The 57,671-nt window shown below is 39.9% G+C and carries 63 protein-coding genes (1 of these 63 running past the window's edge); 62 read left to right on the forward strand and 1 reads right to left on the reverse strand.

What is annotated here, in order from left to right; translation table 11 throughout:
- Nucleotides 1-146 precede the first annotated feature (146 nt).
- From INF20_RS05260 to INF20_RS05530, 56 genes are all read left to right on the forward strand, one after another.
- Nucleotides 147-869, forward strand: a complete 723-nt coding sequence (locus INF20_RS05260; protein ID WP_226385332.1) for an ATP-binding protein — start codon at nucleotides 147-149, stop codon at nucleotides 867-869.
- Nucleotides 869-1,012 (forward strand): hypothetical protein, encoded by a 144-nt coding sequence (locus INF20_RS05265; RefSeq protein WP_226385333.1) that lies wholly within the window; start codon nucleotides 869-871, stop codon nucleotides 1,010-1,012. Before INF20_RS05260 ends, INF20_RS05265 begins: the two co-directional genes overlap by 1 nt.
- On the forward strand, nucleotides 997-1,482 hold the full coding sequence (locus tag INF20_RS05270) for a 3D domain-containing protein (protein ID WP_226385334.1): 486 nt from the start codon (nucleotides 997-999) through the stop codon (nucleotides 1,480-1,482). The genes INF20_RS05265 and INF20_RS05270 overlap by 16 nt, the downstream gene beginning before the upstream one ends.
- A 150-nt stretch (nucleotides 1,483-1,632) precedes the next feature.
- Nucleotides 1,633-1,902 (forward strand): hypothetical protein, encoded by a 270-nt coding sequence (locus INF20_RS05275; protein WP_226385335.1) that lies wholly within the window; start codon nucleotides 1,633-1,635, stop codon nucleotides 1,900-1,902.
- Between the two features lie 72 nt (nucleotides 1,903-1,974).
- Nucleotides 1,975-2,997 (forward strand): DUF7666 domain-containing protein, encoded by a 1,023-nt coding sequence (locus INF20_RS05280; RefSeq protein WP_226385336.1) that lies wholly within the window; start codon nucleotides 1,975-1,977, stop codon nucleotides 2,995-2,997.
- On the forward strand, nucleotides 2,990-3,112 hold the full coding sequence (locus INF20_RS07950) for a hypothetical protein (RefSeq protein WP_264175477.1): 123 nt from the start codon (nucleotides 2,990-2,992) through the stop codon (nucleotides 3,110-3,112). The genes INF20_RS05280 and INF20_RS07950 overlap by 8 nt, the downstream gene beginning before the upstream one ends.
- Nucleotides 3,075-3,248, forward strand: a complete 174-nt coding sequence (locus tag INF20_RS08035; protein ID WP_226385337.1) for an HNH endonuclease — start codon at nucleotides 3,075-3,077, stop codon at nucleotides 3,246-3,248. The genes INF20_RS07950 and INF20_RS08035 overlap by 38 nt, the downstream gene beginning before the upstream one ends.
- Nucleotides 3,236-3,619 carry a single-stranded DNA-binding protein gene (locus INF20_RS05290; RefSeq protein WP_226385402.1) on the forward strand — a complete coding sequence of 128 codons (384 nt, stop codon included), beginning with the start codon at nucleotides 3,236-3,238 and terminating at the stop codon, nucleotides 3,617-3,619. The genes INF20_RS08035 and INF20_RS05290 overlap by 13 nt, the downstream gene beginning before the upstream one ends.
- Nucleotides 3,619-4,437, forward strand: coding sequence for a DNA-methyltransferase (locus INF20_RS05295; protein WP_226385338.1), 819 nt, complete (start codon nucleotides 3,619-3,621; stop codon nucleotides 4,435-4,437). The genes INF20_RS05290 and INF20_RS05295 overlap by 1 nt, the downstream gene beginning before the upstream one ends.
- A gap of 19 nt (nucleotides 4,438-4,456) precedes the next feature.
- Complete coding sequence (locus INF20_RS05300; protein WP_226385339.1) at nucleotides 4,457-4,774, forward strand: putative PDDEXK endonuclease; 318 nt, start codon at nucleotides 4,457-4,459, stop codon at nucleotides 4,772-4,774.
- Entirely contained in the window at nucleotides 4,771-5,139 is a 369-nt protein-coding gene (locus tag INF20_RS05305; RefSeq protein WP_226385340.1) for a hypothetical protein, read from the forward strand. The genes INF20_RS05300 and INF20_RS05305 overlap by 4 nt, the downstream gene beginning before the upstream one ends.
- Nucleotides 5,136-5,330 (forward strand): hypothetical protein, encoded by a 195-nt coding sequence (locus INF20_RS05310; protein WP_226385341.1) that lies wholly within the window; start codon nucleotides 5,136-5,138, stop codon nucleotides 5,328-5,330. Before INF20_RS05305 ends, INF20_RS05310 begins: the two co-directional genes overlap by 4 nt.
- A gap of 218 nt (nucleotides 5,331-5,548) precedes the next feature.
- Entirely contained in the window at nucleotides 5,549-6,103 is a 555-nt protein-coding gene (locus tag INF20_RS05315) for a dUTP diphosphatase (RefSeq protein WP_226385342.1), read from the forward strand.
- A gap of 1 nt (nucleotide 6,104) precedes the next feature.
- The gene (locus tag INF20_RS05320) at nucleotides 6,105-6,386 is read left to right on the forward strand and encodes a hypothetical protein (RefSeq protein ID WP_226385343.1); all 282 of its coding nucleotides are present in this window, start codon (nucleotides 6,105-6,107) and stop codon (nucleotides 6,384-6,386) included.
- Nucleotides 6,365-6,919, forward strand: a complete 555-nt coding sequence (locus INF20_RS05325) for a hypothetical protein (protein WP_226385344.1) — start codon at nucleotides 6,365-6,367, stop codon at nucleotides 6,917-6,919. Before INF20_RS05320 ends, INF20_RS05325 begins: the two co-directional genes overlap by 22 nt.
- 114 nt (nucleotides 6,920-7,033) lie before the next feature.
- On the forward strand, nucleotides 7,034-7,549 hold the full coding sequence (locus INF20_RS05330) for a hypothetical protein (protein ID WP_226385345.1): 516 nt from the start codon (nucleotides 7,034-7,036) through the stop codon (nucleotides 7,547-7,549).
- Nucleotides 7,546-8,937 carry a phage terminase large subunit gene (locus INF20_RS05335; RefSeq protein ID WP_226385346.1) on the forward strand — a complete coding sequence of 464 codons (1,392 nt, stop codon included), beginning with the start codon at nucleotides 7,546-7,548 and terminating at the stop codon, nucleotides 8,935-8,937. Before INF20_RS05330 ends, INF20_RS05335 begins: the two co-directional genes overlap by 4 nt.
- Entirely contained in the window at nucleotides 8,934-10,853 is a 1,920-nt protein-coding gene (locus tag INF20_RS05340; RefSeq protein ID WP_226385347.1) for a portal protein, read from the forward strand. Before INF20_RS05335 ends, INF20_RS05340 begins: the two co-directional genes overlap by 4 nt.
- A gap of 5 nt (nucleotides 10,854-10,858) precedes the next feature.
- Nucleotides 10,859-11,170 (forward strand): ribosomal-processing cysteine protease Prp, encoded by a 312-nt coding sequence (locus tag INF20_RS05345; RefSeq protein WP_226385348.1) that lies wholly within the window; start codon nucleotides 10,859-10,861, stop codon nucleotides 11,168-11,170.
- A gap of 93 nt (nucleotides 11,171-11,263) precedes the next feature.
- Nucleotides 11,264-12,133: a hypothetical protein gene (locus INF20_RS05350; RefSeq protein WP_226385349.1), complete on the forward strand. Its 870-nt coding sequence runs from the start codon at nucleotides 11,264-11,266 to the stop codon at nucleotides 12,131-12,133.
- Nucleotides 12,134-12,151: 18 nt separating this feature from the next.
- A complete protein-coding gene (locus INF20_RS05355; protein ID WP_226385350.1) occupies nucleotides 12,152-13,147 on the forward strand; it encodes a N4-gp56 family major capsid protein in 996 nt (331 codons plus the stop codon).
- Nucleotides 13,148-13,160: 13 nt separating this feature from the next.
- Complete coding sequence (locus tag INF20_RS05360) at nucleotides 13,161-13,601, forward strand: hypothetical protein (protein WP_226385351.1); 441 nt, start codon at nucleotides 13,161-13,163, stop codon at nucleotides 13,599-13,601.
- 61 nt (nucleotides 13,602-13,662) lie between these two features.
- Nucleotides 13,663-14,694 (forward strand): BppU family phage baseplate upper protein, encoded by a 1,032-nt coding sequence (locus tag INF20_RS05365; protein ID WP_226385352.1) that lies wholly within the window; start codon nucleotides 13,663-13,665, stop codon nucleotides 14,692-14,694.
- A gap of 12 nt (nucleotides 14,695-14,706) precedes the next feature.
- The gene (locus INF20_RS05370; RefSeq protein ID WP_226385353.1) at nucleotides 14,707-16,227 is read left to right on the forward strand and encodes a hypothetical protein; all 1,521 of its coding nucleotides are present in this window, start codon (nucleotides 14,707-14,709) and stop codon (nucleotides 16,225-16,227) included.
- Between the two features lie 57 nt (nucleotides 16,228-16,284).
- Nucleotides 16,285-17,127 carry a hypothetical protein gene (locus INF20_RS05375; RefSeq protein WP_226385354.1) on the forward strand — a complete coding sequence of 281 codons (843 nt, stop codon included), beginning with the start codon at nucleotides 16,285-16,287 and terminating at the stop codon, nucleotides 17,125-17,127.
- A gap of 15 nt (nucleotides 17,128-17,142) precedes the next feature.
- A complete protein-coding gene (locus tag INF20_RS05380) occupies nucleotides 17,143-17,757 on the forward strand; it encodes a collagen-like protein (protein WP_226385355.1) in 615 nt (204 codons plus the stop codon).
- Nucleotides 17,758-17,766: 9 nt separating this feature from the next.
- Complete coding sequence (locus INF20_RS05385) at nucleotides 17,767-18,726, forward strand: phage baseplate protein (RefSeq protein ID WP_226385356.1); 960 nt, start codon at nucleotides 17,767-17,769, stop codon at nucleotides 18,724-18,726.
- A gap of 35 nt (nucleotides 18,727-18,761) precedes the next feature.
- Nucleotides 18,762-19,193 carry a carbohydrate-binding protein gene (locus tag INF20_RS05390; RefSeq protein WP_226385357.1) on the forward strand — a complete coding sequence of 144 codons (432 nt, stop codon included), beginning with the start codon at nucleotides 18,762-18,764 and terminating at the stop codon, nucleotides 19,191-19,193.
- A 42-nt stretch (nucleotides 19,194-19,235) separates the two neighbouring features.
- The gene (locus tag INF20_RS05395) at nucleotides 19,236-19,616 is read left to right on the forward strand and encodes a hypothetical protein (protein ID WP_226385358.1); all 381 of its coding nucleotides are present in this window, start codon (nucleotides 19,236-19,238) and stop codon (nucleotides 19,614-19,616) included.
- A gap of 27 nt (nucleotides 19,617-19,643) precedes the next feature.
- Nucleotides 19,644-21,230 carry a hypothetical protein gene (locus INF20_RS05400; protein WP_226385359.1) on the forward strand — a complete coding sequence of 529 codons (1,587 nt, stop codon included), beginning with the start codon at nucleotides 19,644-19,646 and terminating at the stop codon, nucleotides 21,228-21,230.
- Nucleotides 21,230-21,376: a hypothetical protein gene (locus INF20_RS05405; RefSeq protein ID WP_226385360.1), complete on the forward strand. Its 147-nt coding sequence runs from the start codon at nucleotides 21,230-21,232 to the stop codon at nucleotides 21,374-21,376. Before INF20_RS05400 ends, INF20_RS05405 begins: the two co-directional genes overlap by 1 nt.
- Nucleotides 21,377-21,431: 55 nt before the next feature.
- The gene (locus INF20_RS05410; RefSeq protein WP_226385361.1) at nucleotides 21,432-22,229 is read left to right on the forward strand and encodes a hypothetical protein; all 798 of its coding nucleotides are present in this window, start codon (nucleotides 21,432-21,434) and stop codon (nucleotides 22,227-22,229) included.
- A gap of 9 nt (nucleotides 22,230-22,238) precedes the next feature.
- A complete protein-coding gene (locus tag INF20_RS05415; protein ID WP_226385362.1) occupies nucleotides 22,239-32,285 on the forward strand; it encodes a peptidoglycan DD-metalloendopeptidase family protein in 10,047 nt (3,348 codons plus the stop codon).
- Nucleotides 32,286-32,349: 64 nt separating this feature from the next.
- Nucleotides 32,350-32,691, forward strand: a complete 342-nt coding sequence (locus tag INF20_RS05420; protein ID WP_226385363.1) for a hypothetical protein — start codon at nucleotides 32,350-32,352, stop codon at nucleotides 32,689-32,691.
- Nucleotides 32,692-32,693: 2 nt separating this feature from the next.
- Complete coding sequence (locus INF20_RS05425; protein ID WP_226385364.1) at nucleotides 32,694-32,975, forward strand: phage holin family protein; 282 nt, start codon at nucleotides 32,694-32,696, stop codon at nucleotides 32,973-32,975.
- Nucleotides 32,975-33,940, forward strand: coding sequence for a peptidoglycan recognition protein family protein (locus INF20_RS08000; RefSeq protein WP_318959507.1), 966 nt, complete (start codon nucleotides 32,975-32,977; stop codon nucleotides 33,938-33,940). The genes INF20_RS05425 and INF20_RS08000 overlap by 1 nt, the downstream gene beginning before the upstream one ends.
- 9 nt (nucleotides 33,941-33,949) lie before the next feature.
- Complete coding sequence (locus INF20_RS05435; RefSeq protein ID WP_226385365.1) at nucleotides 33,950-34,141, forward strand: PGDYG domain-containing protein; 192 nt, start codon at nucleotides 33,950-33,952, stop codon at nucleotides 34,139-34,141.
- A gap of 616 nt (nucleotides 34,142-34,757) precedes the next feature.
- On the forward strand, nucleotides 34,758-35,030 hold the full coding sequence (locus INF20_RS05440; protein WP_226385366.1) for a hypothetical protein: 273 nt from the start codon (nucleotides 34,758-34,760) through the stop codon (nucleotides 35,028-35,030).
- Nucleotides 35,031-35,224: 194 nt separating this feature from the next.
- Nucleotides 35,225-36,253 (forward strand): PepSY domain-containing protein, encoded by a 1,029-nt coding sequence (locus tag INF20_RS05445; RefSeq protein WP_226385367.1) that lies wholly within the window; start codon nucleotides 35,225-35,227, stop codon nucleotides 36,251-36,253.
- Entirely contained in the window at nucleotides 36,246-36,935 is a 690-nt protein-coding gene (locus INF20_RS05450) for a polyphosphate polymerase domain-containing protein (RefSeq protein ID WP_226385368.1), read from the forward strand. The genes INF20_RS05445 and INF20_RS05450 overlap by 8 nt, the downstream gene beginning before the upstream one ends.
- Before the next feature lie 22 nt (nucleotides 36,936-36,957).
- Nucleotides 36,958-37,629 carry a DUF4956 domain-containing protein gene (locus INF20_RS05455; RefSeq protein ID WP_226385369.1) on the forward strand — a complete coding sequence of 224 codons (672 nt, stop codon included), beginning with the start codon at nucleotides 36,958-36,960 and terminating at the stop codon, nucleotides 37,627-37,629.
- Between the two features lie 4 nt (nucleotides 37,630-37,633).
- Nucleotides 37,634-39,037 (forward strand): CotH kinase family protein, encoded by a 1,404-nt coding sequence (locus tag INF20_RS05460; RefSeq protein WP_226385370.1) that lies wholly within the window; start codon nucleotides 37,634-37,636, stop codon nucleotides 39,035-39,037.
- A 16-nt stretch (nucleotides 39,038-39,053) separates the two neighbouring features.
- Nucleotides 39,054-39,263, forward strand: coding sequence for a hypothetical protein (locus INF20_RS05465; RefSeq protein WP_226385406.1), 210 nt, complete (start codon nucleotides 39,054-39,056; stop codon nucleotides 39,261-39,263).
- A 64-nt stretch (nucleotides 39,264-39,327) separates the two neighbouring features.
- Entirely contained in the window at nucleotides 39,328-40,554 is a 1,227-nt protein-coding gene (locus INF20_RS05470) for an ATP-binding protein (protein ID WP_226385371.1), read from the forward strand.
- A gap of 141 nt (nucleotides 40,555-40,695) precedes the next feature.
- Entirely contained in the window at nucleotides 40,696-41,175 is a 480-nt protein-coding gene (locus tag INF20_RS05475; protein ID WP_226385372.1) for a ribosome maturation factor RimP, read from the forward strand.
- 19 nt (nucleotides 41,176-41,194) lie between these two features.
- Entirely contained in the window at nucleotides 41,195-42,298 is a 1,104-nt protein-coding gene (nusA, locus tag INF20_RS05480; RefSeq protein WP_226385373.1) for a transcription termination factor NusA, read from the forward strand.
- 1 nt (nucleotide 42,299) lies between these two features.
- The gene (gene rnpM / locus INF20_RS05485; RefSeq protein ID WP_226385374.1) at nucleotides 42,300-42,569 is read left to right on the forward strand and encodes an RNase P modulator RnpM; all 270 of its coding nucleotides are present in this window, start codon (nucleotides 42,300-42,302) and stop codon (nucleotides 42,567-42,569) included.
- Nucleotides 42,559-42,909 carry a L7Ae/L30e/S12e/Gadd45 family ribosomal protein gene (locus INF20_RS05490; RefSeq protein WP_226385375.1) on the forward strand — a complete coding sequence of 117 codons (351 nt, stop codon included), beginning with the start codon at nucleotides 42,559-42,561 and terminating at the stop codon, nucleotides 42,907-42,909. Before rnpM ends, INF20_RS05490 begins: the two co-directional genes overlap by 11 nt.
- Nucleotides 42,890-45,589, forward strand: coding sequence for a translation initiation factor IF-2 (infB, locus tag INF20_RS05495; protein WP_226385376.1), 2,700 nt, complete (start codon nucleotides 42,890-42,892; stop codon nucleotides 45,587-45,589). The genes INF20_RS05490 and infB overlap by 20 nt, the downstream gene beginning before the upstream one ends.
- 4 nt (nucleotides 45,590-45,593) lie before the next feature.
- A complete protein-coding gene (gene rbfA / locus INF20_RS05500; RefSeq protein WP_226385377.1) occupies nucleotides 45,594-45,974 on the forward strand; it encodes a 30S ribosome-binding factor RbfA in 381 nt (126 codons plus the stop codon).
- A gap of 46 nt (nucleotides 45,975-46,020) precedes the next feature.
- The gene (locus INF20_RS05505) at nucleotides 46,021-46,944 is read left to right on the forward strand and encodes a DHH family phosphoesterase (protein WP_226385378.1); all 924 of its coding nucleotides are present in this window, start codon (nucleotides 46,021-46,023) and stop codon (nucleotides 46,942-46,944) included.
- Nucleotides 46,937-47,860, forward strand: a complete 924-nt coding sequence (gene truB, locus INF20_RS05510; protein WP_226385379.1) for a tRNA pseudouridine(55) synthase TruB — start codon at nucleotides 46,937-46,939, stop codon at nucleotides 47,858-47,860. The genes INF20_RS05505 and truB overlap by 8 nt, the downstream gene beginning before the upstream one ends.
- Nucleotides 47,847-48,779 carry a bifunctional riboflavin kinase/FAD synthetase gene (locus INF20_RS05515; protein WP_226385380.1) on the forward strand — a complete coding sequence of 311 codons (933 nt, stop codon included), beginning with the start codon at nucleotides 47,847-47,849 and terminating at the stop codon, nucleotides 48,777-48,779. Before truB ends, INF20_RS05515 begins: the two co-directional genes overlap by 14 nt.
- 32 nt (nucleotides 48,780-48,811) lie before the next feature.
- Nucleotides 48,812-49,654: a 4Fe-4S binding protein gene (locus INF20_RS05520; RefSeq protein ID WP_226385403.1), complete on the forward strand. Its 843-nt coding sequence runs from the start codon at nucleotides 48,812-48,814 to the stop codon at nucleotides 49,652-49,654.
- Nucleotides 49,655-49,713: 59 nt separating this feature from the next.
- Nucleotides 49,714-50,394, forward strand: coding sequence for a response regulator transcription factor (locus INF20_RS05525; protein ID WP_226385381.1), 681 nt, complete (start codon nucleotides 49,714-49,716; stop codon nucleotides 50,392-50,394).
- The gene (locus tag INF20_RS05530; protein ID WP_226385382.1) at nucleotides 50,384-51,472 is read left to right on the forward strand and encodes a sensor histidine kinase; all 1,089 of its coding nucleotides are present in this window, start codon (nucleotides 50,384-50,386) and stop codon (nucleotides 51,470-51,472) included. The genes INF20_RS05525 and INF20_RS05530 overlap by 11 nt, the downstream gene beginning before the upstream one ends.
- Before the next feature lie 193 nt (nucleotides 51,473-51,665).
- Here the strand turns inward: INF20_RS05530 and INF20_RS05535 are convergent, their stop codons facing one another.
- Entirely contained in the window at nucleotides 51,666-52,514 is an 849-nt protein-coding gene (locus tag INF20_RS05535) for a DUF1090 domain-containing protein (RefSeq protein ID WP_226385383.1), read from the reverse strand.
- A gap of 578 nt (nucleotides 52,515-53,092) precedes the next feature.
- Here INF20_RS05535 and INF20_RS05540 point away from each other — a divergent pair.
- The 6 genes from INF20_RS05540 to INF20_RS05565 all read left to right on the forward strand — a co-directional run.
- Complete coding sequence (locus INF20_RS05540; RefSeq protein WP_226385384.1) at nucleotides 53,093-53,524, forward strand: hypothetical protein; 432 nt, start codon at nucleotides 53,093-53,095, stop codon at nucleotides 53,522-53,524.
- Nucleotides 53,525-53,717: 193 nt separating this feature from the next.
- Nucleotides 53,718-54,032: a hypothetical protein gene (locus tag INF20_RS05545; protein WP_226385385.1), complete on the forward strand. Its 315-nt coding sequence runs from the start codon at nucleotides 53,718-53,720 to the stop codon at nucleotides 54,030-54,032.
- 117 nt (nucleotides 54,033-54,149) lie between these two features.
- Nucleotides 54,150-55,097, forward strand: a complete 948-nt coding sequence (locus tag INF20_RS05550) for a viral replication protein (protein WP_226385386.1) — start codon at nucleotides 54,150-54,152, stop codon at nucleotides 55,095-55,097.
- Nucleotides 55,097-56,383 carry an FtsK/SpoIIIE domain-containing protein gene (locus tag INF20_RS05555; protein ID WP_226385387.1) on the forward strand — a complete coding sequence of 429 codons (1,287 nt, stop codon included), beginning with the start codon at nucleotides 55,097-55,099 and terminating at the stop codon, nucleotides 56,381-56,383. The genes INF20_RS05550 and INF20_RS05555 overlap by 1 nt, the downstream gene beginning before the upstream one ends.
- Before the next feature lie 10 nt (nucleotides 56,384-56,393).
- Nucleotides 56,394-56,621, forward strand: coding sequence for an excisionase (locus tag INF20_RS05560; protein ID WP_226385388.1), 228 nt, complete (start codon nucleotides 56,394-56,396; stop codon nucleotides 56,619-56,621).
- Between the two features lie 87 nt (nucleotides 56,622-56,708).
- Nucleotides 56,709-57,671, forward strand: partial view of a site-specific integrase gene (locus tag INF20_RS05565; protein WP_226385389.1) — the 5' portion only. Its footprint extends 195 nt past the window's final position; the window shows 963 of its 1,158 coding nt (coding positions 1-963); the start codon lies at nucleotides 56,709-56,711; the stop codon falls past the right edge of the window.

Below are 57,671 nucleotides of genomic sequence, written 5' to 3' on the forward strand. Positions count from 1 at the left end.
TGGATTGAGGATTTATCCACATACATGAAAAGCAGTGGCAAAATATACGATGACCATTATGCTACTTTGTGGAAATGGTATCGAGATGACCCTAAAAGGCATGAAAAGTCAGAGAGGTATGACGGACCACAACTTGGGAGAGATATATGAGAGCAGAGATTGAGAAGATAATAGCGAACATAAGACCTACGCTTTCAGAGCCAGTATATGATTGCCCTATCTGCAAAGACACCGGATACATCGAGACCGTGATTGACGGCTACGAGTATGCAAAAGAATGTGAATGCCAGATAAGAGAAAGGGAGCAGAAAAGGCAGGAAAAGTACATCGCTGAAAGCGGACTACAGACGGTATTGGATAGCATGACATTTGACACATACGAGGAAACGGAAAAGGCTAATGCAAATTTAAAAGCGACCGCAAGAGCGTATCTGAATGAGTATCAAGATTACTGGTGGTACATTTCCGGAGTGTCCGGATGCGGAAAAACTCACATCACGACTGCAATTTGCGGCGAGCTGATTAAACAAGGGATACCGGTTCACTATATGCAGTGGAGAGATGAAAGTACAGAGATTAAGTCATTAGTGAACGATGATGCAAAGTACGGCGAGAAAATGAGACGGCTCAAGAAAGTGAACGTCCTATATATAGACGACTTTTTCAAGGGAGCGGTCACGGAAGCAGACATCAAGTTAGCGTTCGAGATAATCAACGCACGATACATCGCTAAACTACCGACACTGTTCAGTAGTGAGTTAAGCGTAGCAGAGATATTAGACATCGATGAAGCGATAGCAGGACGCATAAATCAGAGAGCAGATAAGTATGTGCTGAATGTCCGCAAGATCGGGAATAGGAGGTTATGATGATAAACCTAAAAATAAACAACTACGGAGAAATCAAGGTTAAGGCTAAAGGCAATTTACATGAGCTGTTAGTGCAGATGAATAGATTGAGTAGAGTCATCAAAGAGACTATGCAAGAGGTTGAGAAATGCAAAGAAAAGTAATAGCAATGGCAGTAATTCTGATAGTATTTATTGCTTTGGGATATGGATATTATGAGCTGCAAGAGGTCAAAGCTGAATTACAAGCGATAAATAATAATTCTGTTAAGGCTATCGAGCAGTTGCATGAAGATATTGAAGCAATAAAAAGCGAGATGGACGGCATCGAAAGTAACTTACCGACATTTGCTGGGGTATTCAGCACAACTGCATATTGCAAATGTGAGAAATGCTGCGGAGTATGGACTGACAGCCCTACCAAGTCGGGAACTACACCACAGGAAGGGCGGACAATAGCAGTTGATCCCGATGTAATACCACTGGGAACGCAAGTCATCATCGACGGTAAGGTCTACACGGCAGAGGATACAGGCTCAGCCGTAAAAGGTAATGTGATTGATATTTACTATAGTGACCACGAGGAGACAGAAGAATATGGCAGACAGAACAGAGAAGTATGGATTTGTGCGTAGTGATAAGTTGCAAGAAAAATGCTGTCTGAACTGCCGATACTGCACCGAGAGCATAAGATGCACTGTTAACATAATGAATATGTCAGTAGTCGAAGCAATGTTTAGTCGGTGCGATGTTTGGAACAGATGGAAAAAGAAGAGGAGCAGAAAATGAAGTTAGATTTACGAGAAATGAATAAATTAGAGATAGTCCTTAAGCAGAAAGGAGCGTTCTATAAAAGAATACCATTGCCAGAAGATGGCATTAAAGAACAGATAGTAGTGTACAGTCCTACAGATGGCCGAAGAATATGGGATGCAGTTATCGGATTGGGAACATACGGAAGCAGAGCAGGACTATTAGAACTAATGTATGAAGATAGTGGCGAAGTTATCGGCAATCTGACTGCAGAAGGTGTGATACGAGAGACAAAGATATGAGCAAAGGTGAAGTTATAGGATTGATATTGATATTTGCGCTGCTGATACTGGCGGCGATGTAGGAGGATTTACATGAAAATCAAAGGAATGGATAAAAATATGCAGTGCCGAGGATTTCAGTTTGAAGTCGGTAAAGAATATAAAAAAGACAACAACGGCAGACCGCTTGAGCTATGCAGTGATACAGTATTCCACTACTGCAACTCTTTGCGAGATGTAAATTGTTTTTACGATGTCGCTGCTAGCGATAATAGATTTTTCGAGATTGAAGTATTAGGCGAGGAAATTACAGATGGTACAAAATGTGGAAGCGACCACATAAAAATTATTCGTGAAATAACAGGTGAGGAATTAAACATCCTAAAAGGCTTAATCAATGGAAATACTGGAGTATTTAACAGCGGCATTAGTAACAGCGGCGATAGTAACAGCGGCTATGGGAACAGCGGCAATAGTAACAGCGGCAATAGGAACAGCGGCAATAGTAACAGCGGCGATAGGAACAGCGGCAATAGTAACAGCGGCAATTGGAACAGCGGCATTAGTAACAGCGGCGATAGGAACAGCGGCAATAGTAACAGCGGCGATTGGAACAGCGGCAATAGGAACAGCGGCAATATGAACAGCGGCGATTGTAACAGTGGCGATTGGAACAGCGGCGATTGGAACAGCGGCGATAGTAACAGCGGCGATAGGAACAGCGGCAATAGTAACAGCGGCTATGGGAACAAATGCGACGGTTCCAACGGAGTATTCTGCACTGAAGAAGATATGGATATAAGAATATTCAACAAGCCGTCAGGCATGTCTTTGAGAGATTTCTACAGAAGTAAATATTATAACGCTTTATGTTCCGCACCGTTCATCTTAACCGATTGGGTTGAATATACAGACGAAGAAAAAGCAGAAGATGAAGATAAAGCATTAATTGGCGGCTATCTCAAAACTTACACCATGGAGGAAGCATGGGCAAATTGGTGGGAGGAAATGACTCAAGGAAACAAAGAAATTATTAAATCAATTCCCAATTTCGATGCTGAAATATTCAAAAAAATCACTGGGATAGAAGTTAAACAGGAGGATACAGATGAATAGCGTAGATAAGGCTACCCTAGAACATAAATATAACGAAACTAAACTTAAAATAGGTGAAGCGAATAAAAAAGGAGGAAATGGAGGCTATTATTGGAAGGCATTTATCAAAAGATGAATGTGTACATCATATTGACAAAAACAGAGCAAATAATAAAAAAGAAAATTTAATTTTAATGACGAAAAGTGAGCATATGTCTTTTCATGCAAAAGAGAGACATCAACAAAGGAGGAATGACTTATCAATTCAGTAGTACTTATAGGCAGACTAACAAGAGATCCTGAAGTGAGATATACCGAATCCCAGTTGGCCGTTGCAAGATTTTCAATAGCCATTAATAGGGTTCCTGGTAGAGACGGTCAGGACAGAGGCGCTGATTTCCCGAATATCGTAGTCTTTGGCAAACAGGCTGAAAACTGCGAAAGATTCCTTACAAAGGGAAGACAGGTGGCTATTCAGGGTCACATTCAGACGGGAAGCTACGAAAAAGACGGCAGAAAAGTTTATACCACAGATGTGGTTGCTGACAGAGTTGAGTTCCTTGAATGGGGAGATAGAGAGCAGAAAAGTGACGGGACACCGTCCGGATTCACTGAAATAAACGAGGAGGATATACCGTTCTAATGAATAAGATTGAATTATATAACGATAATTTTCAAAACTATAAAAGATATAACATACCAAAGGCACAATTAGTTGTTGCAGACATACCGTACAATATAGGGACTAATTTTTACGGATCAAATCCCACTTGGTATATAGGTGGAGATAGAAAAAATGGCGAAAGCAAAAAAGCAGGGAAAGCGGCATTTAATACAGATTTCAATTTTAACATAGCGGAATATTTCCACTTTTGCAATAAATTATTAAAAAAAGAGCCTAAAACTACCAATGGAAGAGGTAGATCGTCTGATGCTCCATGTATGATAGTATTCTGTTCTTTTGAACAGCTTCAAACAGTAATCAAATATGCAAAAAAACATGGATTTAAAAATCATATACCGCTTATATTCTGTAAGAATTATTCCCCACAAGTTCTAAAAGCTAATATGCGTATATGTGGAGCTACTGAATATGCATTACTTTTATACCGTGATAAACTACCTAAATTTAGAAATGGAGTACAGACAGACGAAAATGGGAAAAACATACCGGGAACAGGAAAGATGGTATTCAATTGGTTCACATGGGAGAGAGACGGAAAAGAGATACCTAAAATACATCCGGCTCAGAAGCCCGTCAAACTTCTTAAGCAACTGATAGAACTTTTTACTGATGAAGGTGATGTGGTGATTGATCCATGTGCTGGTAGTGGATCAACATTATTAGCAGCTTATGAACTTGGAAGAGATGCATATGGGTTTGAATGTTCAAGAGAAATCTACACGAAAGCAAAAAATCAAATGCTAAAAAATTTAGATTTGCAAATGAGGATCGGATAAAATAGGAGAAATTTTAAAATTGGGAAAAACATCAAGAGAAAAAGGGAAAAGGGGCGAGCGAGAACTCGCCCGAAAACTCCGAGAATATGGATATGATGCGCGTCGCTCCGTTCAGTATTGCGGAGCGAATGGCGATGCTGATGTTATAGGACTCCCGGGAGTACATATTGAATGTAAACGCACCGAACGTTTGAGCCTATATGATGCGATGGCACAGGCGAAAGCAGATGCACGGAAAGGCGAAATGCCGGTAGTAATACACAGAAAGAATAACAGCGAGTGGCTTGTGATACAGCCGCTTGCGGATTGGATAGAGATGTACAAGGAGGTTAAATGATGGACGCAGTTAAGTATTTAAAAATAAAGAACCGAATGACAAAAAGATGTAGTCGCAGTCGCCCCAGCGACTGCTCTCAGTGCGTGTTAGATTTCGATAACAATCATTACAAGATAACCTGTGAGATGTTCGAGTTGCAGCATCCGGAGGAAGCAGTAGCGGCAGTTGAGAAATGGGGAGAAAAGCATCCAGAAACAAGAATGAGCGATTTTTTAAAAAAGTTCCCAAAAGCAGAAGTGCTCAAATATGGATATGATGAATATATTGACATATGCCCTGTATATATTGACACTACAAGAAATTGCCCTAATGGAGAATGCAAAAAATGTAAGCTCGAATACTGGAACGAGGAGGTAGAGGAATGAAAGAGATTAAAGACCCGTCCATCCGCTCCAAGATAGAAGATTACTGTAAGGGCGGACTGGGATGTAAAGCAATAGGTAACATATGGGAGACCGGAGGAATGTTCTATAAGGTAGAACTACTCCGGCATAACCCGGCAAGAAAGCAGATAGTACATATCATGAAGAGTGAGGTAGAAACAGATGGAGAATAACTACAAAAGCGGAGGAATTGGATTCATTGGACTGTTAACAATAGTATTTATCACACTTAAATTGTGCGGAGTTATATCATGGAGTTGGGTGTGGGTATTGTTTCCGATGTGGATGGTCTTAGCAATAGCGATCTTGCTATTTTTAATATGTTTAGTAGTGACAATAATCAGTGGATTATTGAATAAAGCTTTCAAATTTCAAAATAAGGAGAAATAAGATGTTCGAGTGTGCAGAAGAATTAAGAAGTATATTAAGAAGTTCCGGAGACAAACAGTTAACGGAATTAGCAGAGTTATTAGCAATGCAAGAGGAACTAGATAGAGCAATCCTAAAAGAGCAAGGAATAACGAGATACCCACAAGCAAGTATGGAAGTAGCTTTGTTCGTAGAATTGGGAGAAATGTTAAACGAACTACCAACGCTTTTTAAACACTGGAAAAAGACGGCAAAAGACAATAGAGAAAAAGCATTAGTAGAGTATGTGGACGCTTTACATTTTGCCTTGAGCTTAACTAATCAATACGCATTCATTATCACAGGAAGTGCGTCAACAGGGATCCTGCTACATAAATTTAAATATAGTGGAAAATGGGATGCGAAAAATAAAGCAAGCGTAATAGAACGGTGCATAAGACTTATAGGAGCATCACTATGGAAAATAGAATACCTATTTAAGATAGGACTTTTATTTGATTTCACTTGGGACGAAATCTATAAAGCCTATAAAGATAAAAACGAGGTTAATTATCAGAGATTGAAAGAAGGTTATTGATATGAAGATTAAAATTAAAGACGGGACATATCTCAATTCCGATGCCCAGTGTTACTGGATAAGCAAGGAACGGGAAAATAAAAAGACAGGAAAAACTGAGGAAAGAAGATTTACCGGATACTTCGGGAGAATAGATCAGTTACTTGATGACTACTTCGAGCAGCATATCCGAGACAGTAAGAGCAGCAGTTTAACTGCATTAAGAAAAGATGTAGCAGCGATTAAGAAAGAAATTAGAGAGATAGCAGAGGAGATTAAAAGATGCCTAACACCGGAAGAATAACCGTATGCCCATATTACAGAGGGCACAAAGAACAGACCATAACATGTGAGGACTGTATCCATTTCTTTGGTAAGAAGGAAATACATGATAGATATATGGACGAGCACTGCGATAAGGACTGGCAGACTTGCAAATGGGCAAAAGACTGGGAGAAGCATTTAGGAGACCCTAATCACAGATGGAACGCTGCCATGAAGGAATTAAAGAAGCTCATTGCACATCAAGGCAGACAGGCTAAGAAGATACGCAAGTTGGCAAGGCAGAATAAGGTATTAGAAACTATCCTGCTGCGTGACCGTGAGAAGTTGGCAAGGCAGGATAAGGGATTGAAAGAGTACGGAGAGCTATTCAGTCTGATGGAAGCAAGAGTAAGCTACATGGCACATATAGCAGGAGTCAAAGAGATAGATGAAGCAGAATTTAAGAAGTGGTGCAAACAATATGAGTATGCACAGGAGCCTATAGTCAAGGCAGGGAAGTTTGCTGGGATACGCTTTCACGAAAAGGTGGGGGAGAAAGAAAAAAGAGAGTGACATATTATATTGGTGGGTATATTTTTAATGTATATGTTTTTATGTGAACAAACCTAAAAGCAAGGGGCGAGAAATCGCCCCTCTTTTAGTACTCTCAAATAGAAAGGAGCACGTATGAGTAAAAAGGTGGACTGGCCGAAACTAAAAACTGAATATGTAACTACTGCTATTACTACACGTGCATTAGCTAAAAAGTATGGTCTTGCTTATTCAACTGTAGCAAGAAGGTCGGCGAATGAAGCATGGAGTGAAGCAAGGAGAGCATTTGAGAGCAAATATGTATCAGAAGTAGAGCAGAAGGTTGTCAAGGCAACTTCTGATAAGACTACAGAGTTGTTAAGTAGAGAACTAAGGATTGCTAACAGGCTTTCTGAACTTATTGAGGAGAAAATAACAGAAGGGAAATATGTAAGTACTAATGCTATTAAGGAGTATGCGAACACCATAAAGATACTAGAACAGGTTAAGAGAAGTATCACAGGCACTAACACCGATGCACAGGAGAGAACTCTTAAGATTGCAGAGCAGCGGCTGCAGATGGATAAGGATAGAGCAGATAGAGAAGAAAATACTGACACCAATATCACTGTAGTATTTGACGGCATAAGCGACGAGAGGTGGTCTGAATGATTTTAAATTTCGGAGCAGAGCCAAGTGACACTCAAAAGCAGTTCTTGCTTGCAAGAAAAAAGAATGTGGCCTTTGGTGGAGCCAGAGGTGGCGGTAAAAGCTGGGCAGTGAGAACAAAAGCCAAGTTGGCCGCTTTGCATTATCCAGGGATAAAGATTCTTATAGTCAGAAGAACATATCCCGAGCTCATAGCTAATCACATAGACACAATGAGAGTGGAGTGTAACAGGATAGCGAAATATAACAGCACTAATAAAAAGATGTGGTTCTTTAACGGGTCTACTATCAAATTCGGGTATTGTCAAAACGATGGGGACCTTCTACAGTACCAGGGAGACCAGTATGACCTTATATTCATCGATGAGGCGACTAACCTTACAGAACATCAGATTAAGGTTATTAAAGCGACTCTCAGAGGTGTTAACCGATTCCCTAAGAGGTTATACCTTACATGCAATCCGGGCGGTCCTGGGCATGCGTATATCAAGAGAGTATTTATAGACAGGAAATTCAAAAGCGGAGAGAATCCCGACGAGTATGAGTTTATACAATCGTTAGTAACAGACAACAAGGTTCTTATGGAAGTTCAGCCGGACTACATAGAGCAGCTTGAAGAACTTCCAGAGAAGTTAAAACAAGGTTGGCTGCATGGCCGTTGGGATATATTTGAGGGACAGGTGTTCGAGGAGTTCACTGACGATCCGGAACATTACATAGACAGACAATGGACTCATGTAGTAGAGCCTTTCGAGATTCCATCATGGTGGCCGATATACAGAGGTTTTGACTGGGGATACGCAAAGCCTTTCTCTGTTGGCTGGTATGCCTTCGATGATGAAGGAGTATGTTACAGAATTAAGGAGTTCTACGGCTGCAGCAAAGAAGAGAATACAGGCCTTAAATGGGACATAGCAACTGTGGCACGCAAGATACACGAGATTGAGACCAATGACAGGATGTTGAAAGGTAGAAACATTATAGGTATCGCTGACCCGGCTATATTTGCAGAGAACGGCGGAGCAGCGATATCTGACACTATGGCAGAGCATCAGGTGTACTTCAATAAGGCTGACAATGAAAGACTGGCAGGTAAGATGCAGTGCCATTACAGATTAGCCTTTGATGAGAATGGACATTCTATGTTCTATGTGTTTAACACCTGCAAGGAGTTCATCAGAACAATACCTGCACTCATATACAGCGAAACAAAGGTTGAAGATGTAAACACGGATATGGAAGACCATATTTATGATGAATGGCGGTATGTGATGATGCAGCAGAAGATACAAGGCAGAGAGCCAGTAGTTAAGAATGTACCTGACTTGGGTACAGTTGAAGACCCACTTGACATGATAAGAGATAGATTGAAGCAAAGGAGAAGCTCATGAGGAAGAAGAAAGAACAGCAGGAAGTGTATGTTACCGAGGATACCATCAAAGAAGCCACAGGAAGGCTTAATAAGTACCTTGAGAAGAAGCAGTCTATTGATGCAAGGGTAAATGCTAATGAGGACTTTTGGCGGCAGCGACACTGGGATAACTACCAAGTGAATGACGGCTGCAGTGAGTTTGACGAGAAGCCGGTATCAGCATGGATGTTTAACTCACTTGCTAATAAGCATGCTGACATCATGGATAACTACCCTAAGCCTAATATCCTGCCAAGAACAGAAGCTGATGAAGCGGACGCTAAAATGTTGTCAGACATCATTCCGATGATACTTGAGAGGAATGATTATGAGGAACTATATAGCAATAAGCATTGGTACAGGCTTAAGAACGGCACATGCGTAACAGGTGTGTTCTGGGATAATGCTAAGGCTGATGGCAAAGGCGACATCACTATAAAAAAGATTGACCTGCATAACCTTGCATGGGAAATGGGAGTTGACGATATACAGGATTCAAGAGAGGTGTTTGTACTATCTGTAGAAGACAACGAAACTCTTGAAGCAATGTATCCGCAGCTTAAAGGACATCTTGGAATGGATGTAGGTATCAATAAGATTCAGTACAGAAAAGACTATGCAGAGGACTTGGGAGAGTACTCAACGGTGGTTGATTGGTATTACAAGGTCAAAGTACCAAGAGTTCTGTATCAGGATGATGGCACGGAGTTAGTGACAGAGAAGACTATCCTCCACTATGCCAAGTTCTGTAATGATGTGCTGCTGTATTCATCTGAGAACAACGATGAACTGAGAGATGTCGGATATTACGAGCACGGATTATATCCTTTTGTATTTGATACTCTGTTCCCTATCGAGGAAGAGGTCGTAGGTTTTGGGTATATCGATGTAATGAGAGACCCTCAGAAGTACATCGATAAATTAGATCAGATGATTAACCGCAATGCTTACATGATAGGTAATCCACGATATTTTGTTAAAAACAGTGCAGGTATCAACAAGGACCAGTTCGCAGATTGGTCTAATCAGATAGTTGAGGTAGCAGGAGATGTATCTGATTCTGTTAAAGAGATACAGTTCCCAACTATCCCAACAGCGGTAATGACTCAGAAAGAGTCAAAGATTGAAGAATTGAAGGAGACATCCGGCAACAGAGACTTCTCACAGGGCTCTACATCATCCGGAGTTACAGCTGCTTCTGCTATAGCAGCGTTACAGGAAGCAGGAAGTAAGCTATCACGAGATATGATTAAGGCTTCCTACAGAGCCTTCTGCAAGGAAATGGACCTTGTAGTAGAACTCATAAGGCAGTTTTACATTGAACCGAGAGACTTCCGTATTGATAGAGATAACGGCGAGTATGAGTTCGTTAAGTACGATAACAGCAATATCAACAGGCAGGCTGTAGATGAAGCAGGCAATCCTATTATCGGCGATAACGGTAAGCCTGAGATGGAGAAGCCGGTATTTGATATCAAGATATCTGCTGAAAAGAAATCACCGTTCTCAAGAGCCGCACAAAACGAACTGGCAAAAGAAATGTACGGTATGGGATGGTTCAATCCTAACAATGCAGAACCTTCCCTTATAGCAATAGACATGATGGAGTTTGAAGGAAAAGAAAAGGTTAAGCAGCAGATACAGCAGCAGAGTATGTTTATGCAGCAGTTTAACCGCATGCAGCAGGTCATAATGCAAACTGATGCGACTTTCCCACAGTTAGGGCTTGCGGTGCAGGCAGGACTTGCAGAAGCACCGATGTTCCCACAGCAGACACAGGCTCCACAAGGAACATCGGAGGGCTCTGGGGAAGGAAATAATGGTCTGCCTAAGACTGATAACACAATGGCAACTAAAATGCGTACAAGAGCTGCTGAGGCGGCTACACCGAGGTAGGAAACATGACAGAAGTAAGATATTTGTTTAATGACGGTATATACATAGAGATTAGCGGACACAACTCTTATGTGAACAAGGTAACAGGCAATGTAGATATATGTGTGGTGATATCAACGCTTGTAATAATGCTAACTATTGCATTGGCAGATGAGGAGTTGGCACCGGAGTCAGTGATAGATGGATATTTCAGAATGGACATTAAAAATCCAAGTGAAAAGGTATCGACATTGGCTCACTCGGTAATCGATACACTTAAGTTCATAGAAGAGAAACATAAGGAATATATAACCGTAAAAAACATGGGGGCGAGATAATCGCCCTTTTTTAGTATATTCAGCGTAGGGTTCGCAACCCTTGAAAATTGCAGATTTACAGAGTCGTCCACTTAAGGACAGAAAGGAAATGTTATGAACACATTAAACACACTGCATCTCCATTTATTTGACGGAGAAGGCGGAGCCGGCGATGGACAGGCTGGCGACGGTGCAGGAGTGGCAGAACCGGAGATTATATACGGCAAAGCTGACGATAGCACCGATAGCGGTAATGCACAGGAAGTTACAGTGCAAGAAAATCCGGACGAAGATTTTGAAAGCCTTATAAATGGCAAGTATAAACAGCAGTTCGGAGCAAAGGTTCAGGATATCATTCAGAGACGCTTCAAGAACGATTCCGATGCGAACGCAAGATTAAGCGAATATGAGAGAAGCCTTGAACCGCTGTACGGAATGTACGGAGTTGACAATCCTGCTGATCTGGCGGCAAGGCTGCAGAACACCGATGCAATTTACGCTGAAAGAGCAGAAGCTGCAGGTCTAACTATAGACCAGTACAAAGAGCGTCTTACCTTAGAAGCAGAAGCAGCAAGAGGAAGACAGTTGCAGCAGCAGATGGAACAGCAGAGAGCATCTCAGCAGCAGTATGACGCATGGGTAGCAGAAGCTGAACAGCTCAAAGAAGCACTTCCTAACTTCGACCTTGCGAGAGAATGCGAGAATCCGGAATTTGTCGATTATCTCTCAAAAGGGATAGCACTTGATAAGGCATTTATGCTCACTCACATGGATGAATTTATTGCTGGCAATAACAATGCAGTTGCAGAGGAAGCCAAGCAAAGTGTTGTTTCGCAAATTCGTCTGAGGAATCAGAGACCAGCAGAAGCCTCAATATCAAGTCCACGTGCAGTAATCCGTAAGTCCAATGTTAACGAATTAACTGACAAGGATATCGATGCTATCAACGAAAGAGTTGCGAGAGGCGAAAAAATCTCTTTCTGATAGCGGAAAGGAAGAGAAATGCTTACAAAAGAAATGAATAAACTGCATCTGCATATGTTTGACGGAAATCTTAATACCAATACTACTGTAGACTCCGGTATGACCGTTGAGATGAAGACTTACTACGATAAGAACCTCATCAAGAACGCAGAACCGGAACTTGTACACGACCAGTTCGGACAGAAGAGACCAATACCAAAAAACGGCGGTAAGACCATTGAGTTCAGAAAGTATGACCCATTCCCAAAGGCTCTTACACCACTGACAGAAGGTGTGACTCCGGACGGAAGAAAACTTACTGCAACTTCTGTAACAGCTACAGTTAAGCAGTACGGCGATTACACCACACTGTCTGATGTTCTGCTGCTGACTGCTATCGACAACAACCTTGTTGAAGCAACTACACTGCTTGGATCACAGGCAGGAAGAACTCTTGACACTATCACAAGAGAAGTACTTGCAGCAGGAACTAATGTACTGTATGCCGGCGGTAAATCTGACAGACAGTCTCTTACAAGCACTGATACCCTCACAATGCAGGATATAAAGAACGCTGTAAGAATCTTGAAGGACAAAAACACTTCTAAGATTAACGGAGACTTCGTTGCGATAATCCATCCAGATACTACTCTTGACATCATGAATGACGATGAGTGGATTGATGCGGCAAAATACGCAGGCTCCGAGAGAATCTTTAAGGGTGAAATCGGCAGAATGTACGGTGTTAGATTCGTAGAATCCACAGAAGCTAAAATCTTTGCTGCGGGTAGCAGCCCAACTACACCTTTATGTTACGGAACACTTGTAATGGGTGCGAACGCATACGGTGTAACAGAAGTTACAGGCGGCGGACTTACAACTATCATCAAGCAGCTTGGCTCTGGCGGAACTGCTGACCCACTCAACCAGAGAGCTACTGCCGGATGGAAGGCTATTAAGACTGCTGAAATCCTTACACAGGAGTTTATGGTAAGAATCGAACATACATGCACACACTCAAGTGCAGCTAACTAAGAAAGGAGTTTATATGGCAGCTAAAAATGAAGTAGCGAAAAATGCTGTAGAGACAGAAGTTGAAAAAACTCTGAACGAAGAAGAAAAGGTTGATTTCGCAAAACTGAGAGCGGAACTGAAAGCTGAACTCAAGGCTGAAATTGCGGCTGAGATGGAAAGCTATAAAGGAGAAGTATCAGAACCTGCGACATCAAAAGTACAGATGGGAGAATCCAAAGAAGAATTGGAGTATCTCAATGAAAAGGTTGAGGTTCTTATTCCAAGAGGACCTACAGACCCTGCTACATATACAGTTACACACAACGGAACATCCTACCAGATTAAAAGAGGTGTAAAGGTAATGATTCCAAGAAAGGTTAAGAACATCATCGACAGGTCAATGGCTCAGCAGGCTGCTGCAATGGACTTTGAAGATGCAAATGCTTTTGACCCAAGTGTGTTTGAAACAAAATAGCAATCTAAAAGACGGAGGGAGTGCGGTGGTGCTCCCTCTTTTTAGATAGAAAGGAGTTTAGATGAATTATAAGGCATTTAACATCGGACTACCGATTAAGGATAACAATGTTAAAATACAGGACGGCCTTGTGCAGTTCGATACTGCCAATATCGTAAATGTGCGTCTTATAGACGGTTCAGAGCCTTTTGATTTCACAGGGTATACTGATATTCTATTAGACATTTTAAAGCCGGACGGTCATAGGATAGTGGCAGGCATCACATCGGACGGTGAGAATACAAATAATCCTTATAGGATACAGGTACTGGATCCTGCGCAGGGCCTTATAAGATTTGTGTTGTCCGGACAGGCAACAGTGATTACTGGAACATACTTCTGCACGCTGTCTCTATTTTCATCGGGCAAGGTCCTTACATCTGCGAGAATCAACTATTATGTGGGAGAGTCTCTGCTGAATGATATGGACTCTGAGATTGAGAGCACAGACGATTATCAGTTTCTGTTAAACCTTATCAACAGAAACTCGGATATTGCGACTGCAGAGCAGGAAAGAGCAGATGCAGAGTGTCAGAGAGAACTTAATGAGGAGGAAAGAAATCGTGAGTTCAAAGAAATGTATGACTCCATAACTGAATATATTAAGAATGCAGAAAAATATGTTCAGTTGACACAGGAGTATATGGAGGAAGCAAAAAGGTACGCTGAACTCGCACAGAATCCTTCACAGAAGATTATAAATGAGCTCATAACCCAGATGAACTTGGCGACCAAAAAGTACGTCGATGATGAAATCACAGAAAATACAAAGGACTTCATCGTCGGAGAGATTAACGCAAATAGAAAGAAGTTTACGATGGGTACAGCGAGCACGATTCCTGCTCTTGATAAAGGGGAGTTTGGAATAGATGGAGGAAACAATATCTTTGCGGGTGGTTCTAACGGTAATATTCTTTTGAGTGGTGTGTATGTTGTAGGACCTACAGAACCTCAGTATGATACATTGCTGTGGATAGACACCAACGCAGGCGGTCAGCTCAAATACCACAATGGCAGCGAATGGGTTCCGGCTTCAATCCTGGCATTCTCGTAAGGCGGTGATGTCATGGCAGTATCACAAAACAGCAAATACTTCACATTTACAGTTGAGACGAGCGTCACAGCCGATGACAAGAACCTCAGATGGATAGTAGAGAGTACTGCGAAGCTAACTGTAAAAGTGTGGGCCTTCCGTTCAGGCCCAAGTTACACAATAACAGTAAGTAATGGTGGCACTGGAACTGGTAAGGTACAAGGTGGTGTTACTTATGGCAATAACAGATCTAATGTTACATACAATCTGGGGACTGCAACTGCATATTATTCATACTCCACAAGCCAGAGAAAAGTAAACATCAGTGCATCTTCAAGCGGAAGCATAACATCTGGCGGATATGGACCAGGACGGCTTAGTTACTCTGGAAGCGTGCTTCTTCCGGCAAAGTTCAGCAATGCAGGAACACTTGAGTGTACTGGAATAACACAGGCATCTGCCACCGTAGAGCTTTCTGATATTCCATCAAAGACTGGTTACACTCGTGTAATAACATGGTATAGGGACAGCGGTTCGTATGGCGACACCTCTATACCAGGAACAAGTTCTACAACATCTTACGGCAAGACATTTACTGGGTTGTTGCCTAATACAACATATGTGTTTAAGGCGGTAATAGAAGCAGGAAGCACGACGATTGCGACTAAGACCACAACTCAGACTACACCGCAGGAAACTGGCAAAATGACCCTTGAGGAGGGGACAACGTATATTCGTGTAACGATTGATGAAATGTTTGCAAACCCAAACTATACAAGGACCATCAAAATATATTGCAAAGAAAAAGGAGCTGATAATTATAGCTTGTATAGTTCTGCGACATTTCAGAAGTCAACATATGAACTTACTGTAGATGGTCTTATCTCAAATAAGGAATACGAAATTAAAGCAGAAATATGCAATGGAGCAACGGTATATCGTAGTTTTACAGGTGCAAAGAGGACGATTAAAGATGAGTCGTTGATACCTTTAGGTTTTATCACCAATGCTACGCAAAGACTTGGTACAAGGAAACTGACAGTAAGCTGGAATGTAGACAAACAGGTAGCAGGTACTACGTATGCTATAGAATGCAAGAATGCTTCAAGCGACTGGACAGAACTTCTGTCGCTTAACAACATATCTTCGCCGATAGAAGTAACTTCACCTTATGGTAATTCTGAAGTACTTCTGAGGATTAAAAGCACTAATCCATTGGTGGCCGAGACTACAAGGTATTCTGCAGAGTACAGCATATATGTCAGAGATGATTTTGTATGGGATGTGCCTAAAGAAGTGGGGCAGCCTATTAAGGTGACTACAGCAGAATGGAATCGTCTTAGTGATTATGTAATGTCAAAATGCAGACAGGCAGGAATAAGTATCAATATATCTCCTGTAAAGCAGGGTGAGATGTTGACTGCAGAGATATTTAATCAAACTCGAGATGCAATCGAAAGCCTTACACCTACAGGAGTAGAAAGCAAAATGAAATATGAAGCGATTGACATAGAGGATTTTGACAAACTAAGAATAGCTATCAATACAGCATAGGGGCGAGAAATCGTCCCTGTTTTTATACCATTAAATAAAAAGCGAGGAGGTGAGTAATTGAAACTTGCAGAGGCTTTAGAAGAAGTGAAAAAAGTTAAACCTAATGGTTTTGACGATGATACGTTAACTCTATTCGTGAACAAACTGGAACAAAATGCTTTCGAGACCTTGCGTACTCCTCCGTGGCAGCGCAAGAAGTACAAATGGAGTGAGGATGCAGATGTAACGCTCGTCATTCCGCCACCTTACGATAACGCATATATATCGTGGCTCAAGGCTCAAATTGACTACAACAACGAAGAACATGCCTCGTATGCAAATAATCAGGCACAGTTCAATCTTGATTATGAAGAGTTTGAAAAGTGGGTAGTGCGGAGCGGAGCGGCAACACCAAAACCACCAAAGAAGTTTTATTTTGGAGGACGACCTTGTCCGCCAAAACCACCACATCCACCGAGACCACCGGAGGAGTGTGAAATAGACATTCCACCAGCACCTGGATGCAGACCGCCACATTTGATGTTCGACAACAAAGATATCATCGAAGCAACACAGGCGGCAGTGGCTGCAGCGGGTAACGCAAATGAAGCAGCGGCAAATGCTAATGCTGCAATGGATACATTATCGGAGGCGGCAGAAAATGGTGACTTTAACGGTGCTACATTTGTTCCAGAGGTTGATGAAGAAGGAAATATCAGCTGGACAAACGACAGAGAAATGCCTAATCCTCCTACGGCAAATATAAGAGGACCGCAAGGAATACAGGGAGAACCGGGCATCACTACAGACACCTACGCATTTGACGCATCAAGCGGAAATCTGATGTTGTACACTTCATCTGAAACAGTTCCGGGATATAAGATGAACGAGAAGGGCGAGATTATCATAGTTATAGAATAGAAAGGAGAAATGTGAATGGCACAGACTATAAACTTGGGACGAGTCAAAGGCTCGATGATTTACCAAGGCACAGGGACTAGTGACGGGACCATCAAAGCTGAACTACAGGGCAAAAACATAACAGCTCTGGACGGTGACAAATATATTTCTTTAACAGATACATATCTGTGGGAGCTCACAGACGGCAGCTGGGTAAAATCCACTCTTAAATTGCAGGGAGAGAAAGGTGCAACGGGAGAGAAAGGAGACCCAGGAGAAAAGGGAGACCCAGGACCAAAAGGAGAAGATGGTAAAGATGGTACAGGAGTGACCATAATTGATTCATATGAGTCGGAAGAGGAGTTGAAGCAAGAACATCCAACAGGAAGTCCTGGAGATGCCTACATGGTAGCAGGAGACCTTTATGTATGGTCGGATGCTTTAAGTGATTGGAATAATGTAGGTAGAATACAGGGACCTAAAGGTGATCCGGGAGAACAGGGAGAGCCGGGGAAACAGGGCCCTCAAGGAGAACAGGGCCCTCAAGGAGAACCTGGGACACCTGGAACTCAGGGCCCGCCAGGTGCCGATGGTAAGACACCTACAATGTCAATTAACGCTAATGGAGAGCTTATAGCTACATTTGAGTAGGAGGAGTAAATGGCTGAACGAAATTTAGGAAGAGTGCAGGGAAGTTCAATATGGACCTCAGCGGCTCCACTTACAGATGCAGGTACTCAGTTTGCAGGAACGGTGTCTGTCAAAAAAACGAACGGACAGTCCATGAGGCCGATTGTTGGAGACAAAATCGTAGATAGCGGAACAGGAAATGTGTACACAATAATCAGTTCAGATACCGGGACAGATAAAGGTGATAGTACCGACTATGCAATTACTACGGAAAATAAGACAGCACTGTTTACCCTGAAAGGAACGCCGGGCGCAGATGGAGCACAAGGAGAACCAGGAACGCCGGGAAAGGACTTTGACCCTAACACATCTACGGTTACTTTTACGGAAGCAGGAACCGATGACTCTATAAACTCCGGAGAAACACTACCTGTACTGTTCGGGAAAACAAAAAGATTGTTTACGAGAACGGCGAATGTAGAAGAAGAGATAACCATCTCTGAAGAAACCATCACAGCCTTCAAAGCCCTTGGCTGGACTCCTCCTAGTGGGGGGGCAGTGATTGAATCGCTGCTTAATTTGATATTTGACCGGGCGCATCCGGTCGGAAGTTACTATTGGTCATCTGATTCCACAAATCCATCCAAGTTATTCGGTGGAACATGGGAACAGGTGACTGATAAATTCATATTAGCCGCCGGAGATACCTACAAAGCTGGAACAACCGGCGGAGAGGCTACACATGTATTAACAGCCGATGAAATGCCCCGTCATGACGGACATTTGCAAAAAAATAGCGGAAGTATGAGTGGAGGCAATACAAACATGTATCTACCGACAACATCACTTAATAACTATATATCCGGTAGAGGATGGAACAATGACGGTGGCGGTGAAATGTACCCGGTTGGTGTAAGTAGAGGCAACAACGAGCCGCATAACAATATGCCGCCTTATGAAGTAGCCTACTGCTGGAAACGAACGGCTTAATAGCTCGCATAAGGGCGGGCGGAAGGGAGAAATACATGGATGAAAATACAATTGATAGCATGTTAGGCTTTACGGCCGGAAAAATCGGCGACATAGACGGCACGCTTGCCAATGTCGGGACATATGTAAATCGGGACGTTGGCGAGTTACATGTGTCGGCAAGTGATCCGTCAAGTATTGAAATGACGATACCGGAAGACGGGACTTATGTCGTTAGTGCATCCTGTGGCTGGCATCTAACAAATACTAATTTGAGTACATTTTTATCGCTATTCCACAATGGCGGAAATCCTCAAGCGACAGCGCAGGGAACTATGCAGTCTGCAAGCGGAACAAATGTTACTACGGTTATAGACGCAAAGAAAGGCGATACCGTAACGCTCCAAATATCATGGAGCGGCGGAAGCGGTTCAGTAACGGCAGAGAGAGTCAGATTCAGAGCCGTCCGTGTCGGGGGGGGGCAATAGAATAAAACGCATATTCTCCCATCTTAGAAAGGTGGTGAGGATATGAACTTTATCGATTCTATGCTTAAATTCCTCGGACAGAAATCGGTGGTAATATCAGACAGCGGTTCATCTAATGACCTGCATTGGATTAAATATGCAGATGGGACGGCAAAAATCTACGGAACAGTTGACTACAATGCCGGAACAGGAACCGTATTGGCGGGAACAAATAATACCGTTTATTACAAATCGTTATCGGTACTCATTCCGATAGCATTAACATCAATCGATAATATCGATACATCCCTTAAAGGTTCTGCAGGCACATTGACTGTCGGAGAAGTAGAAGGTAGTGTTCTAAATATGGTGGTGACTAGGTTTGGTAACTCCAATATAGGAAGCGGACAGGTTAATTTAAATATTAAAGGCAAATGGAAATAGGCTTAAGGCCTATATATTAGGAGAACAATGAAACTAGCACAATTACAATACAGCGTTAATCCAACGAGGAAACGCATAATAGAATTTAAAGGAATAAATAAAAAAGCAGTGATAGACGACGGAGAAATGAGGGATATGTATAACCTTTGCTCTGATGACTATCCTTGCTTAACGCAAAGGAAACCGAGAGGAATATATAGTGAATCGTATGTAAATCCTCAAAAGATGATAGTTAAGAATAAGAAGTTAGCTGTTATCTCTGAGAATAAGTTTTACTACGATGGAGAATTATTCCCAACTCTTGCTTTGTCAGATTCAACAGAAATGGTGGCAATCAATAATAAGATATGCTTCTTTCCAGAGAAAATGTTTTTCGATGTGGTGGCAAGAGAAATAGGAAAACTGGAAGCTCACTATACTTCCTCTTCAAAAGTCAGCGTAACACTCACTAACAACACGGTAACGGTATCTGGTGGTACTGGCATGGATGTGTTTAATGATGGTGATGTTATAGACCTAAGATTTGAAGGTAGTACATATGGCACTAAGTATGATGTATCCACAGTCATAGTTTCCACAACAGTAAACAGCATAGAATTTCCCGGAGATACTTTTATCTTCGATGAAAAGGACGGAGAAATTCCAGAGTCTATAACATTTGAGGCGACGGTTAAAGCAGATAGAAACTGTCCTGACCTAGATTATGTAATGGAGAGCAACAACCGCTTGTGGGGTGTGTGCAATGCAGATAATACGATTTACGGATGCAAGCTAGGCGATCCGACAAACTGGTTCTATTATCAGGCAACCTCACTTGACTCATACGCTGTTGCAGTTGGTACTGATGGAGAGTGGACTGGATGTATTCCTTATAGTTCGCATTTACTCTTTTTTAAAGAGGACTGTATCCATAAATTATACGGTAATACACCTGCTACATATCAGCTTGCTACCGCAGAGTGTTATGCTCTTGAGAAAGGCTCAAGCAAGAGCATTGCAGTAATAAATGAGATTGTGTTCTACAAGTCAAGGCTTGGCATTATGGCTTATGGCGGCGGTAATCCGGAACTTGTGTCTGCTTGCTTTGGTGTCGAAAGATATCTTAATGCAGTGGCAGGCACCGATGGCATTAAGTATTATGTGTCGATGGAAAAGGACGGAGTATATGAGCTGTTAGTGTTCGATGTCGAAAAAGCATTGTGGCATAAGGAAGATAACCTTAAAGCAGACGGTTTTGCATTTCTTAACGGTAAATTGCTTTATATCAGTAATGGCAAAATCTTTGAGATTAACAGCGACAATCCTCAAAAGGACGAAGGCGATATATCATGGTATGCTGAACTTGGGCCATATACTGAGTATATCGAAGAACATAAGATATATTCCAAGATGAAACTCAGAATAAAACTTGAACAGGATTCTGAACTGGAAATTCTTATAAAAGTTGATGACGGAGACTGGGAAAGACTGCACCATTACTACGCAGAGCAAGACGAAACTATTACCATTCCAATAGTACCTCGCAGATGTTTTAAATTTGCAGTGAAACTGCAGGGTAAGGGAAGATGTAAGGTTGAGTCTTTCGTCCGTGACTATAGGGAAGGAGCAAACTAATGTATATCATTGACTATGACAAAAACAAGCCTTTACCGGAACAGGTGCGGTTACTTATGGAAAATGTACAGAAAATGGCTTACGAATATGAGGAGAGAATTTTAAAGTTAGAAACTGAAATAGCAGAGCTTAAAAAGAAAGCATAGGGGCGAGATTAAGCCCCTATTTTTATATGCTTAAGAAAAATGAAAGGAGCAGGATATGGCAACTAAACCTAATCTCAAAGATTATACCAATAATACATATACCAGCAAGTATGAGTCACAGCTTGCTGATGCTTTAGACAAAGTCACAAATAGACAAGATTTTACATATGACCCTTTGAAGGATGCAAGCTATCAGGCACTTGCAAAAATATATACAAAGCGTGGTGAGCAGGCAAGACAGAACACATTGGGAGATGCTGCAGCACTTACAGGTGGTATTGCTTCATCATATGCTACATCGGCGGCTGCACAGGCTCAGAGCGACTATAACCAGCAGCTGGCAGCACAGATACCTGCACTGCAGGAGGCGGCTTATAACAGATATATGAATGACTACAACATGAATGTGTCTGCATTAGGAGCATTGAGAGATGCTGAGGATGCTGCATACGGAAGATACAGAGATACTGTAGCAGACAAACAGTGGCAGTACGGTGCAGCGTGGGACGACTACAGAGCCGGTGTATCTGACTCACAATGGCAGCAGAGCTTTGACCGTGACAAGTACGAATCCGATAGAAACTACAACTATCAGGTGAACCGTGACAAGGTAACTGATAAACAGTGGCAGCAGGAATTTAATTTAAAAAAAAAGAGCGTGGCTTCTAGTGGTGGCGGAAGCAGCCGCAGCAGCTATAGCGGATATAGCGGTAGTTCGAGAGGTAATAACGGATATACCAGCAATAATTTTGAGAGAGATTACAGTGCCGCAGCAGCAGCTGCAGAAGCACTGGAAGCAACTAAAAAGGCATTGCAGGGAACAGCGAATGCTTTTAATAAAAAGAAAAAATAGGAGGAGCTTATGGGACTTTTCAGCAGCATAGTTAAAGGGATAAAAAATCTTTTTGGTGGTGACGATGATGAGAAGAAAAAGAAGCAGTCATCTAATCAAAGAGAGATAACAAGAAACTTTCAGACAAGAACATATAACAGTATCTCAAGTGTGGCTAATGCTGCCAAGAGAGCAGGAGAACAGGCGGCTACAAGAAGCCGCCTTAATGGCAATAATAACAACAATCAGAATAAGTATCAGGAGTTTTATAACAATCAGAAGAAAAAGTACGAAGAAAGAGAGGAAAAGAAAAAGTCCTCTAATTTAAAGCGTGAAGAAAATAAGTATCAGAATAAGTACGCTAATAAAGCTCAGGATAATAAAAAGGCTGAGGATATTATTAAATACACCTTTGCCACAGCACAAGAAAAAAAGAATGTAACTGAAAATCAGAAAAAACTGAAAGAAACTCAGGCGAAAAAAGAGAAACAAGCCGAGGAAAGAAGAAAACTCTATCAGTCTGATGAGTGGAAAAAGAATCAAGGAAAACAGATAGAGGAAAACAAAAAAGCTGATGAGTTGGCAAAATACACCTTTATGACAAATGGTGAAAGGGAAGCGGTTAAAAATCATGAGACTCATCCAGTTGTTAACGCTGTTGTTAGGTGGGCAAATGCACAATCTTCTAATCTGAACAGAACAGGCAATGTCCTTCTTGATAGATGGGATAAAGGTCCAATCAGTGCGAAGTCTCAGACTCTTGGACTTTCTATCTATGATAAGGATAGAGAAGAACAGATGGAAGAAAACGAGGAACGCATAAAGAAGGCTGATGAAAGAATAAAGAAAACAACAGAGGAGATAGAGGAGTTTAAAGAAGGTCAGTCTACAGTTGGTAAATTCCTTACTGATGTAGCAGTTGCCGGAACTGAATTAGGTTTAGATCTGGCAGCCGGTAAGTTCACAAGGACCGGTATGCTTCCTATGTTCTCAAGAGCAGCAGGTCAGAGTGCAGCTTCTGCAGAAGATGAAGGTGCTGATAGATTAAGTGCTTGGAAGTATGGTATAGCAAGCGGTGGAATTGAAGCACTCACAGAGAAGATGTTTGTTGCCGTGAAGCCTTTAAATAAAGTGTTTGGTAAAGGTTTTACCGATGAACTCGCACAGAAGGCTGTAAATAGACTGGCTTCTAAGATGACTAAAGAAGGTAGTCAGAAAGCCGTGTATCACGGTGGTCGTATGCTTGCTGCTGCCTTTGGTGAAGGTCTTGAAGAAATGGTATCAGAAGGTCTTGACCCTTCTGTTGCTAATGCTATATATGCTGATGCAATAGGACAGCATAAAACATTAAATCCAAGAGATGTACTGTATTCCGGTCTTATCGGTGGTACAATGGGCGGACTTCTTGGAACAGGTAATGTTATATCAGAAAACTATTCATTTAATCAGAATAGAGAATCCAATCAGGACAACCTTGACGATATTATAAAATTCGCAAAAGATACAGACGAAAACTCTCTTGCATATAAAAATGCAGAAGCAATGAGAAAGGTAAGAGAAGCCGGAGAAGATGTATCTAATATGCAGATAGAGATTACAAAACAGGAACTTGCCCGTGATATGGAAGCACAGGAAAAAGAGTACGACAATGTAATCAATGCTGCAAATGAAGTTGTGCGTATGAACTCTTTTACTTCTCCGGTAGTAGAAGATAACGGCTATATCGTTGGTCTTGCTGACAATACAGAAAGAACCTATAACGATACCTTTATGGCAGCCTCAGAAGCTGCAGGAAAGACTTTTGATAATGACCTTGATATAGAAGATGTGTCGAATGCTGTAGCAAGTATCAGAACCGGTACAGGCACAGTTAAAGATACAGATTTTTTCATGCCACAAAATACAGAGAATAGGAAGGTATACGAAGAGGTTACAGGTGAGAAACTTCCTTCCGGCAATGTGGCTACAAGGCAGTATCTCATAGAGAAGATGGGTCAGAATTTTATTCAGTCCGCACAGGCTGAAACAGAATACCGTAACGATATGGTAAAAGGCGAAATCTTGCAGAATGAAATGCAGAATCTTGATGCCGCAGGACAGGATATATTTGTAAGAGGCCTTGAGAGCGTTGTAGACGGCCACGATGCAGAATATGCTTCACTGTTTAACCATTACTACAAAGGCGGCAGAGCAGGCGGTCTGACTTTTGAAACAGTGGCAAACATGAATCCAGCATACAATAACAGTTTTCCGGAAAGCCTAAAAAGAGACGCTTTCAATGCAGGACAATTTGATGGTGGATATCTTACTAATAGAACTGCTGAAAACTCGTCTGGCAAGGGCTCAGGCGGTCGTGTGATATCTACAGGACGAAAGGTAAAGGCAAGTGATTATAAATTTTATCAGAGAGTAGCACAGGCTACAGGAATTGACATAGAAGTTACCGACAATGAAGGAATGAGAGAAAGACTCGGCCAGATGTCACTTGATGATAACGGCACACCTAACGGATTTTACGATGTAGCCAATAATAGAATTATTGTTAACTATGAAGGTGATAGAGCGATAGATTATATCGTATCCCATGAGCTGACTCATTACATGCAGGACAACGCACCGGAAGAGTATAAGGCTTTAAAAGAATTTCTGCGTAAGGCTTGGAAGGAAGCTGATATTGACGGTTATAATGCGTCAATCGCAAGAAAGATACAGGATTATGAGAAGCAGGGAGTAAGACTTACTGAGGAAGAAGCACTCGATGAAATCCTTGCTGATTCCACATATGAGATGATACAGAACGAAGATATCTTGAGAGCAATCTGTCAGGAGAATAGAACTCTTGCACAGAAGATTTTAGATGCCCTGAAAAAGATATTAGATATGTTCAGAGGTATGAGAACTGACTTCTCACCAAAATATAATAAAGACCTTCTGAATAATTTGGGAGTGCTTGAAGATACTATCGCTATGTGGGAGAACGGTATAAAGACCGCTTCGGAAAATAGAAACATAAAATCATTTGAAATAACTAAATCAGATATAGAAAAGAACATTAACACTGTTATTGATATGAAACCAGTATCAGTACTTAATGACACCGAATTTTCTACTATTTTTGAAAACAAGGGAATAAAAGAACTGAAAAAGAGAGTTAGTGCGTATTATGAAGAAATCGGAGGTTATGCACATAGTCAGGATATTGGAGATGTTTCGTTAAGAAAAAGAAGCGTTACAGACGATGTTGGGCATGGCATCGGAAAAACAAAGGCAGATGCTTTCAAGACTGTGCCTGATGTAATAGAAAAAGGTAAAATTATTCAGGCAAAAAGAAATTGGAAAGGAAGGAAATATGATTCCGTTGTTATTGCTGCACCGGTAGAAATAAATGGTAGTGAATATCTGGAAGGAGTAGTTATAAAAAGAGATGTAAAAAGCAAGAACCAAGGGTTGTATGTTCATGAAGTTTTGTTGCAAAAAAATAGTAGCAAAAAGGTTCAACTCGGCGGACTTGCAAGCAAGACCTCTCCGAGCCAATTTGCTACTGTAAATAGTTTACTGCAAAATATTATAGATGTCAAGAATGGAGACCTAAGCAGGGAAAAATTATATAAAATTATAGATACCGATGAAGGAAAATTTTCACTTAAATTTTCATTTGCTGGCGAGAGCGCTCTTAACTCTGATAATAAAATGTTGGAGAAAGCTAAGGGTATGATATCAGATGGAGTTGATGCAGAAGTTGTTAGAAGAGAAACTGGATGGCATATAGGAAAAGATGGAAAGTGGAGATTTGAGATTGATGATAGTCAAATGGAAATCTTCCCAGATGGAGACGCTTTATTCTCTTCAGATCATGTAGATTATAAAAGATGGAACGACCTATTTACGAAAATGCTTTACGGCAAGATAACACAGGAAGAGTTTGATGAATTGCAGACTCTCGATAGCGTATGGTCCTCTGAAAAGAAAAGACTGCGTGATAGAGTAGAGAATAGCAATGCTACTTTAGAAAATATAATAAAACATGATGTTTTGTTTGAAAATTATCCGCAATTAAGAAATATTCATATTCGACTTGATGATATGGAGAAGAATGTAAATGGAGCATATTCACCAAGCAGAAATGAAATAAGGCTCAACAGGAATATATCGAAGCCTATCAATGCGGATACATTGCTACATGAAATTCAACATGCAATACAAGTAGTTGAAGGATTTTCAACAGGCAAGCAAATGTCTGATGGAGAAACATTTGATGTTTATTGGGATTCGGATGGAGAAGTGGAAGCAAGAACATCTACTGAACGAAGAACATTGAATAGCAAAGAGAGAATTTCTACTAAGTTCTCTATGCGTGAACTCGATGAACGATACATGGCAGCAGTAGAAAACGGTGATATGAAGACTGCACAGGCTATGGTAAACGCTTACGCAAGAGAAAGAGGATATGAAGCAGAAGAAGATTATAGAGGTTGGCATGAAGCTCCAAGAGCTCCTATTGCTCGTGAAAACTTCCAGAATCTCGAAGAACTACAGAAACTTGCAGATGATGGCGATGACTTGAGCCTTTATGCTATTGCTAATGGAATATCTATTGTTCCTGAAGACTTCTTCACTTATGAAGGTGCAAGGCTTTATGGTAATAATGATGAAACAGGAAGTTCTTCTCTTAATGTGATTATGAGAGCCATAAACAGTGTGCAGAAAAGAAGAGAAGCAGGTAATAATTCGATACCAAAAATATCTGTATATCGTGCTGTTCCTAAAGATATTCGTGATGAACGATTGAGAAGCGGTGGACAGTGGGTAACACCTTCCAGAGCATATGCTGTTGAGCATGGAAAAAGCCAGTTCGGAGCAGGAAATTATAATATTGTTAGAGAGTCTGTACCGGTAACAGAACTATGGTGGGACGGTAATGATATTAGAGAATGGGGCTTTGATGATGGTAGAAATTATGCTTACAGGAATACCAAGAACAATAGGAAACTACTTGACCCAGTAACCTATGATGAAGATGGAAATGTTATTCCACTTTCTAAGAGGTTTAATTACAGGGATTATTCTCCAAAGTTCTCCCTCAAAGAGACAGAAGAAGCAGAAGATAAACTAACTACAGATATCAAAGAGTTCCATAGAAAGTTGAGAGCTGGTGAATATGATACTGACGAAGAACTTGAAACTGTAAGGGCTAAACTGTTTAGTGCTGCAAATGATATCTTAGATAGCGAAGAAATCATTGAAAGAGATATAGATTCTATGAGTACAAGTGAGCTTGAAAACTATATTGAGGATTTAAGTGGTGTTCTCATGGATATTCACGACACATATAATGACCGCTTAAATTTCAATTTTACTGATGGAGACGCTATACAGCATGGATTCTTCTATAATTCAAATATCGCAGAAGAAAGCGGACATCCTATAAATGCTGAAATGACTGCAAGAGATATGATAGTATTTGAAAAGCTTAGAAGAGTGACGGAAGAAAGAAACCGTGCTATTGATATGCTTGTAGAGAAAAATCACCTTGCAGAAGAAGTGGAAAACAATATTGAGGATATCTACAATTCAGACGATACTACACAGTTCCACAACATGCCTTCATACGGCAAGAAAGCATTAAGAGCAAAAGCCGTTCGTCAGAAATCTTACGAAGAACTGCAAAATGAAATACAGCGTCTCAGAGAAGAATTTAAAGTTACCGATGGTAAGATGCCGGACAAGGAAGATATAAGACGAAAGGTAAGAATGCTTGTATCTGAAACTCTTGGACAGAACTTGAAGAAGGGTAAGAAAACTAACCTTGCACTTACAGAAGTAATCACAGACCAAATATACGAAGCAGCAAAAGATGCGAAGAGTGGACAGTATGAATCTATCGGAGACATCTGCATGGAAGCAGCAAGAGAACTTGCATATGAGATAGACTTCACACCTAACCATGTGCTGTTTGATTATTATATGGGACTAAATGAGTATCTGAGACAGACTCCAATCAGACTCACCGAAAGAGATAAGGCAAATATCACAGATTATAACTATCTGCGTAGAAGAATGTTTGGCAAGGTTAAGTTGGTAAATGCGGACCATTACACAGACGGTAATATTGAAAATGTGTACATGGAAATGCACGAACTGTTCCCGGAACTCATATCCGGTGAAGCAGAAGTTACCGACGACATGCTCAATGAGATTATTGAGGTAAGAGAAAACTTTAATAACCTTGATGATGTAATTACGGATGAAGAATTTGAACAGGTTGTCAAAGACCTTGCAGGCGATCTCCTCGATATTACTTTCGGAGCAAAGACAAGAGTTACTCGTGCAGATAGATGGCAGCAGAAATACGATAAGCTGAAATCTGATATGCAGAAGGCTCTTGCGGATGCCAATGCAAAATTCAGACAGCAGAAAAAAGAAATCCGCAACGAAGAAAGAACATGGTACAGAGAAAAGAGAGCAGAAGCCGTAAAGAAGGAAAGAGAAAAGGCTGAAAAGAAACTTGAAAAATACAAGGAAAAGCAGAAACAGAAAGATGCAACAAGAAAGGAAACTGCACAAAGAAAAGAAAGCCGTGCAAGCATTGAGAAAAATCTTTCTTGGCTGTCAGATAGAGTTTTAAAACCTACTGATGATAAGCACCTTCCGGAAGGCTTTAGACAGCCTATGGCAGAGTTCTTAAAAGCGTTTGACCTGCAGACTAACCGTTCCAAACAGAGACAAGAAAAGACAGGTCATATAGCACAGAAAACATTGAAACTTGCTGCACTTAGGAGAGCATATGAGTCTGTTGCTAAAGAAGATGGTACAGGCGAATTTGAATATGACGGCTATATCATGGACCTTATGAAGGCTGCAGAAGCTAAACTGGATGGCAAGAGCCTTGATGAAGCGACTACAGCGGATATGAGAGATATTGATACAATCCTTAAAGCGATTAGACATAACATTTCTCATATCAATAAGATGTTCAATGAAAACATTAAACAGACTGTGAGCGAAAAGGGTGATGAGATTATCAACGAAATGTCGCAGCATCACAGAAAGAATATGCCTGCGGTTCTTAAGGGTATTGATAGGTTATTAAATGAGTCCATGGTGACTCCGGGAGACTTCTTTGAACTGCTTGGAAGTGGTATGAATAGTGTGTATATGCCAATGCGTAAAGGCTTTGACACGCACATAGAACATATGAGAACTATCCGTGAATTTTTCTATAAACTCACAGAAGGAAATGAAAATAAGAATTTCCGTGGCAGAATTAAGCCGGGTTCTGAGTTGGAAAAATTGAGAGATACTTCTCAGATGCAAACCTTTGAGCTTGAAGGCGGCGGTCAGATTTCACTTAATCCTGCTCAGATAATGTCTCTGTATTGTCTCAATAAGAGAGAACAGGCACAAGGTCACATATACGGTTCCGGTATTGTGGCAAGCGAAATTGAGACTGGAAAGAGACTAAAAAAATACTTTAGGGAAGAAAAGGTTATACAAAGTTCTGCAGTACAGGTAACTCCTACAGATGTTGCCAAGATAACTTCTACGCTTACAGAAGAACAGCGTGATATGGCAGATAAGATGATGCGATTCCTTAACACTACATGTGCTGAATGGGGTAATGAAGCATCAATGAAGCTGTACGGATATAAGAAGTTTACCGAAAGAAACTACTTTCCAATCCAGAGTGCAGACGCATATCTTGACAGTAACTTTGACCGTAGAGAAGTTAACGAAAGAATTAAAAACTTCGGCTTCACTAAAGGTACTGTTGTGAATGCTAATAATCCTATAATGATTGCCGATATATTTGAAGTTGTCTCAGATCACATCAATAAGATGTCATTATACGGTTCATTGGCAGTACCTATTGCAGACTTCCAGAGAGTGTATAACTACAAGCCAAGAAATGAAGATGGTACTATGGCAGACTCTGTGAAGGCACGCATCAGAGAAGCATTTGGTGAGAAACCTATAACATATATAAAGAACTTCATGGCAGATATAAACAACAACACAACTCTGCGTGAAGAAGGTATGACAAGAGCCGTAACTAAGCTGCTGGCGAACTATAAGAAGGCTGCTATAGGAATGAACCTTAGAGTATTAGTTCAGCAGCCTACAGCCGTTGTGAGAGCTTTTACTTATATCAGTCCTAAGTATTTCGTAGGTATTAAGTCTCCAAGAAAAGCTATGAAGGAAATGCAGAAGTATTGTCCGATAGCGTTTTGGAAACGTCTTGGACATTCTCAGACCGATGTAGCAAGAGATATTGACGATATCATGATGAACAGAGAGTGGTCCACATTTGACCTTGTATCAATGAGACCATACGGTTATGCAGATGATGTTACATGGGGCATTATATGGACTGCAGTAAAGAGAGAAGTTAAAGCTACACACCCGGATGTTAAAGAAGGTTCAGAAGAATTTTGGAAACTGTGTTCTGATAGAGCAAGCGAGATATACGATAAGACTCAGGTAGTAGATTCTCCATTCCATAGGTCGCAGGTAATGAGAAATAAGGAAACTATGGTAAAGACCATGACTTCATTCATGGCAGAACCTACAAGAACCTTTAACATGGTAAGAACTGAACTTGTTAACGCAAGGAGAATGTGGGTCAATGGAGACAAGAAAGCCGCTACAGCAAAGGCTAATAGGGCATTAAGCGTATACCTTGTCAATGCAGCGTTTGTATCTGCAATGGCAGCGGTAGTAGATGCTATGAGAGGTAAGGAACCGGACGATGAAGATAAAGATAAGAAAGGTTTTGAGCTCTGGCTTGCTAACTTTGAGAACAACTTTTCAGATAATGCAAGTCCATTAAATAATATAGTCCTTGCTAAAGACATATGGCAGTTGAGAGATGGATGGGGAACTTCTAATATGGCTCTTGAAGGATTTGAAGCTCTTTGGAAGAACATCAACGGTTGGCAGAAATATGCTGCCGGTGAGAGTGATAAATCCGCTCTGGAACTTACAAGAGGAAGTTTTGAATCGGCCGGAATGATATTCGGTATCCCAGGAAAGAATATGATGAGAGAACTTGAAACTATCTTGGGAGATAAGGTGCTTGCAGCAGAACCGGGTAAAGAACAGACAAACGCAGAAAAGGCTGCTGCAGAGTATGAATATAGCGATTCTATGTTTGATAAGATAGCAAGTTTCTTTGGCGGTGGAAAGTCAGAAGTAGAGAAACAGGAAAAGGCTTTCAATGACAGAGCTGAGGAAGTTCAAAATGAAATCGAAGGACTTTCTGGAGAAGAAAAAGAAGATAAGTTATGGAGCGTTACTACCAAGAACTACACTAAGGTTATTGAAGAAGGCGACTATGCAACCATCAAGAACATGAGAAGTATCTTAGAAAGACTTGGCAGTGCAGAGACGGTAGAGAAGTTCGATGAAAAGGTAGAAAGCTATACTCTATCCAATTTCAAAAAGACTGTTGGTACGGCAAAAGATGATACCGTATGGAGAGACTACATGATACAGAACCTCGGATATGATGAGAATAAAATCAGTGAGGTTGTATGTAAAACAGATACAGCTAAGTCCATGCAACAGAACTTTGCTACAGGCAATGATGATGCCGGAGTTGTGGATATGGCAATGCTGATTATGTCGGGAGCAACTAAAGAGGATCTATATGAACTGTATGTAACTCGAAGCAAGTCTATCAAGGCTACGGACTATGCAACAGGAGATTACTCTGCACCGCTTGAAGGTGGCACAGTGTCAAGTAGCTTCGGATGGAGAAATATCGGTAGAGGTGATGAGTTTCATGCAGGTGTAGATATAGCGGCTGCTGCCGGAACAGATGTTAAATCCATGGACGGCGGTAAAGTAACATACGCAGGATGGAACAATGCAAGAGGCTACTATATCAGAGTTAGCCACGGAAATAACAGGACTACACTATATCAGCACCTTAATGACTATACGGTTCTTAAGGGAGATGTAGTTAAGCCGGGACAGATAATAGGTCATGTAGGAAGTACAGGAGATAGTACTGGACCGCATCTGCACCTTGAGATGAAGGTCGGCGGTGAATATGTAGACCCGACAATGTTCTGGTAAATCATAGGGGCGAGAAATCGCCCTTATTTTTTTATCCTTAAAATATCGGGAAAGGAGAAAAGACGTGGCGATACAAGAGCATATTTTTGAAATCATATGGAGCATAGCCGGTGGAGCAATATTGGCTTTCGTGGGATACGCTTTCAAGGTCTTGAGAGGTCTTGTTGTATCGTCACTGGCAGTCTCCCATGACAAACTGTACCGGTATGCAGAGTTCTATATACTGACTAATCAGATAACCGTTGATGAGATGAAAAACCTTGAGCACATCTATAAGGGTTATCACCTGCTTGGCGGTAACGGAACCGGTACGGAGTTGTTTGAAAAATGCAAAGAGATTCCAGTTGTCGAGAGAAGGACAAAATGGAATCCGTATTACTTAGCAAAAATGGAAGGAGAAGTATAGCAATGGATTTAATGGAATTTATCACAAATATGTATGTACCTATTATAGTAGTAGCTTGCCTTGTAGTAGGTTACATATCAAAGAAATGGATTAAGGATGTTGATAACAAGTACATACCGACTATCGTATTTGTTCTCGGTATAGTCCTAGGTCTGTTTATGAATGGATTGACAGTTGAAGCAGGAGTGGCTGGGGCCGTATCCGGTCTAGCATCAACAGGACTGCATCAGATGTTTACAAGACTAATTGAGGGTAAATCGGATGATAGTGAGGTGAATGAGTAATGGCAGTAACAGTAAGGCAGAACCTTGTACCTGCGAACAAATACGGCATTAAATGCCCTTATTCTATGACACCGTCTTACATAACGGTTCACAATACGGCGAACGACGCATCGGCAGAAAACGAGATTAAATACATGATATCGAACGGTAACGAAGTGTCATTCCATATCGCATTTGACGATAAGGAAGGAGTACAGGGCATACCGTTTAATCGTAATGCATGGCATGCTGGCGACGGGAATGGCAACGGTAATCGCAAAAGCATAGGTGTTGAGATATGCTACAGCAAGAGCGGTGGTGCAAAGTTCGATGCAGCAGAAAAGAACGCTGCACAGTGGATAGCAGCAGAACTCAAACGCAGAGGCTGGAGTATTGACAGAGTTAAACGTCATTATGATTGGAGTGGCAAGAACTGCCCTCACAGGACTATGGCTAACGGTTGGCAGAGGTTCCTTGATATGGTGCAGTCTTATATGGGAACTTCTACGCCATCAACACCGGCGAAAAAGCCGACATCTGCTCCAGAAGTAAAAGGCAGAGGTTATGCTGCCGGAAAATGGTGGGGCGAGGTGTCGTCCAAGACCACATCAGGAACGGAGTCCTACATAGGTGTCAAAGGTCAGCCGCTCCGAGCGTTACAGCTGAATACGGTCGGCGATGCTTCTGTAGCGGGTAAACTTAAATATAGGCTCCGCAAACTTGGCGGCGGCTGGTACAACTGGCAGACCGACAGGGAGAAAGATAAAAACGGCGAGAATTTCGCAGGCGATAAAGTCAGCAAATTTGACCGCTTGCAGGTTAGCCTTGAGGGCTTGTCTGGATATACGGCTGAATATCGTGCATACGATTCCAAACATGGCTGGCTTCCATGGGTTAGAGGATTCAACAACTCAAACTCAAACGGCTATGCTGGTTGGGATGGATATGCTATTGAGTGTGTACAGGTTAGAATCGTAAAGAAGTAAGGGTACAAAATGAAAAAGCAGAAATTCAGAAAAAAGCCAATTGTTATTGAAGCCTATCAAACTCAAGAGGAAAAAATAATCCAAACTATGAAGGGGCCGTTAAAAGCATCGCCGGGAGATTGGATTATAACTGGAGTACGAGGAGAAGAGTATCCTTGTAAGCCAGATGTGTTTGATAGAACCTATGAGCCTGTAAAGTGAATAGTTAAAGCATAGCAATCCAGAGGTCATTTTTTATCCTCCTATACAAGATAAACAGAAAAGGAAGTCGTATAGGCTTCCTTTTCGTATGTTTATGCTTATATTTAGTATTACTGTAAAATTACAAAATGGTGTGAAATTTGGTGTGAAATTTTCGTTTAAAAGAACATACAATAATATACAAGCACATTCTCACAATTTGAAAATAATTGAAAAATGAAACTTTAACATACTACGATATACTTAACTATATCAACAGATATGTTTCGATTCCCTCTATTAGCTCCATTCATAATAACATTAGGGACGCCGTATTTATACGGCGTCTTTTGCATATCTGATTTATTGTTTGAGTCATACATATACGGTAATATTTTCATACATGATAAATCTCTTACAAAAAAAAGGAGTAATTATTAACTGAATATAATACATTATGCGCTTCCCTTGAAGAAAAGGAAATTTGGGAAGGTTATAATCTTGAAGACGAGTATCATATTCTTAACAGTATGCAGTCGCAGTTGATTTAGAAAACCCGGATAAGAATACACTTGAGCAAGCGGCTCGTGATTATGTTGATATTATTGACAAAAGGCTGGCGGCAAATAATGAATATGTGCAACAGGAACTGGAAATTGAAACTGATGAAGGAACGGCAAACTATGTTGGCATTCAGCAATATCAGGCAGGAAATATCGACAAAAGCTCCCTTGCTAACAGGGTGCCATATGAAACAGTAGCGCTTTTATGCCTTGTTATGGATGAGATAGGTGTAGATGATTGGCAAGATTCGTTAAATAGCCAGACAAAGGATAACTTGCACATTACTGTTGCTATAATATATGTTAAGAAAATGTTAAGCGAAAATAACGAATTAATCGATTTCTAATACTGTGACACGAAAAGAAACCGCACAGAATGCACATTTACGAGTAATTGTAACAATCTATCGTAAAATAAAGAAAACTTAACAAAACTTGCAAATTTAATAAAAATTTAATAATGATTTTATCTAATATAAAAGGAAAAAGCTAATGCGATTTTGTATAATCTTTCTAATACAAGGGAACGGAGGTGTTAGATATGATGAAGAAAATAAAAACGTTAGCTATGGTATCTTCATTTGCCGTAATAAGCCTGCTGCTCCTTGCAGGTTGCGGATCTGAAAAAAGTATTGGCAAACTTACTTTAAGCGTTAATCCTGAAATTCAGATTGAATATAATAAAGACGGTGAAGCTATATCATTTTCTGGTCTTAACGATGAAGGTAAGGCAGTTGTAGAATCTTTTAAAGATCATGAAGGAGAAGTTTGTGAGGATGTTGTTGCTACATTGGTAAAGCAAATTGATGATGATGGATATTTTGATAATAATATCGATGGTCATGCCAGAAATGTAGTTTTAAGATTAGAACCGGGTTCTGAACTTCCTGATGATACTTTCCTTGATGATGTGAATTCTGGACTTCAAACTGCAATGAAGGATATGGGGCTTTCTTCATCGGTAGTTATGGTTGGCGATGCCGATTTTGATAAAGCTTATGATAAAGAAAATGCTCCTTCCCAATACATAACATTGGCTAAGGCTAAGGAAATAGCATTGGCACAGGCACATGTATCTGCATCTGATGCAAAATTTGTGGAAAAAGAGTTCGATCATGATGACGGAACACCTGTATTTGAACTGGAATTTACTGCTGGTAATGTTAAATACAGCTATGATGTCCATGCTGTATCAGGAAAGGTAATAGAAGCTGAGCATGAAGCGATTCCTCAGACTCCTGCAAAACAACCGGCTCAGTCATCCGGCAGCAGTGGAAATTCTGGCGGTTCGAGTAGTTCCGGTAGTAATGCATATAGAGGTAACAGCGACTACGGTCCTTACAGCGATGGTGTAACTGATTACGGTAACAGCGACTATGGTCCAAATAGTGATGGTGTTACAAACTACGGTGGCAGCAGCGGTGGCGGATCAAGTAATACTAATTACAGCAACTACGGCGGCAACACCAATTATGATGATGGCGGTAATTCTAATTACGACGATGGTAATACCAACTACGATGACGGCGGCAACACTAATTACGACGACGGAAATTCAGACTATGACTGATATATTTGCGAAAATGAGGCACGAAACAAAGCACCAGATCGGAAAGCATGAAGATCTGGTGCTTTCTCAAAGATTAGGGAAACTTTTTAAAAGAGATGAATTTGCAGGTCCAGACGGAACGTACAAGGTGACAAGTCTGTATTTTGACACTCCTTATGATGATGCTTTAAGGGAAAAACTTGAGGGTCAGCTTAAACGGGAAAAATTTCGTTTGAGATACTATGGCAACGAAGCTGAAACCATAAGACTTGAAAAAAAGTTTAAGAACAACGGGCTTTCAGGTAAAAATCAATTAAATCTTACAAAGGATGAAGTGATAAAAATTTTAAATGGTGAATATAGTTTTTTGTTGGATAAGAACAGTCAACTGGCAGTAGAGTTTTATAGTAAATTACAAGGAAGACTTTTAAAGCCGAAGACTATCGTCACATATGATAGAGAAGCGTTTAGATATCCTGCAGCGGATGTAAGAATAACCCTTGATCGAAATATAAAAACTTCCCTTCATATAGTTGATTTCCTAAGTGAAACTGTACCGAAGGTCAGTGTTGCAGAGGAATTTACGGTGCTTGAGGTAAAATACAGGCGTTTCATACCTGATGTAGTGCTTATGGCGATTCAAACGGAGGGCAGTTTAACAACAGCATTTTCCAAATACGCCGTATGCCGTAGATTTGATTGAGATAAATAGATAGGAGAAAATGATGACTTTCAGAGATATTTTCAAATCATCTTTTTTAGAAAGCAGCAGCAGTATCACCTTCTTTGACATGGGTATAGTACTGGTTTTGGCTTTTCTTTTGGGATTATACATATTTTTTATATATAAGAAAACTTACAGCGGAGTTATGTATTCAGCCAGCTTTGGAGTTACCTTGATAGCTCTTAGCCTTATAACTTCTCTGCTTATTATGACTATTGTAAGTAATATTGTTTTGTCACTCGGTATGGTTGGTGCTCTTTCCATTGTAAGATTCAGGACACCTGTTAAGGAGCCCATGGATATTGTTTTTCTTTTCTGGGCAATTGCTGTAGGCATTGTACTTGCTGCGGGAATGATACCGCTTGCTGTATTCGGAAGTTTATTCATCGGAATTGTTTTGTTGGTCGCTTCCAAGAGAAAAACACGGGATAATCCATATATCCTTGTATTGAGATGTATAGATGAAAAATCGGAAAAAGAAGCGATAAAACTTATTTCCGAAAAAACTAAAAGAAATAATCTTAAGAGCAAAAGTGTGGAAAGCGGAACCGTAGAGCTAAATTATGAGGTAAGACTTATTGACGATGATAGCACTTTTATAAATCAGCTTGAAAAGATGCAAGGCATCAGTAATGTGACCCTTGTATCCTACAACGGGGATTATATGGGTTAATAAAATGATAAACGGCAAACATTCGGATAAATTGTGTATTGTGGCTGTGGCAGCTGCAGTTCTCCTTGCTTTTGTGATGATGTTCGGAGATAAAGTGGGTATAACAGAACACGAAGAAAAAGTGTTGTACAAAGAAAAGCTTTTTGCCGATGATAAAGTCCATAAAGTTAACATTGTAATGGATGACTGGAACGGCTTTTTAGAAAAAGCACAGCAAGAACAATACGAAAATTGCGATATTGTCATAGATGATGAAACCTTTGAAAACATAGGCATTAGGGTAAAGGGGAACAATTCAAAATCTCTAACAGGCGAATACGGCCTTGACAGATATAGCTTTAAAATTGATTTTGACCAATATATTAAAGGGGAAAGCTATTACGGCATGGAAAGGTTTTCACTAGATGCTTCCTTTCAGGATAACAGCTACATGAAAACCTATCTTGCCTACGATATGATGAGATTTATGGAAGTTCCTGCGCCTTTATGTAGCTATGTGTGGGTAAAGGTGAATGGAGAGGACTGGGGCCTCTATCTTGCAGTGGAAGAACCGGATACAGCCTTTGTAAAGCGTAACTTTGGAAAAGACGTCGGTAAGCTGTACAAACCGGATTACCGCTCTTTAAACGATGTCAATAAAGACATTGCACTGCAATACACTGGAGAGAATTTTGCAAATTACTCTAATATTTTTGACAATGCTGTGACAGATATAAGCAATGAAGATAAAGAGCGTCTGATAAAGGCGTTAAAAGATATTTCTTCCAATCAGACCATTGCTGATGCCGTTAATACGAATCTAACGCTGAAATACTTTGCAGTCCATGTATTTACAATGAATTGGGACAGCTATTTGGGACATACGGGCCACAATTACTTTCTCTATGAAGAGGACGGTAAAATAGCTATGCTTCCTTGGGACTATAACCTTGCCTTCGGAACATATGCCCTTGGAATGCCTGAGCCGGTGACTGATCCTAATGTCTTGATAAATTACCCGATAAGCACACCAGCACCGGGAAATATAATGACTCAAAGGCCGCTGTATCACAACCTTATGATGAATGACGACTATTTTAAAGAATATAGAGATAATTTGGATAAGCTTATTTCCGGCTATTTTGAAAGCGGCAGATACGCTAAAGTCATAGAAGATACGGAGCAGATGATAGGTCAGTATGTAAAGGATGATCCTACGGCATTTTGCTCCTATGAAGATCATTCTACGGCAGTGGATACATTGAAGGAAGTTTGTCGCTTAAGAGCTGAAAGCATAAGGATGCAGCTTAAGGGAGACGCACCTGACACATTAAAGGAGATGACGGAAACCGGTGATAATTTCAGTGTAGATGCTTCAAGTATAGATTTAAAGGATTTAGGAGATTTTGAAGATTTAGAACGAAGATAAACAAGAGCGATGGCAAATGAGACTTTTTAGCCTCTGCCACCGCTTTTTTATATTCTATCATAAGTATCCCTTTTGGCAGATGACTGCAAAAAATCCCAAGGCCGTATATGCCTGCATCAACATGGGAGAGGCATGGGTGCCGGAGGAAATTGCGGAACGGTCGATTTGTATTGATGGGGATATCGGTGAAGTGATAAAGAAAATGATAGACGCAATAAACTTTTGACAATAAAATAAAATTAGGATAATATAAAGTGAACTTTATAATATCCTAAAAAGGAGGTCGAGCTATGACATATATTGAACGTACATTGGAGCGGAAGTTTTTACATATGAGTTCATTTTTTAAAGCGGTACTTGTAACAGGTGCTAGGCAGGTTGGCAAAACCACTATGTTGAAACATTTGGCTGAAGGTCAAAATCGTACTTATGTGACGATGGACAATGCTATGGCACGAAATCTGGCACAATCCGATCCAGTACTTTTTTTTCAAACTTATAAACCTCCTATCATAATTGATGAAATACAAAAAGCGCCAGAACTATTTGAGCAGATAAAGATTATCTGTGATGAAACTGAAGAAAGAGGTTTATTCTGGCTTACTGGTTCCCAACAGTATAAAATGATGAAAAATATTAGAGATACTCTTGCTGGAAGAATCGGAATTTTAGAATTGTATAGTTTTTCAAAGAATGAGATAGACAGAGTGTTTTTTACAAATAAATTGGATTTTTCTTTGAACTGTCTTTTGGAGCGCCAGAAAATTGTAAAAAAGAATGATATTGTAGATGTATTTGAGCATATCTGGCGAGGAGGTATGCCTGATGCGATAATGGCTGATGCTGAACAGAGACAGGAATATTTTAATTCTTATATTGAAACCTATCTTATGCGAGACGTAGCCGAAGAAGGTGGCATTACAGATTCGGTACGTTTTCGAAAATTTCTTAATGCCTGTGCTGCGTTGACAGCTGAGCAAGTAAATTATAAACGATTAGCAGAAGCGGCTGAAATATCGCAACCAACTGCTAAAGAATGGCTGCGACTATTACAGGGATTGGGTATTGTATTTCTTTTGCAGCCTTTTGCAAATAACGAACTAAAACGGTTAACTAAAACGCCAAAATTATATTTTTGCGATACAGGACTATGTGCGTATTTGTCTATGTGGCTTACAAGAGATACTCTTATGCAAGGAGCTGCTAGTGGACATTATTTTGAAAACTATGTGGTAATTGAACTTTTAAAAAATTTTTCTTACTCTTCAAATAAAGTAAATCTAACATACTATCGCGACTCTAATGCAAGAGAAATTGATGTTATTGTAGAGGCAGACGGATTTATTCATCCGCTAGAAATCAAAAAATCTGCAAATCCTGACCGCAGGGAAATTAAAAAATATAAGATACTCGACAAAACAACCTTAGAGCGTGGGAGCGGTGGTATTATCTGCATGTGCGAGGAGGTAATACCTATTGATGATAAGAACTGCTTTATACCTTGTAATCTTATATAGTATATTTCAAAAACCCTTGCAACTATACCATTTATATGGTATTATATTTGCAGTTAATAAGCGACCGACAAGGAGTGGGCAAAAGCCCACTCTTTACTTTTGAAATCGGATAAATAAATCGCTAATGACAAAGGAGGTCATATGGCTAAGAAAAAGATAAAGGATCAGGTCAGCGATATTCTGGCAGGGTACCTTGAAGAAAACGGTCTTGAGCTTTGGAATGTTGAATTTGTAAAGGAAGCAAGGGATTGGTTTTTAAGGGTATATGTGGATAAAAAGCCGGGAGCAGAGCAGGAATATGTGAGCATTGAGGAATGTGAAAATGTAAGCAGATTTTTAAGCGAAGCTTTGGATGAGCAGGACCCAATAGAGCAAAATTACTATCTTGAGGTGTCATCTCCGGGACTGGATAGAGAGTTGATTACCGAAGACCATTATAGAAGATATTTTGGTAGTGTCGTTGAAATGAAACTGTATAAGGCCATTGACGGCAAAAAGGAAATATCCGCTGTGCTGGATGATATGGATGATGATAAGTATTATCTGACCGTTGATGACGGTTCAAAAATAGAAGTGGAAAAATCTCAGGTGGCTAAAACAAGGCTTGCCGTGATTATATAATCGAGGAAAGGAAAGGAAAATGAACAAGGAATTTATAGAAGCGATAGAAGAGCTTGAGGCGGAAAGAGGCATATCAAAGGAAATGCTCTTTGAAGCAATCGAGTCTGCGCTGGTTTCTGCGTACAAAAAGAACTACGGAACTAATCAGAATGTTTCCGTGGACATAGACAAGATAACAGGAGATATAAATGTTTATATGTCTATGGATGTGGTAGAGGAAATAGAAGACGAAAATTCTCAGATTTCCCTTGAGGAGGCTCAGGAAATCGACCCTGACTACGAAGTTGGTGATGTGGTTGAATACATGGTAACTCCTATGGATTTCGGAAGAATTGCGGCACAGACTGCAAAGCAGGTTGTGGTTCAGAGAATCAGAGAAGCCGAAAGAACAATGGTATTTGACGACTATGTAGACAGAGCCGGTGAAGTGGTGACAGGTATCGTTCAGAGAGACAGCAACGGTACGCTTTTCATCAACATAGGCAAGACAGAGGGTATTCTCTCATTAAGAGAGCAGGTGCCGGGAGAGCACTTTGCCGTTGGGGACAGAATCAAAGTCTACATCATGGATGTTAAGAGAACTACTAAGGGACCTCAGGTATTCCTTTCCAGATCTCATCCGGGACTGGTTAAGGGCCTCTTTGAGCTGGAGGTTCCGGAAATTGAAGAGGGCATCGTTGAAATCAAGAGCATTGCAAGGGAAGCAGGCTCAAGAACAAAGATGGCCGTATATACAGAAGACGACACTATTGACCCTGTGGGTGCATGCGTAGGTGCAAGAGGCGCAAGGGTTCAGAATGTAGTTGACGAACTTTACAACGAAAAGATAGATATCATCACATGGAGCGAAGATCCTGCAACGCTGATAAGCAATGTACTTTCTCCGGCACAGGTGGAAAGCGTTGAAGTGGATGAAGAGGAAAAAATCGCAGAGGTGGTTGTTCCGGATCATCAGCTTTCACTGGCAATCGGTAAATCCGGACAAAATGTTCGTCTGGCAGCTAAGCTCTGCGGATGGAAGATAGATATAAAGAGCCATACTCAGGCTGAAGAAGGTCCATCAGAGGAAATAGATGAGCCTGAGGATGAAATCATAGAAGTAGTTGCACCTGAAGAGGAGTAAGATGAAAACTCAAAAGACACCTATGAGAAAGTGCATAGGCTGCAATACCTCAAAGCCTAAAAAAGAGCTTATAAGAATTGCCTGTTACGAAGGTGAAGTTACGGTGGATATCACCGGTAAGGCAAAGGGCCGTGGCGTATACATCTGCAAGGATGCAGAATGCCTAAACAAGGCCATTAAAAGAAAAGCCTTTAAGAGATCCTTTGGACAGGATATAACAGAGGAACAGCAGCAGACGCTTTTAGAGGAAATAAAAAAGCATGAAGAATAGTAAAGTAAAAACCTATATGGGATTTGCAAAGCGTTCCGGAAATTTAATAACCGGAGCAGATACATGCATCATGAATATGAAAAAGAAAAAGGTAAAGCTGCTTATCGTTGCTGAAGATATTTCTGAAAACAGCAAGGATAAGATATTATCCGCAGCAAAGGCCAGTGGTACACCCTACAGGATGTACGGAACAGGCGAAGAGCTTTCCCATGCCATAGGCAGCGGGGGAAAGATGATATTCGGAATAATGGAAAAGGGCTTTGCCGAAAGCATAACTAAAGAGATAGATCAGGAAAGTCAGGACGAAAGGAGGGGTTCTTATGACAGTGAAGATAGGTGATCTGGCAGCGAAGCTGGGACTTACCAACAAGGAAGTGGTAAGTCAGGCGGTTTCCATGGGAATAGCCGCAAAAACAGCAAGCAGTTCCATTTCCGATGAGGACGCGCTGGCAGTTGAAAATGCGCTGAAAAATAAGAATACAGAGGAAACAGAGACTAAGGTGGTAAGAGCGGAAAGCAAAAAATCGGTATCAGCCGATGACGGTGAACCTAAGGTTCAAGTTAAGGCAGCAAAGGTAGTTAAAGCCGCTACACCGAAAAAATCCCAGCCTAAGACAGATAAAAAATCGGAGAGTGCCCCTGTAAGGAAAGCTCCTATAGGAAGACCTATAACAAAGGCGGAGGCAGAGAGCAGAAGAAGACCTGCAGGAACTCCTATAACTAAAAAGGAAAAGGCCGAAAAAGAAGCTCAGGCAGCAAGAGAAAAGGAAGAAATCCTGGCTCAGAAAAAGGCTGAAGAGCAGGCAGCTAAAGCAGCAGAAGGCGCTGAAAAATCCGAAGTAAAGGAAAAGGCAGCTGAAAAGACTGAATTCAGAGGACCTAAGGTTATAAAGAGAGCAGAGGACATCAAAAAAGAAGAAGAAATGAAGGCTGCGCAGAAAAAGGCTGAGGCTGAGAAAAAGGTAAAGAAAGAAAAAGAAAAAGAAAAGAAGGCGGCTGCTGCGGCTCATTCGCCAGCACCTGCTGCACCTGCGGCTCCTGAAAAGGGCGATTCCAGAAAGTCCAGAAAAAAGGATAAGGACAGAGAAAAGGAACGCAACAGAGAAAAAGAGGATAAGAACAGCCGTAGAAAGGATAAGAAGAAAAAGAATTCAAACGGCATGAGCCAGTATGGTGAAGGTGCTTTGGAAAAGAAAACAAGAAAGAAATCCCAGAAAAAAGCAAAACCTGAGCCTGAACAGGATGTGGAAATGGAAGCAGTACCTGCAGGAACTAAGGTTATAAACATTCCTATTACCGTTGCAGGTTATTGCGAACAGGTTGGGGTATCCGTTTCACAGGTTATCATGACTCTGATGAAGCTGGGTATCGTAACAAACATCAATGCAAACCTAGATGAAGATACAGCTCTGATATTAAGTGAAGAACTGGGCATCAGCGTTGTAATCGGAGCTGTTGAGGAAGAAGATATCGATGAAGGCATCGAAGATTTCGAAGATAAGGAAGAGGATCTGGTTCATAGACCGCCTATTATCACAGTAATGGGTCACGTTGACCACGGTAAGACTTCCTTGCTTGATGCTATCAGAGCTACAAATGTAACAGCTTCCGAATCCGGCGGAATCACTCAGCACATAGGTGCTTCCGAAGTAAAGCTCAACGGACAGAAGATAGTATTTTTGGATACTCCAGGTCACGAAGCATTTACTGCAATGAGAGCAAGAGGTGCTGACATCACAGACATCGCTGTACTGGTAGTTGCAGCCGATGACTCCGTAAAACCTCAGACAGTGGAATCCATCAGCCATGCTAAGGCAGCAGGGGTACCTATTATAGTTGCCATCAACAAGATGGATAAGCCTGGTGCAAACCCTGATCTGGTTAAGACTGACCTGGCTGAACACGGCGTGCTAGTCGAAGACTGGGGCGGAGATGTTATCAGCGTACCTGTTTCCGCAAAGACTGGTGAAGGTATCGAAAACCTTTTGGAAATGATATTGCTGCAGGCAGAAGTACTTGAACTTAAGGCAAATCCTAAGAGACTGGGTCTTGGTACTGTTATCGAAGCAAGACTTGATAAGGCAAAGGGACCAGTGGCAACTCTGCTGGTTACAAATGGTACAGTTAAATCAGGACAGAGTATCGTAGCTGGAAACACTTCCGGTAGAATCAGACTTATGACTGACTACAAGGGCACTACAATTAAGAAGGCAGGCCCTGCCACAGCTGTGGAAATTCTCGGTCTTGACGATGTACCTTCAGCCGGTGACGATTTCCATGTGGTTAAGGATGATAAGCTGGCAAGAGAAATCGCCGATAAGAGAAAGCAGAAGCAGAGAGAAGAAATCCTTGCAAGAAATGCAAGCTCAACTCTTGAAGATCTGTTTAGCCAGATTAAGGAAGGCGAAGTTAAGGACCTCAACCTTATCGTCAAAGGTGATGTTATGGGTTCTGTAGGTGCCGTTGTTTCATCCCTTGAAAAGCTTTCAAATGATGAAGTCAGAATTAAAATCGTTCACTCAGGCGTTGGTGCCATAAATGAATCTGACGTTACTTTGGCAAGCACTGCAGGTGCAGTTATCATCGGATTTAATGTAAGACCTACAGGAAATGTACAGTCCATAGCAGACAGAGAAAATGTACAGATCAGAACATACAGGGTAATCTACAACATCATCGATGATGTGGAAAATGCCATGAAGGGTATGCTTGATCCGGAATTCAAGGAAGTTGTTATCGGTCAGGCAGAAATCAGAGAAACCTTCAGAGTGCCTAATGTGGGTACCGTAGGCGGAGCCTATGTAACTGACGGTAACATCGCAAGAAATGCGGAAGTTCGTATCGTTAGAGACGGTATAGTAATACACGAAGGAAAGATATCTTCCTTAAGAAGATTCAAGGACGATGTCAGAGAGGTTCAGCAGGGATACGAATGCGGTATCGGTGTTGAAAACTACAACGACATCAAGGAAGGCGATGTAATCGAATGCTTCAAGATGGAAGAAGTCGAAAGGAATTAAGATTATGGGAAAAGGCTACAGACCGGGAAGACTCGGCGAGGAAATAAAAAAGATTACCAGCGATCTGCTGTTAAAGGAACTTAAGGATCCGAGACTGGAAGGCAGCCTTGTGAGCGTTACTGCCGTTGATGTTACAGGAGATGGCAGCATCGCTACGGTTTATCTGTCGGCCCTGAAAATGGGACAGCAGGACAATTCAAAAGAATATAAGGATGAGATTTTGGAAGCCATGAGAAGCTGTAAAGGTGTAATAAGACGAGAAATCGGAAAAAACATCAAGCTTAGACATGTGCCTGACCTTATATTCAAGATGGACACTTCCCTAGAATACGGAAGACATATAGACGAACTTATAGACAGCGTGGTGAAAAAAGATGAGAAATGATTCCTTTGAAAATATTGCGAAAGTACTTAAAAAAGGAAAATCCTGTTTGATTTTCACCCATATAGTGATGGACGGGGACGCCATAGGATCAGCGGCGGCCCTGTGCCTTGCTATGCGCAAGGAAGGCATTGACGCTTATGTGGTAACTGAAGATGAGCTGGCAAAAAATCTAAGCTTTCTTGGAAAAGATCTGTGCATTGATGTTGCTGAAGCGGAAAAAATGTTTTCCGATGGCCACGATATTTCCGTATGTGTGGATTGCAGTGAGGAAAGCCGTTTTCCTAAGAGAGCGGCTTTATTTAACAATGGCGCAGTGAAGGTTTGTATAGATCATCATAAGACCGCTGATACCATTTGTGATTACAATTATGTGGATCCTGAGGCGGGTGCAACTGCTCAGCTTATATATAAGCTGATTAAGGCTATGGGTACGGAAATTGATAAGGACATGGCTGTGAGAATATATGCAGGTATCGCCACGGATACAGGTAATTTTCAGTACTCAAACACAACAAAGGAGACTCATCAGATTGTAAGTGAGCTTTACGACATATGTGACAGCTTTCATGAAGTTAGCGTGGAAATCTACGAAAACGAACCCTTTGCAAAGCTAAAGCTACAGAGTGAAATCTTTGACGGAGCAGAGCTTTTTGCAGGGGGAAAGGCTGTTATTGCAAGCGTTACTCAGGATATGCTTAAACGCTGCGGTGCCGTTATGGATGACAGCGAAGGAACGGTGTCAAGGCTAAGAGCCCTTGAAAATGTTGAGGTTGCTGCACTGCTTAGAGAAAATGAAGACGGTAGCATAAAGGCTTCTTTAAGAGCCAAGACATATGCGGATGTTTCGGAACTGTGCGCTTCCCACGGCGGCGGAGGTCATGCTAAGGCGGCAGGCTTTACAGAATACGGAAATCCCGAAAAGATAAGAGAAACCCTAAAAAAAGAAATAGAGGAAAAGATAATTGGATAATATCAACGGAGTTGTCGTTGTTAACAAGCCGCAGAATTGGACAAGCCATGACTGCGTTGCTGTTGTCAGAAGAGTCATTGGAGTAAAGAGGGTAGGACATACGGGAACCCTTGACCCTATGGCCACAGGTGTTCTGCCTGTCTGCGTCGGTATTGCCGCCAGAATAAACGAATACCTGGACTACGATACAAAAACATATGATTGTGTGATGAAGCTAGGAATCATCACGGATACTTTGGATATCTGGGGAGAGGTTTTAGAAGAAAGACCGGTACCTGATATGGATGAGGCTGTAATAGCAGAAACCATAATGGGCTTCACCGGTGAAATCTCTCAGATACCGCCTAAATACTCGGCTTTAAAGGTGGCAGGCAAAAAGCTTTACGAATATGCCAGAGCTGGGCAGGAAGTCGAGATAAAGCCGAGAAAAATTAACATAAAACATATTTCGGTAAATAATATCGATTTGGAAAATAAAGAAATCAGCTTCACCGTGGAGTGCTCAAAGGGAACATATATAAGAAGCCTGTGTGCCGATATAGGCGAAAAACTAGGCTGCGGAGCCTGCATGAGCGGCCTTGTCAGAACAAAGACGGGAGTCTTTACTTTAGATGATACGGTGGATATAGAGGCAGTTAAGAAAATGAGCCGTGAGGAACTGGTATCGAAGCTATTTCCTACGGACTATCCCCTTGTCCAATTCGGAAGAGTCGAGCTTTCCGCAAATAGGGCAAAGGATTTTGTAAACGGAAAGAAAATTCCCAAAAGGGATTTAACTATTGTGAGGGAGTCTTCCCGGGACGATTTTTATAATGTATATTTTAACGACACTTTTTTAGGAGTGGCAAAGCTTGTAAAAGGAGTGCTTTCTGCCCATAAGGTGTTTGATGTGAGGATGCAAAATGTTAGTATTTAATTCACTGGAAGAAATTAAAGATATAAAACCGACAGTGGTAGCTTTAGGTAATTTCGACGGAATTCATCTCGGACATCAGGCTATCATAAAAAAAGCGGTAAACGACGCTACAGGAGAAGGATATAAAAGTGCGGTTTTCACCTTTGAAAACCATCCGAGAAATCTTTTAAAGAACACAGCGCCGGTAAAAAACATTCTCTATCCGGAAGATAAAATGAGGATTATAGAGTCTCTGGGAATAGATTATATGTTCAATATCCCCTTCACAGAGGATATAATGAAGATGGAGGCCGAGGATTTTATAGATGAGATTCTTTTAGGCAAGCTGAACATGAAGGAGGTTCTTTGCGGCTTTAACTATCATTTCGGATATAAAGCAAGAGGAAATGTAAATCTGCTTTTAGAAGAAAGTATGAAAAAGGACTTCGGAGTTCATGTGGCTGAACCATTTAAGGTGGACGGTCAGGTTGTAAGCTCATCTCTCATAAGAGAAAAGATTTCGGAAGGAGATATGGTTGCCTGCAGCAAATATCTTGGCAGAAACTATGCCATAGCTGGAGAAGTCGTTGTGGGTAACAGATTGGGACGAAAGATAGGCTTTCCAACATCAAATCTCAATATCGATGAAGGGATGGTTTCACCACCTAACGGTGTGTATATTACAAAGTGCACCTACAATGGAGTTGCCTATCCGAGCATAACTAATGTGGGACATAAACCGACAATCGGCGTTTATGCTAAAAATGTGGAAACCCATATTTTTAATTTTGATAAAGAGCTTTACGGTAAGATGATAAAGGTCGAATTCCTCGAAAAACTCAGAGACGAAAAGAAATTTGATTCCGTGGAGGAATTAAGCAAGGAAATTACCGCTAACTGCATTACCGCAAAGGCTTATCACAGACAGCACAGCGTATAAAATGGGCCAATGGCACAAAGATACGGAGGTTTATTATGTTAAAGAGAGTTTTAGCCGTTTATTTTAGCGGCACTGGTACAACTGAAAAAACCGTAAAGACAATCGCCAAGAAGGCGGCTGATGAACTGCGGCTTGAATACGGGGAGTGGGATTTCACTCCTCTTTTTGCAAGGGAAAAGCCACTGAGCTTTACAGATGAGGATTTAGTTATATTTGGTATGCCTGTTATAGCAGGCAGAGTACCTAACCTGATGCTTAAATATCTGGCACAGATGAATGGTGGTGGAGCATTGGCAGTTCCCGTTGTACTTTTTGGAAATAGGAATTTTGATGATGCCCTTGTGGAACTGAGGGATATTTTAACAGATGCCGGAGCAAAGCCTGTGGCTGCAGGAGCTTTTGTAGGAGAACATAGCTTTTCCACAACTCTCGGTGCCGGCAGACCAGATAGTGAAGATCTGGCTTTGGCTGAAAGCCTTGCCGATGCTGTGGCTAAAAAAGTACAGGATGCAGGATTTGATGCAGGTGCAGACTGCTTTGATAAATCTGTGGAGGTGCCTGGAACACCTAAGCCTTACAGCGGATATTACCAGCCTCAGGACAGACACGGCGCACCTATAGATATAAGAAAGGTAAAACCTAAGACTGATATGTCAAAGTGCGATAATTGCGGACTTTGTGTAAAGTTGTGTCCCCTTGGCTCCATAAATCTTAATGATGTTTCTGAAATTACTGGCATATGCATGAAATGCTGTGCCTGCGTAAAGAAATGCCCTAAGGATGCAAAATACTTTGACGATGCCGGCTACATTTACCATAAGGAAGAGCTAGAGGATGTGTATCAGAGAAGGGCGGAATCCAAAATATTTCTGTAAGGCAAATATCTTAATGTTTTCTTAAGAAATTATAAATTAGACGATGATATCATAGGACTATGAACGAGAAAATATTAGTAGTGGATGATGAAAAGGAAATCGCAGACCTCGTTGAGTACTATCTGACCAACGAGGGCTTTGAAGTAAAAAAATTTTATGATGCAAATGCAGCATGGGAATTTCTTAAGAATAACAAGGTGGATATGGCTATTCTCGATGTAATGATGCCTGGCATAGATGGCATGGAGCTACTTCGTAGGATAAGAATCAAAGACAACTTTCCGGTAATTATGCTTACGGCCAAGATAAGTGAAATGGATAAAATAGAAGGCCTTTCCACCGGAGCCGATGATTATATTACAAAGCCCTTTTATCCCCTTGAAATGGTAGCAAGAGTTAAGGCACAGCTCAGAAGGTATAAGCGGTACAACGAAGGCCATGGTGAAGAAGATATTATCACCTGCGGCAGTGTATCGGTGGATAGGAAAAAAAGGAAATGCTTGGTAAACGGTAAGGCTTTGACACTTACACCAACGGAATACGAAATAATAAAAATACTGGTAGAGGCAGACGGCAATCCTGTAGGCTCTGAGGAAATGTGCAGGATGATTTGGGATGAAGAATACTACGATAAGAATACAAATACCATAACGGTGCATGTGCGTCACATCAGAGAAAAGATGGGCTCATCAAAATATATAAAAACCGTATGGGGAATGGGATATAAAATTGAAAAATAGAGAAATCAAATCTAAATATCTTATAATAGCCTGCATAGCTGCGGCGGTGGTGGTATTTGCCTTTGCCTTTATAATGGACAATGTATTTAACGGACTTTTTTTTGAATGGTTTGCTAGCCGATTTATGGACACTTCATATCCATTAGGGGTGGATACCAATGCCCTAAAGGTGCTTATAATATGCTGCGTAGTTATTATAGTTTTAATAGGCGTGTTGACAGCGTATTTTGTAAGCAGATGGATGGACAGAAAAAATAAAGCTGAACTGGCTGAGGTTTTCAGCGAATATATGAAAAGCGGCACCGATGAAAATATACAGCTTCCAGAAAACTATGAAAGGCTTGCAGAGGAAATAATAGCCTTTAAAAGTGAAATGGATAGGAAAACATGGCTTGTTAAGGAAGAAACTTCAAGGAAAAACGATCTAATCACATACCTTGCCCATGATTTAAAAACTCCAATGACATCCATCATTGGGTATCTTTCGATTTTATCTGAAGCTACTGATATGCCAGAAGATCAAAGGAAAAAATATATTGATATCGCTTTAAAAAAATCATATAGACTGGACGACCTTATAAATGAATTCTTTGATATAACAAGATACAATCTCAGCAGCATTGAACTTGATAAGAGGGATACGGATATTTCATATATGATAGTGCAGATTGCCGATGAGTTTTATCCTATGCTTAAAAATGGACAACGCATTGGAATCGAAGAAGCTGAAAAAATAAAGGCTGTAGTCGATCCGGATAAAATAGCCAGAGTGTTTAACAATATAATAAAAAATGCCGTTCTGTACGGATATGAAGACAGCATTATTAAAATCGATATGGCATATGAAGATGAAAATATAAAGGTGGAAATTTCCAATCATGGAGATACGATACCAGAAGAAAAACTGAGGCGCATATTTGAAAAATTCTATAGACTGGATGAATCAAGAAGCAGCACTGCAGGAGCTGGACTTGGACTTGCCATAGCAAAGGAAATAGTAACTGCCCATGGGGGACAGATAAGTGCCGAAAGTAGCGATGGAATAACAAAGTTTACAGTAATATTGCCAAAAGCTTAAGAAAGTTTAATACTTTCTTAAGAAATAGGTAGTAGTACTAAACTTATAAGTTGTTGAAATTTCAATATTTATTACAAAATAATGTGATAGTAAAATACCTTTACTACACCACAACTACACCAGATTTGAAAGAGCCTATATTTGTAGTATAGATAAAATGTCAATATGTAAAAAGTAGAGTTTAATCTAAACTCTACTTTTTAGCTCCACAGGAGCATTTATAGTATTTTATATATTTCTCCGTAACAGTCTCTTTATATGGGACTTTTTTGTATCTAGTTTCTATATAATCATTATAATTTCCATCATTTTTTACATGTGCTTTAGCATGTTCTATACTTGGATTATCCATTCCACAAATCCCACAAACTTTTACATCGTATGCTTCTTCTCTATACTTTGTTACTGTAGTTGTCCTCTCGCCGTATACTGGAATAGTGTAACTGTGAGTATGAGCTGGCTTACTCGGCTTTGATGTAGAAGAACCGCCAGAGCTTGATCCAGACGAACCGCTGCTACCGCCTGATGGCTTGCTTGGCTTTGATGCACTAGAGCTACCAGAGCTACTGGAACTATTGCTTCCACTATTAGAAGGCTTCTTATTTGAGTTACTAGAACTTGCACTAGAATTGCTGGAAGAAGGCTTTTTATCAGTAGACTCTGCTACTTCCTCTTTAGCTTTTTCTACCTTCTTTTTAGTTGAATTAACTTTTTCCTTAGCAGTTTCTACTTTCTTCTCTGCTTTTGCTATTGCATCTTTATCGCCTGATTTTTTAGCTTTTTCTAATTCTTTTTCTGCATCTTTAAGTTCATCTTCAGCAGATTTCTCCTCTTTAACAGCCTCCTCTTCAGCTTCCTTTGCTTGTTCAAGCTTCTTCTCGTTAGAAGCCACGCCTGAATCAGTAGCAGTCATCAGCTTATACCCTACTGATCCGCCAGCAGCAACAGCTATGATAAGCAAGATTGCAAGTGCGGTTTTCTTATGCTTCTTGCAGGTATCCTTAATAGTAGTCCAATACTGGACTATTCTTTTCTTTAACATATTAAATTCCTCTCTTTCTCAATTCACTTTCATATTAGTTCCATTATGGTACTAGTTTTGTGAATGGATAGAATATATATAATAATTATATCATAATTACATTAATTTTTATGAAATTATAAAAATAGTTGCATTCAAATTCTTATATGGTATAATAAAGATGTAGTTTTTTTTAATTAATGTTTTTTTATCCGCACCAGTTTTTTTGGTGTGTTTTTATTTTTTAGTTAGTTTATTTTATTTAAGGAGGAGAGATTTAATCTCTTTGAATATTTTTTGGGAGGACAAGTGTTCTCTTTTTTTTGTTAGTTTTTTTATTAGGGAAGAAAGGCGTGCTGCAGCCTTGTATGAATTTTTATTCAACATATGAATAAATGTATCGTTTGATACATATTAGGAGGATCTGATTCTAAAGAAAGGAGGAAAAACTAAAATGAAAACTAAACTAAATAAAAGTTATTGTCAGAATAAAAAAACAAAAAATAAAAGGAGGTAAAGAAATGAAAGAATAAGAAAATACAAAAAAATAAGTGATTACCAAAGGTAATCACAACAAAAAAAAATATAAAATAGAATTCATGAAAAAGATTGAAGAAGTACAAAGAAATCAATCTTTTAGAGAGTTTTTATTTGAAAAAATAGACAAATACTCTATCAGTATTAGTTATATTAAAAAAGAATATTCAATATCAAGTTCAATACTACAAAGTGTTATAGATGGAGAGCCATGGTTCCATGGTAAAAAGCCTGAACTTAAGTTTATTTTTTTGTTTGCTATTATTTTTGTTGATAGTATTGAAGAATTTTCACTGTTTCTTGATGAGATAATTAATATTCCCTATCTAGCTAGTATTTGCAACTATAGTATTGAAGCATATATAGTAGATGTACTATCTAATATTTATGATATTCTTTGTAGAGAAAAGAATGTGAAACTAAAATTGAACGATTTTAGGGAACCAAAAGAATTCCTTAAGGCAAGATTTGTTCAGAGAATAAATTTATTGTAGCAGCAAAAAGATGCATTCAGTAGTTTGAGTGCATCTTTTTTTATTTCAAAGGTTATGAGAACAAAAGATTTAAAAATGTCAATACAAAAAATAGACAAAAAAGTGAATATATTTAAGTTCAAATTCAATATAAACTCCTTTATGTAAGATGCGCATCGGAAGTTAAAACTTATCAAATTGTAAGGAGGAAAAAATGATCAATTTAAGTAATTTGAACATAGACACTAAATCACTTGGAGACGAAATGCTCCTTGTTGATATAGCTGCCGTGGCAGATGTAAAGGACGGCAAAAAAACAGGAAAGAATGCAGGTTATAAGTACATAATAGCGTTACCTGAGCATAAGCTCGAAAAGATTAGCGTAAAGATCCCCGGACATCAGAGGGTGCAGCTTTCAGATGAGGGATACAAAAAAGTGGCGTTTGACGGACTTGAAGTAAAGGCTTATGTGATTGAAGGGAAGCCTGTACTTTCAGCAAAGGCAACAGAAATAAGAGAAGTAAAATAAGTAACCACTTGCCGCGATAGGATATACCTTCGGCATATCATGGAGCGGCGGCAAGGGGAGAGATAGTATTACCTCTCCCCTTGCATGTAGCATGTAGCAAAAGGAGTGAATTACCTAATGAATGGAAGAAGCCAATCTAGAAAATGGCAACTGACTATTAATAATCCAGAAACTGCAGGATTGTCACGGGAAGATATACTGGAAAAACTGAACTGCTTTAATTTGAGATATTATTGCATAGGAGATGAGATAGGAGAGACTGGAAATTATCATACTCATGTTTTTATGTTCTCTGAATCGCCTATACGGTTTGGAACAATAAAAAGAAGATTTCCTATAGCACACATAGAAAAAGCATACGGAACAGTTAACGATAATAGAAATTATGTACTAAAAGAAGGCAAGTGGAAAAACACAAAAAAATCGGAAACAACTGTTGAAGGTACATTTTTTGAATATGGAGAAATTCCTACAGAAAACGAGGAAAAAGCTCCGGAAATGATGAGGTTAATATATATGATTAAAGAAGGATATTCAATTCCGGAAATAATAGAAGAACTTCCTAAACTTGCCTTACGAACTAGAAATATTGAGGAACTGAAAAAAGAATTTAAAAAGAAAATCTTTAAAGAACAATATCGAAATGTTAGAACGTCATATATATGTGTAGATTCAGTAAATAGAAGGCTGGATTTCATATATGAAAAACATGGCTTTAATAATGTATGCAGGATAACTAATTACAGAACAAGCAGAGGAATATCTTTTGATAATTATGACGGAGAAGATGTAATAATATTTGATAACTTCAATGGACAGATACCGCTTGATGAATTGAATAATTATCTTGATCGATATCCGCTTATGCTACCGTCACGATACGAAGATAGGGTAGCTTGTTTTACAAGAGTGTATATTATTTCATCAAATCCTCTTTCTTATCAGTATATAAAGTATCAAACTACTGATAAAGAAGAATGGGATAAATTTGTTAATAAAATAGATGATTTGATTGAAATTGATAGACATGGAGTAATAGAAATAATTTTGGGGAGTCTAGATTGATGAAGCAATTTAAAGATGAGCGTTTACACACAGAAGGAAAAATACTGTGTCTTCTTAAGAGAATCAAAGTTGGTATTGAATACATAACGAAAAAACCAGTAAAAGGAATCCCTATTATAATAATCATTACATTAGTTGGGATTTTGGTATTTCAAAAAAACAGAGAACTGGGCATATATTATGATGATTTTGATTTTATTTTAAACAGGATAATTATATTTCTATTATTTTTTATCATGATTGTTGCTGTAATAATATATCTGATATTAATTGGATTGCCGATAGAAGCTAAATCAGTATCTTGGAATTTGCAAAGAATCGGATTAAAAAATAGTATTGGTGAAGTTCCACATCTTATAAAAAAGACAAAGGAAAAAGAGTTTTTTATTTATGAATTTTATGCATTTGGTATACCAATATCAACTTGGGAAGAAAAGCAAAGCGATATAGAGGCAGCACTTAATATTAAAGTAGTAAAAATAAAACTTGGAAAAACTCATAGTCAGATATTGCTGTATGGTGCTAATTATAAAAGCGACCTTTATGATTTTCAAAGATGGCGTGATGATTTTATATCAGACAAAGATTTTGAACTCGTACTCGGTAATGGATTAATTGGAAAAGAAACTGTAGATTTGAATATAATTCCACATATTTTAATCGGTGGAAGTACAGGTTCAGGAAAAAGCGTACTTTTGAAGAATTTATTATATCAAGCTAAAAAGAAAGGCGCGAAAGTAGTAATATCAGATTTTAAAGGTGGAGTGGATTTTAGTTCGTATTGGAGAAAGGAAACAAAGTTGATAACTGATATGGATCATCTAATAGATGAATTAGATTATATGGTTGCCGAATTAGAGCGTAGAAAAAACATATTATATGAAACAGGGACAGAGAATATCAAGAAATATAATCAAATTAACAAACCAATAGAGCGTATTATATTTGCCTGTGATGAGGTGGCTGAAATACTTGATAAGACTGGAGCAAGTAAAGAATATAAAGAAAAGATTATGCAAGTTGAAAGTAAGCTTTCTACTATCGCAAGGCAAGGTAGAGCCTTTGGTATCAATTTAATACTTGCGACACAAAGACCTGATGCCAATATTTTAAGCGGTCAGATTAGAAATAACATTGATTGCAGGATTTGTGGCAGAGCAGATGATGTGCTATCTAAAATTATACTTGATAATACCGATGCTTCAGAGCTTATTCCTAAAGATGAACAAGGATTATTTTTAAGAAATAACGGAACTGTATTTAAGGGATATTATTTCGATAAATGAGAGGTGCAATATGATAGACCAAAATACTAATGACGCAATAGTAGCTGAACAAATCAATATAAAAGATAAATATCTTCTCACGATAAAAGAAGCAGTTCAGTATTTTAACATTGGAGAGAATAAGCTGCGTGAATTAACAAATGATCAAAACTGCACTTTTGTACTATGGAACGGTAACAAAAGACTAATTAAAAGAAAAGAATTTGAAGTATTTTTGGATAGTAGTTATTCTTTCTAATTTATGAAGAAAGAGCCTTATGTGGTATAATAATAAAATATTACAAATTATAGGCTCTTTCTTTTTATGTAAAAGGAGGGATTAAAAATGGCAAATCGTAAGGATTCTAAAGGAAGGGTTCTACGAACAGGAGAGAGCCAAAGAAAAGACGGTATATACATGTACCGATATACAGATTTTAATAAAAAGAGAGTAACTGTATATGCTTCAACTTTAAAAGAGTTAAGAGAAAAAGAAAAAGAAATACAAAACTTAACAAATAATGGCGTTAGTTATTTAGAAGGAAATATAACTTTAACAGCGTTGATAAAACACTATAAAGAAATAAAACAAAAAGCAACTTATAATACTAAGGCTCTATATGACGTTACAATAAAACTCTTACAAAAAAGCCAATTAGGAAATAAAAAAATTAAAGATGTGAAAAGTTCGGATTTAAAATTATGGCTCATTAGTTTGAGTAAAGAAGGACGTAAATATAATACAATCCAAGTAATATATGCAATTATAAAAGCTGCATATAGAATAGCTTGCACAGAAGACATAGTCATGAAAACTCCGTGCAATTTCTCTTTATCAAGTATTATTAAAGACGATTCAACTCATAGACGAGCATTGACTGATGAAGAATGTAATAAAATTATTAGTTTTTCAAGTAAATCTAAAAGATACCGAAGAAGCTTTTTAATTTTTACTATCTTATTAGGAACAGGTATCAGAGCAGGTGAGTTATGTGGATTAACTTTAAATGATATTGATTTAAAAAATAAAATAATCAGTATCTCTCATCAGCTTATACCGCAAAGTAATGGGGAATTTTCTATTACACCGCCCAAATCAAGAAGTGGGATAAGAGAAATTCCAATGACCGAATCGGTATATCAGAGTTTTAGAGAAATAATTGAACTTAGGGAGAAACTCCCAAATAAAAATATTAGTATAGACGGACATGCTGATTTTATTTTTTTAACCAGAAATGGAAATCTGATGTATCCAGATTATATTGGGTTGTATTTTCATAGAATGGTTCGTTCATATAATGAATCACAT

This window comes from Gallibacter intestinalis, from assembly GCF_014982745.1.
Taxonomy (GTDB): domain Bacteria; phylum Bacillota; class Clostridia; order Peptostreptococcales; family Anaerovoracaceae; genus Gallibacter; species Gallibacter intestinalis.

Bases quoted from the DNA above. Each gene is read 5' to 3' on its own strand.
- INF20_RS08035 (WP_226385337.1), top strand. From the start codon at position 3,075: ATGGAGGCTATTATTGGAAGGCATTTATCAAAAGATGAATGTGTACAT.
- INF20_RS08000 (WP_318959507.1), top strand. From the start codon at position 32,975: ATGGCAGTAACAGTAAGGCAGAACCTTGTACCTGCGAACAAATACGGC.
- INF20_RS05350 (WP_226385349.1), top strand. From the start codon at position 11,264: ATGAACACATTAAACACACTGCATCTCCATTTATTTGACGGAGAAGGC.
- INF20_RS05365 (WP_226385352.1), top strand. From the start codon at position 13,663: ATGAATTATAAGGCATTTAACATCGGACTACCGATTAAGGATAACAAT.
- INF20_RS05415 (WP_226385362.1), top strand. From the start codon at position 22,239: ATGGGACTTTTCAGCAGCATAGTTAAAGGGATAAAAAATCTTTTTGGT.
- INF20_RS05515 (WP_226385380.1), top strand. From the start codon at position 47,847: ATGTTAGTATTTAATTCACTGGAAGAAATTAAAGATATAAAACCGACA.
- infB (WP_226385376.1), top strand. From the start codon at position 42,890: ATGACAGTGAAGATAGGTGATCTGGCAGCGAAGCTGGGACTTACCAAC.
- INF20_RS05445 (WP_226385367.1), top strand. From the start codon at position 35,225: ATGATGAAGAAAATAAAAACGTTAGCTATGGTATCTTCATTTGCCGTA.
- INF20_RS05490 (WP_226385375.1), top strand. From the start codon at position 42,559: ATGAAGAATAGTAAAGTAAAAACCTATATGGGATTTGCAAAGCGTTCC.
- INF20_RS05460 (WP_226385370.1), top strand. From the start codon at position 37,634: ATGATAAACGGCAAACATTCGGATAAATTGTGTATTGTGGCTGTGGCA.
- INF20_RS05280 (WP_226385336.1), top strand. From the start codon at position 1,975: ATGAAAATCAAAGGAATGGATAAAAATATGCAGTGCCGAGGATTTCAG.
- INF20_RS05265 (WP_226385333.1), top strand. From the start codon at position 869: ATGATAAACCTAAAAATAAACAACTACGGAGAAATCAAGGTTAAGGCT.
- INF20_RS05465 (WP_226385406.1), top strand. From the start codon at position 39,054: ATGAGACTTTTTAGCCTCTGCCACCGCTTTTTTATATTCTATCATAAG.
- INF20_RS05525 (WP_226385381.1), top strand. From the start codon at position 49,714: ATGAACGAGAAAATATTAGTAGTGGATGATGAAAAGGAAATCGCAGAC.
- INF20_RS05370 (WP_226385353.1), top strand. From the start codon at position 14,707: ATGGCAGTATCACAAAACAGCAAATACTTCACATTTACAGTTGAGACG.
- INF20_RS05340 (WP_226385347.1), top strand. From the start codon at position 8,934: ATGAGGAAGAAGAAAGAACAGCAGGAAGTGTATGTTACCGAGGATACC.
- INF20_RS05260 (WP_226385332.1), top strand. From the start codon at position 147: ATGAGAGCAGAGATTGAGAAGATAATAGCGAACATAAGACCTACGCTT.
- INF20_RS05380 (WP_226385355.1), top strand. From the start codon at position 17,143: ATGGCACAGACTATAAACTTGGGACGAGTCAAAGGCTCGATGATTTAC.
- INF20_RS05555 (WP_226385387.1), top strand. From the start codon at position 55,097: ATGAAGCAATTTAAAGATGAGCGTTTACACACAGAAGGAAAAATACTG.
- INF20_RS05400 (WP_226385359.1), top strand. From the start codon at position 19,644: ATGAAACTAGCACAATTACAATACAGCGTTAATCCAACGAGGAAACGC.
- rbfA (WP_226385377.1), top strand. From the start codon at position 45,594: ATGGGAAAAGGCTACAGACCGGGAAGACTCGGCGAGGAAATAAAAAAG.
- INF20_RS05550 (WP_226385386.1), top strand. From the start codon at position 54,150: ATGAATGGAAGAAGCCAATCTAGAAAATGGCAACTGACTATTAATAAT.
- rnpM (WP_226385374.1), top strand. From the start codon at position 42,300: ATGAAAACTCAAAAGACACCTATGAGAAAGTGCATAGGCTGCAATACC.
- INF20_RS05545 (WP_226385385.1), top strand. From the start codon at position 53,718: ATGATCAATTTAAGTAATTTGAACATAGACACTAAATCACTTGGAGAC.
- INF20_RS07950 (WP_264175477.1), top strand. From the start codon at position 2,990: ATGAATAGCGTAGATAAGGCTACCCTAGAACATAAATATAACGAAACT.
- INF20_RS05535 (WP_226385383.1), bottom strand. From the start codon at position 52,514: ATGTTAAAGAAAAGAATAGTCCAGTATTGGACTACTATTAAGGATACC.
- INF20_RS05305 (WP_226385340.1), top strand. From the start codon at position 4,771: ATGATGGACGCAGTTAAGTATTTAAAAATAAAGAACCGAATGACAAAA.
- INF20_RS05270 (WP_226385334.1), top strand. From the start codon at position 997: ATGCAAAGAAAAGTAATAGCAATGGCAGTAATTCTGATAGTATTTATT.
- INF20_RS05425 (WP_226385364.1), top strand. From the start codon at position 32,694: ATGGATTTAATGGAATTTATCACAAATATGTATGTACCTATTATAGTA.
- INF20_RS05385 (WP_226385356.1), top strand. From the start codon at position 17,767: ATGGCTGAACGAAATTTAGGAAGAGTGCAGGGAAGTTCAATATGGACC.
- INF20_RS05275 (WP_226385335.1), top strand. From the start codon at position 1,633: ATGAAGTTAGATTTACGAGAAATGAATAAATTAGAGATAGTCCTTAAG.
- INF20_RS05395 (WP_226385358.1), top strand. From the start codon at position 19,236: ATGAACTTTATCGATTCTATGCTTAAATTCCTCGGACAGAAATCGGTG.
- INF20_RS05330 (WP_226385345.1), top strand. From the start codon at position 7,034: ATGAGTAAAAAGGTGGACTGGCCGAAACTAAAAACTGAATATGTAACT.
- INF20_RS05360 (WP_226385351.1), top strand. From the start codon at position 13,161: ATGGCAGCTAAAAATGAAGTAGCGAAAAATGCTGTAGAGACAGAAGTT.
- INF20_RS05410 (WP_226385361.1), top strand. From the start codon at position 21,432: ATGGCAACTAAACCTAATCTCAAAGATTATACCAATAATACATATACC.
- nusA (WP_226385373.1), top strand. From the start codon at position 41,195: ATGAACAAGGAATTTATAGAAGCGATAGAAGAGCTTGAGGCGGAAAGA.
- INF20_RS05450 (WP_226385368.1), top strand. From the start codon at position 36,246: ATGACTGATATATTTGCGAAAATGAGGCACGAAACAAAGCACCAGATC.
- INF20_RS05315 (WP_226385342.1), top strand. From the start codon at position 5,549: ATGTTCGAGTGTGCAGAAGAATTAAGAAGTATATTAAGAAGTTCCGGA.
- INF20_RS05320 (WP_226385343.1), top strand. From the start codon at position 6,105: ATGAAGATTAAAATTAAAGACGGGACATATCTCAATTCCGATGCCCAG.
- INF20_RS05470 (WP_226385371.1), top strand. From the start codon at position 39,328: ATGACATATATTGAACGTACATTGGAGCGGAAGTTTTTACATATGAGT.
- INF20_RS05310 (WP_226385341.1), top strand. From the start codon at position 5,136: ATGAAAGAGATTAAAGACCCGTCCATCCGCTCCAAGATAGAAGATTAC.
- INF20_RS05325 (WP_226385344.1), top strand. From the start codon at position 6,365: ATGCCTAACACCGGAAGAATAACCGTATGCCCATATTACAGAGGGCAC.
- INF20_RS05455 (WP_226385369.1), top strand. From the start codon at position 36,958: ATGACTTTCAGAGATATTTTCAAATCATCTTTTTTAGAAAGCAGCAGC.
- INF20_RS05335 (WP_226385346.1), top strand. From the start codon at position 7,546: ATGATTTTAAATTTCGGAGCAGAGCCAAGTGACACTCAAAAGCAGTTC.
- INF20_RS05295 (WP_226385338.1), top strand. From the start codon at position 3,619: ATGAATAAGATTGAATTATATAACGATAATTTTCAAAACTATAAAAGA.
- INF20_RS05405 (WP_226385360.1), top strand. From the start codon at position 21,230: ATGTATATCATTGACTATGACAAAAACAAGCCTTTACCGGAACAGGTG.
- INF20_RS05345 (WP_226385348.1), top strand. From the start codon at position 10,859: ATGACAGAAGTAAGATATTTGTTTAATGACGGTATATACATAGAGATT.
- INF20_RS05540 (WP_226385384.1), top strand. From the start codon at position 53,093: ATGAAAAAGATTGAAGAAGTACAAAGAAATCAATCTTTTAGAGAGTTT.
- INF20_RS05390 (WP_226385357.1), top strand. From the start codon at position 18,762: ATGGATGAAAATACAATTGATAGCATGTTAGGCTTTACGGCCGGAAAA.
- INF20_RS05355 (WP_226385350.1), top strand. From the start codon at position 12,152: ATGCTTACAAAAGAAATGAATAAACTGCATCTGCATATGTTTGACGGA.
- INF20_RS05475 (WP_226385372.1), top strand. From the start codon at position 40,696: ATGGCTAAGAAAAAGATAAAGGATCAGGTCAGCGATATTCTGGCAGGG.
- INF20_RS05560 (WP_226385388.1), top strand. From the start codon at position 56,394: ATGATAGACCAAAATACTAATGACGCAATAGTAGCTGAACAAATCAAT.
- INF20_RS05435 (WP_226385365.1), top strand. From the start codon at position 33,950: ATGAAAAAGCAGAAATTCAGAAAAAAGCCAATTGTTATTGAAGCCTAT.